We start from the raw sequence: 46,388 nt of genomic DNA on the forward strand, positions 1-46,388 counted from the left end.
CGCAATATTGACCTGGTGAAGCTGTTGTGCAAGCTGATGGATGAAAAGTTGGGTCGCACAACAGGAGAAAGCGAACAGCTGATTACTTATGTGAAGGACCGTCCAGGTCATGATCGTCGCTATGCCATCGATGCCAGCAAGATCAATAAAGAACTGGGCTGGAAACCTTCGGTAACATTTGAAGAAGGTTTGTCGCAAACCATCGATTGGTACCTGGAAAACACCGAGTGGCTGGAACATGTAACCTCCGGTGCCTACCAGCAATACTATGAGCAGCAATATCATTATGCTAGGTTAATGCCTTCATGATGAAGTTGTCAAGATTCAACTTGCAATTATATCTTATTACTACCAAGTTGGAGCTTAAGAGTTTCGTCTACTAGCCTTTAGGTGAAATGATAATCAAGAGGAATAAAAGCAGTTCTGGATGCATATCATTCAGATTGCTTTATTTATATAGCTAAAAGAGAAGTAACATGCCTGTGCGCATTGCTCACCTTATTACCACTTATAAATGCCCTGTTCAATTAGAGCGGTTGGTTGATGCATTGGCACATAAGGATGCTGCCTGTTTTATACATGTAGATGGAAATGTGTCATTGTCAGAATACCTGTTCTTAGAAAAGAAAGATGGTGTGCGTCTGATTAAAAACAGGAAACGGGTAGTTTGGGGTGGTTATAGTTTTACAGAAGCTATTCTCAACTCTATAGAAGAAATAGCAAATTCGGAAAGTAAGTTTGATTATATCAATTTACTCAGTTCGCAGGATTACCCAATAAAGCCAATAGAAGAATTTGTCCAGTTTTTAACTGTCCATAAAGGTTATTCTTTTATAGCTTACGAAGGCGAAGATTCAAGCAAGTGGTGGAAAGAATCTACTTCAAGAATTTATGCTTATAATTTGAATGATTTTAAATTTAGGGGCAAATATTTTATTCAACAGGTACTCAATACCTTTTTACCCTTAAGGAAGTTTCCGATGTTAGGAAAATTGTATGGAAGTAGTTGTGCCACATGGTGGACAATGGACATGGCTTGTGCTTCATACGTTCTTTCATTTATCAATAGTAATAAGAAGCTTACGCGCTATATGAAATTTACTTGGGGTGCGGACGAGTTTTTATTACCTTCTATTGTTATGAATTCACCCTTTGCAAAATTGACTTTAAACAACAATTTGCGTTATATAGATTGGTCTGAAGGCGGATCTAATCCAAAGATATTAGGGATGAAAGATTTGCCTTCCATTAAAAGATCGGATAATTTTTTCGCAAGAAAATTTGACATCTTAATCGATGAAAAGGTGTTAACAGCTATTGATACCGAAATGTTGAATTATGTGTAACTAAAAGTGTCAATAGTTTACTTGACCCATTCAAACTGACTCAGATAGATATTACAGTGATTGAGTTAGATGTTTTTTTACAACTATGGTAAATGAGGGAGATGTTCAAAGTAAAGTCATTGATTGCAAAGTTGAAAGATAAGCACTTCTTGTCTTTATGTGGAAATGGGATTATGGCAATAGCTAACATGATAACCTTGGCCTTACTTTACCGTGGTCTAGCATTGCCAGAAAATGGAACATGGATCTTTTATCAAACAGCGGTTTTATTCGTTGACACTTTTAGAACCGGTTTACTAACAACAGCGGTTGTTAAATTCTATTCAGGAACAACTAAAGAGAGAGGGGAAGAGGTGTTAGGGTCAACATGGATCCTAATATTATTGATTTCAGCAGCTTTCATTCTTTTGGATTTACCGTTTATCTTATTAGCAGGCAACCTAAAGGATGAAGGGATCCGTATTTTTATCAAGTTTCTGCCAGCAAACTTACTCTTTTCAATTCCAACAGTGATTGCTCTTTGTAAAGCTCAAGGCGAAGATAGATTTGATAAAATACTTTATGTACGAGCTATCAATAATGGACTCTTTCTTTTAGCAATTCTTTTTCTTTGGGCTAATAACCAGCTTAATCTCAATTCAATAATCTTAATCAATCTTTTAACAATACTTTTAACTGGGTGTTTTGTCTTATTAAGTGGATGGTCTGGAGTAAAAAGTATAAGCAAATGGACTGCTTCTTGTGTGAAAAGTATTTTTCATTATGGAAAGTTTACTGTTGCGACCTCAATTAGTGCAAGCCTTTTTAAAGTAACAGATAGCTTTATCATCAATTTTATGTTGGGGCCTGCAGCATTAGCAGTTTATAATGCGGGACAAAGATTGATGGAAATTGTTGAAATTCCACTTAGGAGCTTTACAGCAACTGCAATGCCTGTACTATCGGCTTCTTATAACCAAAATAACAAAGACCTATTTTTATCTACGCTACAGAAATACGTAGGAGTAGTTACAGTTGCGTTGATCCCTTTATTGCTAATTAGCTTTGTGTTTGCCGACGACGCCATAGGACTGATCGCAGGTGGAAAGTACCAAAATACAGAAGCAGGAAATGTGTTCCGCTTGTTTGTAACATTTGCTTTATTATACCCGGCAGACAGGTTCTTGGCAACTGCATTGGATGCAATTCACAAACCTAATATTAATTTTTACAAGGTATTAGGTATGCTGGCGATTAACCTTATAGCCGATTTACTAGGTGTTCATCTCATAGGTAATATTTACGGGATTGTAATGGCAACATTGTTTACAACATTGTTTGCAGTTGCTATATCAAATCATTACATTAAAAAAAATTTTAATGAATATAGATTTTGGCGTTCCTATAGTTGGGGATTGAAGGCCGTAATAATAAAAATAATCAACATTATAAGAGGATCCGGCCTTAAAAGTGCAAGTTAATATGAACAAGCTTAGAGATAAACTGAATGGTAAAAATATTCTCTACATTGGAGTGGAGTTCTATCATTATTCAAGTGAGATAAAAAATAAAATGGAAGAGTATGGTGGTACTGTTACTTTCTATCCAGAACGCGATACTTCAATAATATATGGATTAGTCAATCGCCTATTTCCCAATCAAATTGATCAATATCAAAACTTTTATTACTCCAAACTAATAAAGAGAATCTCTGGAGATCGTTTTGATTATTTTTTGGTAATTAGGGGATTTAAAATGCCTGTTTGGTTTATAGAAAAAGTTAAGCAAATAAATCCAGGGATTGTTTGTATCATGTATCAATGGGATGCAAATATCAACAGTCCCTTTCTTAATCTGGAACCACAGTATAACATAATTCCGCAGTTTGATAAGGTGCTTTCTTTTGATCTAAAAGACGTTGAGGAGAACCCTGAACTTTTACAATATTGCCCTACCTTTTATACTGATGAAATTTTGGCTTTAAAAGATCATGATTTGTCACCTACAAAATATGATTTTTTCTTTTTTGGATCTTACCTGCCAGAACGGTACAAAGGCTTGATGAAGATGAAAAGTTTTACAAAACAGAATGGTTATAGCTTACAAGCTCATTTTTATATGCCGTTCCGATATTATCTAATTGAGCGATTGAAAGGGGTAAATCTTGATAGAAAGCTATTGAAACACCGTAAAATGAATCGTTCGGAATACCTTGAACAATTCAAACAATCAAAAGTAATTGTTGATGTTAGCAATGCAAAACAAACCGGATTGGCGATGCGAGTGCTGGATGCATTTGGAGCTGGAAAGAAGGTTATTACAACAAACTCCTGGATCACAAGAGAAGTTGGAGCTAATAATCAGCAAGTTCATGTAATTGACTTAGACAATTTGTCGGTTCCTAAAGATTTCATGGAGGAACAAACAAAATTCAGTCCTAATATTAATTACACTATGGATAAATGGCTTATGAATATTTTCTCATGAGCGATATTTATTAAGGTTGCTATTTACCAATTTCATTTAAAAAATAAGATTGTGCAATTTTTCAAAAACCCTACTTGGATTGATGATTTTAATTTCAGGTTTGGTACTCTGAATGACGTTCCACCAAGTGTATTTGACTCAATCAATGCTAAACTGGATAACGTGCAAAGTGCATCACCCCTTGTAAGTGTTATTATATCAGCATGGAATGAAGAAACAAATATTATTAAATGTCTGGCAAGTATGGCCAGCCAGGTAAGCGAATTTCCATTTGAAATTATCGTTGTAAATAACAATTCCACCGATGCTACGGAAGAAACCTTGAAACTACTGCATGTTAAAAGACTTTTTCAACCCATACAAGGCTGTGGTCCTGCTAGGCAGTTAGGTCAGGAAAATGCAGCAGGTAAATATATATTGTTAGCAGACGCTGATTGTATTTATCCAAAAGTATGGGTAAATGAAATGACAAAACAATTGATGCAGGATGGCGTTGTCTGTATTTACGGGAGGTATTCTTTTATTGCGGAATCTGGAATCCCAAGGTGGAAACTGTTCTTACACGAGCGACTGAAAGATGTCATAGCAGAGTTCCGGCATTTCAAGAGGCCATATTTAAATGCTTACGGAATAAGTATGGGCTATGTTAGGGAGTATGGTTTACAAGTTGGGTATGTAATGCACAAGATTTGGGGAGATGACGGCCGATTGTGTTTTGACTTAATGCAATTTGGAAAAGTTAAACAAGTAAAACTCGATTCTGCGCGAGCATGGACGGGACCACGTACTCTTTTGAGAGATGGGAGCTTCAATAAAGCAATTATGGTAAGAATAAAAAAGGAGGTTAGTCGTGCTTTTTCAATGTTTAAACCACATCCTCACCATGATACAAAAAGCTCTTTAAATGATTAACAATGATAGAGATGATATCAAAATTTCCGGATATAACCTTATTGATTACCCACTATAACAGAAGTAATTCGTTAGCCAATCTTTTAAAAAGCTTTAAGTTGTTAGGTATTTCTTTTGGTGATGTTGTTGTTTCAGACGACGGCAGCGAAGATGAGCATCTAATTGTAGTTCATAAACTTAAAAGTGAATTCGGCTTTAAACTCGTTGCTGCACCTGCGAATGCCGGATTGGGAAACAATATCAATAAAGGACAAAACTCAATAAGTACTCCCTATACATTATATATTCAAGAAGACTTTGAGCCTACGGCCAAATTTCAATCTGCTTTGAACAATGCCATCGAGATAATGAATGAACGGATGGATATCGATATAACACGTTTCTATGCTTATTTAAAATATCCTTATTTGAAAAATTTGAAAAATGGTTTTTCTGAGATGTATATTCCTTCGTTTGCACTTAACTATAAAAAAATTTATTTCTATAGTGATCATCCTCACTTAAGGAGGAGTAATTTTTTTAGCAAATTCGGTAAGTATTCTGAAGGTATAAAGGGGGATAAAACAGAATACAATATGTGTCTTTCCTTCATAAGGAATAATGGAAAGGGATTGTTTTACAACGATTTTCAAAGCTTATTTATTCAACGCAATAGTGAAGCGGAACCAAGTACGATGGTCAGAAGCAAAATTTCAAATAGCAATTTTTTTATAATAAAGATCGTGAGAGACTTGTATCGTCAGATCAAATACAATTATGACTTATTCAAAAAGTAATTGCACTAAGATTGTCGAAGTGAACTTCCATTGATAATACGATAAATCTTTGGACTCCATTTTTCAATACAAATTGCCGCCATTATTGTGATAACAAGGGTTATAAAAGGAAAAAGTAACAGGATTATTGTTGGTGAATTGGGATAAAATTTTAATAATACATAATTCTGAAACATAATTGTAATTGGATGATATAAATAAATGAACAATGAGTACTTCTCTCCGTAGTTTGAAAGCATATTTGATTTAAGGTCAATATTCAATGCCAATAAGAAAACGCCAAATGCTGATAAAATGGTCCCAAATAAAAATTGCTGATTGAGTATTGAATACCCATATTCATTTTGAAAGAATATGCTTTCTAATATTTGAAGGCATAGGCCAAAGATTGTCATTACAATGCCGACCTTCATATTTCTAGCGCTTTTCAAATTTTGATTTGATAAATTAAATCCAGCAAATAGAAATGGGATTGACAGCAAAAATCTCGGGAATTCAAAAGAGGAGTTTCCCTTTACTAGGTTGAAATATGAATTTGAATAGAGTGCATATAGAAGAATTAGGACCGATATCAAATAAAGCTTTTTCAAATGCCCCGCAGAAATGAAATACCATAATGTCAGTATTCCAAGAATTAAAGATCCGAGGAACCAAAGGTGCCAATAAGACCCATATAAAAACATTTCAACATTACTAGTAAAATGTCCAATTCCAAAATGAATGTTTTTAATGTATGCAATTGGTAAGAATACTAAACTAGCAATTAAATACAGACTTATTGTTTTATGCAACGAAGAGAGTTGCATTTCTTGTTTTTGCCAATATTTCTTCCCAATATAGAAACCAGATACTAAAAAATAGAATGGTACTGCCCATCTTGACGCTAGTTTAAGATGACCTGAAACTCCTAACGAAAGCGTATCATAATCTGTGTGTATAGTTATAATACATAAGGCTCCTATAAGCCTCATTAAATCAACTCCTGAATTCCGATTCATCCGTTTTGATGTGTTGTATTATTTTTCTCCAAATGAGAGTATATAGCCTTGTAAATTTGATTTACACTAGTTTCCCATGTGTGTTCAGAAGCAAAAGCCACTCGTTGTTTGCTAAGTTGATTGTTATCATCCACTAATGCTTGTTGAATCAATGTAGAAAAGCTGAATTTTGAGTTCGCCAGATAAACAACTGAATTAAACAATTCCATTGTTTTTGTTGCTGTGGCAACAACTGGTTTTCCCATTAGTAGGTATTCATCAACTTTCCTAGGGTAATTTCCAATTGTTAGTTGATTTATAACTTGTGGGTTGATACAGACGTCAAATGAATCAATAATCGAAGGAAGCTCTTTTAATGATTTTGCGCCTAAAAAAAATACGTTTTTATATTCATGTAAAAGTGAGGTCTTGAAGTCATCATCTTCTGGTCCTACAAAAACAAAGCTGTAATTAGGGTTATCTTTTACAATGTACTCTATTAGGGAAAGGTCAAGGCGGCTTGAAAGTAACGATCCTACATACCCAACTATTGGTCTTTTTATTTCTTTGATATTATCTAAAAATTTAAATGAGCTTACAGTGTTAACTTGAAATATTGAAAAATCGCACCCTTGCCCAACATAAAAGCTATTGGGATTATATCGTGAGCAATACTCTTGTAAGAAGATGGAGTTTGTTACACAAATGTCTGATTTGGAAATTAGTAACGGTTCTAATCTGGTACCATGCTTTTTCCAGTAATCTGTGGCTAGGATATAATCTCTAGAGTAATAAATTGAAATTGATGGGCCTAATAAATCCTTTAGATAAAAACATTTTATTAGTTCATTATCATTGAATAAAATGTAATCTTTAAAGTTTAACTCTTGTAATGCATTGATGATTGATTTTGAAAAAATTTTATTATTCCTTTTATTGATGAAGTCGAATATAAAGGTTGAGTTCAACCAATTGATAGATTCAACTAAACAATCAGGATACAAATTCCAAAGGTTGTTATTTATTTGATACAGCCCTCTTTCGGACTTGTTGATAATGTTTATCCTTTTTTGTATTTCCTGTTGCTTCTTGTGCTTTATACTTGTTATCCTATCCAGGGGTGAATTGACGTATAAAACTCTGTTGTGTTTACTAAGCTCAATCGCAATATCCTTGCAATTACTTCCAATAGAAGTATCCCAAGGTTGCTGCCCAACTATGATAATATCCCTTCCTAATATTTTAGCCTGGTTCATTAACTCAGTTAATTTTTGTTTTTTTATCTAATAAAAAGCATACGTTAATCAACGAGATTGCCAAGTAGAAGTATATGTTTGTTGGATATTGAACTAAAGCTTCTTGTGGATAGTTTCCGATGTTCAATGCAAAGATGATCAATGTCATAGCCAAGCAATAATTTTTAAGTTCCGGGTTAGAAATTCTAAAAAAGTTTTTAATCCCTGTTGCTAGTGTTGTAAATATCAATGAGCAGAATAGAAGTAAACCTACCCAGCCTTGTTCAACAGCAACTCGGACGTAGCCACTGTCTGGTGGAAAGTTCGCTAAGTAAGAATTAGGAGAAAAACGTTGTCCCCAAGTACCTGTCGCACCCAATCCTCCACCAAAGGGATGTGATTGAATAAATGGCTGAATCTTTTTCTGATTTATTTTTCGCACCATAAATGATGCATCTGTTGAAGGTTTGAAAGCTGACTGAAAACGTCCAAGCATGGGGTTTGATGTAGGAATGATTATTAAGCAAATCATACATGTGCCAGCAATTACCGCTACTATAACTGTCTTCCTATTAAAATTGAGAGTGATGTACAATAGGTAAGCTGCTGGAATTAGAATATAAGCACCTCTTGTACCTGAGAATAGCATCGCAAAACAAAAAAAGATGCACAATGCCCAGAGAATTAATTTGATTTTGATAGATTGAATGATTGTAGAAAGAGTAAAACTCAATATGGTACTAATTGCCATATTGTATGCAAATGTTACTGGGTCAGTGAAGAAGGAAAATTTTCGCCAATGTCCATTTATAAAGTATAATTCCGAATAACGCGGATCAGAATTTAGCCATGTTTGCTCTGAATCTGAAAATCCGAAAAATTCTTGCTTAAATCCATATAGAGCACCTAGAAAACTGAGTAACAGCCATAATATTATAATTAAGCGAATAAATTCAATTTTATTTATGAACCTAGTAAAAACAAAATATGTTAGGGTAATTATTGCAATAGATCTTATAGTGTAGAGCCAAGCTAATTTTGACAAAGCTTCAGGATTCAATACTTCTAGAAAATTGTATGCAACCCAGATCAAGATTAAATAAGTTATTTTGGTATCAAAAATTCTCCAGTTAGGATTAAATCTTTGTTTTAATAGCAATGAGAATAGTAATAAGACTTGGAGTGCGTCCAAGATAGTTCCCAAAGGAAAGTTTACACCGGTTCTTGCAACTAAAACCATTAAGTTAGAAGCTAACAGCAGTACACCTATTCCAAAAATTGGGTATACCAAAATAGCATAAACTATTGGCAATGCAACAACTGATATAATCGTGATTATGCCGCTGGTTAATCCATTGATTGTAGCCAGCAGCCCTACCGTTATTGAAACAACTATTAATATTGGTAGTAAAACTTTTATATCGGTTGTAAAAGGTTTATTCATGTTTTTTTACCATGATTCTTCCACTGAATAGAACATTTGCTAATTTGTAACTAAACAAGTTTATCAGAAGAACAATATTTTAATAAAGAAAAAAAATACTCCAATGAAGGCCATACCTATTGCAACCAATTCAGGAATCATTTTTTCTTTAACTTGAATGTTTGCAGTTAAACTCTTGTGTGGGGTAATTTTCATTTCCCAATTTTATTTGTTGTTCTCTTCTATAATGTGTGTTGTAGCTACTGATAATTTGTTTGCGCTAAACACCTTGGTCAGAGACTTTATCTGGTAGAAAACAAATAGTGGGATACTGCTCAAAGCTTTGTAGATGCGTCTGTCTGTGTTTGAACTTGATAAAGACAGGTAAAAGCCTGCAGCAAAAATCATCATTCCCAGGAACCAAGGCAAAATGGAATAGCCTATGAGCCAATTGATTAATATACAACCTAAGGAAAGTAACAGGAATATAAATAGTGGCGGCCTCAATAAAATCAGTCCGAATAGCAATTGGTTCCAGGAGCGATGACTGATACCCTTGGTGATTAGGCTAAATCCCAATACAAAGTACTTGAACCAGGTATTGATCCACCGGGCTCTTTGTTTTACCAACTGATCCGATTTAGAAGTTTTTTCGTCATAAACAATGGCGCCTGCAGCATATCCAATCCTGTATCCCCGCTTTACAATTTCATACTGCAACACCTTATCAAACCCAGCTCCAACAATATCCATTTGGCCCAGGCATTCCTGATATAATGCCACATCAAAAGCCATCCCTGAACCGGCTAGTGTAGCTGAAGAGCCTAGTTGATACAACAGCTTGCCATCATAATAATGGTAAAAGATATCCCGGGCTGCATCCAGGCAGGCAAAAGTGGTATTTAGGTTTTTGGCTTTTCTAATGCCTTGTACTGCCCTAAGACCTTGGTCAAACAACAAATTAAGCTGGTTGATAAATTCAGGGTCAACCAGATTGTCACTGTCAATAATTGTAAGCCGTTGGTGTGGGCGTACAAACCGGTTGATTGCGTAAAAGTGCGATCGGGTATTGGATGCTAATACCCAGTCGGGTTTAAGCAAAATGATTTTTTCGTTGTCAAAGTGCAGGTCTGATATGTCGCAATTGTCCGCCACAATATAGACCAGGTAATTCGAGTAATTCAATTGCAGGATTGAATTCACTACTGTATGTAAAAGTTCTGTTTGCTGGTAGGCTGTTACTATAATAGCATAATCAGCTTCTTCGGTTGATTGAACCTGATTATGCTTTTTATTTGTTTTCACCTTTGCCAGTATGTACAGTAACAGGGGCAAAACAAGATTATACCCAATGGTAACCTGAACTACTGCCCAAAAACCTTCTAATAAGTTCATAAGCGGATGTTTTTTGATCCCTGGATTTAATTTGAGTGCTTGCCGCTTTTATCCTTGTTGAGAATCCATCCAAGCAGGTTGCTGTTTTCCGATTTCAGGTTTTCCAGAACCTGCAATTTGTTTTGACTCAATTGCTCTCCTGATTGAAATACTATTACAGACTTGTCAGCCTGAACCATCCACTCCCTTGCCATGTTCAACGAGTCAAGAGATGGGGCATCAATGATGATGACATCATACAAATCTTTCAGCATTGCAATTTTTTGCCCAACTACATCACTATTAGCTAATTCTGCAAGTGATTTGTCCGAACCAAGATTCCCTATTACCGGGATTGCATCCGGCTGGTTTGAAATTATAATAGTCGAGGATGGATTGGAAATGAAGTCCTCAAAGTAAAAAGTAGTCCTAGTTAGCTTGCTCAACTCGGGTGTTTCAAAATTGCCATCAACGAGGAGCACGTTTTTGTTGGCAATTCTATAAGCCTGTGCAAGGTTGTATGCAATAAAAGATTTCCCTGCACCTGCCTGCAAACTGGTGATCGTCAAAACCTTTGGATTGTTACCTTCCTGGTCTATCTCGAACCTAATGTTGCGCAATTCTTTTTTGAGTTGTTTTTGCGTCTCGCTCTGAACGCCAGGCTGCTTTTCCCAAAGTTCAGTAAGATTGAAGCCTCTTTCATTCAGGTAAGGCAGGGTACCTAAAACCGTCATGCCGGATTTGTTGGCCAACATTGCGGCATCGTTAACGGCATTATCGAAGAAAAACAGGATAAATAAGACAACAATGCAGAATCCCAAACTTATTGCACCCGCAAGTATTACCAATAATAACTTCTTGGAAGGTAATTTGGTACCTGGCATTGATTTTTCAACCTGAACCAGCCTTGTTGTAAAGTTGGCATCTAAAAGTGCTTGGTTGTACTTGTTGGTTAACGCGTCATAATCTTTCCGGTATATTTCTACTTCGTCTTGCAGGTTTTTTATAGCTGCTTGGTTGGGAACCAAAGCGTAGAGCTTGCCATTCAGCCGGGTCAATTCAGCGTCCAGAGATGATACGCTGTTTTTTGCCAATTCCAGCGACAATTCTAGATTGGTTTTTTCTTCTATTAAATTCTTTTTGCTTGCTAGTGGATCATAATTTTGGTTATCATTGATCTGGTTGATTTTGGCAGACAAAGCACTTTGAAGGGAATCCATTCTTGTTTTCAGCCTTGAATCAAAATTGCTTTTTATATAATCGTCGTTGGCAGCAGCAATCCTGCTCCTGGTTTGAACTATATCCTGATTCAGTTTTGCCTGAACGCTTTCAAAATACCTCCTGTCATTGGGGTTGAACCGGGCGTTTATGCTTTGAATCGCGCCCTGGTATGCATTTATATTTTTTCTTGCTTCCTGTCTTTTGGTTTCAAAGTCTGCAATTTGTGCGATCAAGGTACTTGCCTGATCATTTACGTCCAATACACCATTTCTAACTTTGTAAGCCTGCAAGGCTTGCATTTTCTTTTTTAAGGTGTCTTGCTTGCGGGTAATTACACTGTCCAGAAAAGCAATGGTTTTGTTCTTGTTCTGGTTCAAGGTACTGGTATGGTATGCAATAAATTCTTGGCATAATGTATTCAATGCGAACGCTGAAAGCATTGGATCCTCTGACTCAAATTGCAAGTCAATAAAGTCGCTGTTGTTAACCCTGTAAACTACAAGATTGTTCCGGATCGATTCATAGTCATACTCAAATGATTCCAACAACTCATTCAGTCGCAACTCTGAATTAACGGTAAGATCAAGGTCTTCACCTTTTTGGATCTTTTGTTGTAAGAGCGATAAGATTACTGGTATTTCTTTTTGGTTTATCTCCTGTAAAGTATTGCCTGGGATTCTGTACGGAGCGTTGTCTTTTAAATCATGTTGCAGGAGTTTGTAGGATACCTGCAATAAGTTCTTTTTTAAAACCATCATTTCAATGATGTTATTGAACTCCTGATTGATTTTAGACTCCGGTAAATTGTTATTGAGAATTGCGTCCTCCCTGTTCACTATACCCGTTGCGATACGGGCCCTCGACTGATAGTTGTTCTTTAATTTCTGGGTAAGAAAAAATGAAATGCAGGCTGTAATAAGCGGCACTATAAAGAGGATCCACTTATACTTGAGTAAGTACCTGAAAAAAGCAGCTAGTTCCATAAACGACAGCACTTTGCGTGTTGATATAAGATAAATATGTGCAATTATTGTTTTATGGAATCTGAAGTCCAATAATTCAGTTCTTCCAATTTCGTCCCAATAAGTGCTTCTAATTCTGCTTTCGCAATTAACAACTGCGCCTCCATGTCTATCCGGTTTTGGTTTGCACTATTAACCGCTGATAGCGCAGAATTGTAATTTTCAAAAGTTTCTTCTCCTTTCTCAAATTTTGAAGTAACCAGTTGCAGTAGGTTTTCTGCATCTTGGGCCGCTTTGATCCTTATTTTAAGATTTGTAAGACGTTGTGTATAAACAAAGTATTTTTCTTTTACTGTGTTTTCCAGAATCAGGTCATATTCTTTTTTTTCCAGGTGGGCAATATCTAAATGTTGCCTGGATGTTCTTACCTGATTGCCTTTCTGTAACAATCCACCCAAATTTAAATTCAGGCCGTATTGATAACCATTCAATAAATAAGCGTTTGTGTTGGTTGCGCTAAGGTTTTGATTGCGCATGTAGGCAAAATTGAGAACATCGAACCAGGCAACTTTGCTGTTCTTTAGTTGGGTTTCTGCTATTGCAATCTGTCGTTCGAAAGACTTTGCTTTTGGGTAGTTTTCCTTTGCCAGGTTGATCATTCTTTCCAGTAAAGGATAAGAAATTTCATTCATCATCGAAGACTGGGCACTAATAGCACTATTTAGAAAAGATAGTGTGACCACTAAACACAATTTTTTTACAAGCACCTCAGTCAATTTAGTAGTTTGGTATGAAGGTCAATAATGATTAAGCCTTAGCTGAAATATTTTGGAAAATTAAGAAAAACCGAATTAATTCTATTTATTAATTAAAAGCATATGCATTAACAGTATCTAATTGCATGAGTATAAAATGGTAATTGATTATATTTTAATGTAATGCTGAGTAATTTTTATAGTTAATTACAACTTCCCATTAGGTGAAAGCATGCAAATGTATTTTCCATTGTAGTAGCTGGTTTTTTTTTGGAAGTAATTGTCCAGGTACTCTGCAGGTAAATATGCTAAAGAGCAGGCGCATTATGAGAACCGATTTTATGCTATTGATTCGGTGCGAAGGCGTAATGGATGCACCTGAGATGCACTGCAACAGAGGAGGTGGGCGAACCTGATAAGAATAAAGGAAAATGGAAACCAGGACGCTATTCACCCACAATTGTGAAGCCCTTCCAGCAAAAGCAATGGCTTGCAGGCCATAATTGATTTTCCATAAGATTATTGGTACAAAGCAGGAATGCCCTGAAATTTGGAACACAGCATTTTTCCCAAAGCCGGCTGCTGCAAATCATCTTTTACTGAACGGCTATTTTCAATTCTTTTTGTGCTCAGGCAGAACAATTAAGCACTACTTACACAATTGCACAATGAACTATTGGTGGAAAGACTAGTGGAACTGGGCTAAGTAGGGACCATAAGCTCCGTATAATATTGTAGCAGCCTTTTTTTCAGAGGCCATACACGTTATTTTATTGGTTTGAATCTTCTTTATCCCAAGTCATCAAAAAGCTACCGGCAATCAAATGTTTGGCAACCTGAGAAAGAACCGGTGATCCAGGTTGTGTATGAATTGCTCCGGTAGTACAGTAATAGCACATTGTTGCTCTGCCAAAGACGCACGGCTTTCCTGTTTCATTAATTAATCCAGGGGTAACCTTCCATTAATGATCGGGTAACCTCGGCCTGCCACCTTCACCCATCATACATCCCAACAAAGAAAATTTCATGAGTCAATTGTACAATTGCTGGAAAAAGCAGTTACCATTCCTGCTGCTGCTTTGTTTCAATGCCTTCCATGCAACTGCCCAAAGGCAGGTTACCGGTACTGTACGTAGTGAGAACAATCCCGTGGCGGGCGCCACCATACAAGTAAAGCGCTCGGGGGCACAGGTTACCACTGATGCAAAGGGCAATTATCGTATTGCTGCAGAACCATTGGATTCGCTTTTGATCAGTAGTGTTGGTTTTGAAACAATAGTTGTTGCTGCTGAAGATGGACGCATTGTGCCTATGCGCAACAGCACAAAGGACATGAGCGAAGTGGTGGTTACGGCGCTCGGCATCAAACGCGAAGAAAAATCCCTTGGATACGCAGCACAGGTAATTAAAGAGTCTGCTGTTAAAGATGCCCGCTCCAATAACTGGGTGAACAGCCTTTCCGGCAAAGTTGCAGGGCTTAATATACAAGGTGCCGGTGCAGGTCCGATGGGTTCTTCCCGCATTACCTTACGGGGTGAAAACTCGTTGAATCTGGACAACAACCAGGCACTGATTGTTGTGGATGGCGTACCGGTTAGTAACCGGATTACCGGTACCGGCAACTCCTCGCACCTGTCTGCTGACAGCCCCGTTGATTTTGGTTCATCGGTTTCCGATATTAATCCCGACGACATCGAGAAAATTACGGTACTAAAGGGGCCGGGTGCAACGGCCCTTTATGGTAGCAGGGCCGCCGGCGGCGCTATTATCATCACCACCAAAACAGGTGTTCGCAAAGACCGTGGGCTAGGCGTTACCTACAATACAAGTTTCAGCCTGGACCAGGTTAACCGCTGGCCCGATTACCAGTTTGACTATGGTGAAGGGCGTACCAATGCTTATTTTTCCTACCTGGATGGACCAGATGGCCCCAATACGGCTACCAGTGTTTCTGCCGGTCGTGCATGGGGTCCTCGTTTTAATGGGCAGCTTTATTACCAGTACAACCCTGCGGCTCCCGATGGCAGGTCAACAGCTCCCACCCCCTGGGTAGCCAACGAAGACTATATCTCCGGATTTTTTCGCACGGGCAGGACTATTACCAACAGCCTTTCATTCGAAGGCGGTTCAGAAAAAGGCACGGCAAGGCTTTCCCTCACCCACCTGAAAAATGAATGGATACTGCCCAATACTGGTTTTGAAAGAATAAATGCAGCCTTGTCCCTTAACCACAAGTTGTCCGACAGGCTCACTATTGCCGGTAAGGTAAACTATACCAACAAGTGGAGTGATAACCTGCCAGCAGCCGGTTACAACAACCAAAGCCTTATGTACTTCCTGATATTGGGTACCACACCTAATATTAAGCCTGAGTGGTTCAAGCCTTACTGGGAGCCTGGGCTGGAAGGCGTGAAGCAAAGGAATCCCTTCAACCCCGGGCCGGATAATCCCTACCTTGATCTTTACGAGATGCTGAATAAGATGAACAAACACGGAGTGATCGGTTCGGTTTCTGCAACCTATGCCCTTACAGATCATCTTTCGCTCATGTTGCGCAGCGGCCTGGATATGAGTTATGAGGCCCAATCGCAGCAGCGGCCCTTCAGCATGACCAAGTTTCCGCGGGGCATGTACCGTGAGCAAACCGTATTTAATTATGAAATGAACAATGATCTGTTGCTTTCCTACAATAACAACTTAGGAAATGCTTTCCGGTATACCGTTTCAGGGGGCGCCAACGCCATGCGGCAGCAGTACGATTTCAATGGCATTTATGCCGATCAACTGGCACAACCCGGCATTTACCAGTTGTCCAACAGCCTTGATCCCGCGGTAGCAGATCCCCAAAAAAGTACCAAGGCCATTATTAGTGTATACGGTACGGGCCAGCTGGCTTACCGTGAAAAGATATTTCTGGATATTACTGGCCGCAACGACTGGTCGAGCTCGCTTCCTTACGGCAATAATTCTTTTTTTTACCCTTCCTTAAGCACTTCATTCCTGCTGAATGAACTGGTGCGGCTGCCGGAAGCTGTTTCGTTTGCCAAACTGCGTTTTTCATGGGCACAGGTAGGCAACGATACCCGTCCCTACCAAACTGCCAAGTACTACGACCGTATTTATGGCAACAATTTCACCAACCCCAATACGCTTTTTAATGCCGACCTGAAGCCCGAGATAACCTCCAGTTTCGAGGCGGGCATTGACCTGCGCCTGCTCCGCAACCGCCTGAATATCGACTTCTCTGTTTACGACAATTACAGCCGCAACCAAATCCTGGCCATTCCGCTGGATCTAACATCAGGTTATGCAAACGGGCTTGTTAATGCAGGCCTGATCAACAGCAAGGGTGTGGAACTGGCGCTTACCGGAAAGCCGGTGGCGGGTAAAAACTTTAATTGGTCCACTACACTCACCTGGAGCCGCAACCGCAGCTATGTAAAAGAACTGGCCGAGGGCATTACTACACAGGTTATTTATGCCCACAACAGCAATGTGAGCATTGAAGCAAGGGTAGGGGGGCGGATGGGAGATATGTACGGTAAGGGGTTTCAGCGCACTGCCGACGGGCAGATCATTTACGGCACCAATGGCTTGCCCGCACCACTTGATCCGGAACTGAAAAAGTGGGGCAATGCTTTTGCCGATTGGAAAGCAGGCATCATGAATGAGTTCGTTTACAAGAATGTGCGCTTCAGCTTCCTGTTTGATGGACAAATGGGCGGCAGCATGTATTCGCAAACCAACCACAAACTCAATACCCTTGGAAAGACGAAGGTAACCCTGCCGGGCCGCGACAATGGTATTGTTGGCGCAGGTGTGGTACTGGACCCTGCCATTGGCAAGTACGTTCCCAATACCACCAATGTTGCCGCATCTGCTTATTACGACAACGTATACCAGATTGGTAATGCGGAGATGAATATTTTTGACGCTTCTTTTTTAAAGCTCCGGGAAGCGCGCCTGGAGTTTAACCTCCCCCAGCCCTTGCTCCGAAAGGTTGGTGTGCGGCAAACCAGTATTGCCGTATATGGACGGGAGTTATTCAACATTACTAAGTTCCCGGGCTTTGATCCGGAAGGTGGTAACCTGAACAACGGAACACTAACGCCCGGCGTGGAACTAACACAATTTCCCTCTACCCGCAATATGGGCGTTAACCTCACTTTCAAATTTTAAGTAGTACCAAAGGAAAGTACCATGAAACTGTTACCCATAGGAACCGTGCTGCTGGCCGCCACTTTGCTGGGCACAGCCTGTACCAAGAACTTCGAAGAACGCAATACGGATCCCAACCGCCCAAAGGAAATCACACCTGGTGTTATGTTGGGTCAATTGCAGTACCGCATCGTCAACAGCAGCATCAGCGCTGCACGCAATTTTACCCACGAACTAATGCAGGTAGATGCGCCCCGCGCCAGCACCAGCGGTGCTGGCCTGCACCGCTATGTTGTGGAGCCTGGCGCCGGTGTATGGACCTCCTTTTACAACCTGCTTACTGATATAGAGGAGATCAATACCATTGCAAAAGAACTTAACGAGCCTAACTACCGCGCCATTGCACTGATATACAAAGCATGGGCGTATTCTATTCTGACCGATTTGCATGGGGACATACCTTTTTCAGATGCGATCAAGGCAAGTGAAGGCGTGTTGCAGCCAAAGTTCGATAGCCAAAAGGATATCTATATGCAACTGCTGCAAGGCCTGGACACGGCCAATGCCATTATGACAACCAATAAAGCGCTTACCTATGGCGGCGACCAGGTGTATAATGCCAATGCAATAATTGGCGGCGTAAATACCGGTATGGTAAAATGGAAAAGATTCTGCAATTCTCTAAAGCTGCGGCTGCTGCTGCGCACCTCCAAACGGGATGGTGAACTGAACGTGCGGGAACAGATCAACCAGATACTGGCTAACCCAACTGCTTATCCTCTTTTTGCAGCTAATAGCGATGAGGCGATTTTCCGTTATCCGGGTACTTTTCCTTATTTCAATCCTTATTTCAATGCCCGCCAGGTGGATTGGCGGGATGGCAACTACTTCACCCAGTTTTTTCTCAACAACCTGAATAGCTGGAACGATCCGCGGCGTGGAGTATGGGCAACAACGATCAACGTAGGGGGCGTGCCCACTTACCGTGGCATTGAGAGCGGTTATGCCACCAGCCGGGAATATACCGTGGGCAGCAATAGCAGTTACAACGATGCACTGAAAACCCTTCCTCAACTCGGCGTGATGATGACCTATGCCGAGGTGGAATTCATGAAAGCCGAACTGGCACTTAAAGGCTACCCTACGGGTGCAACGCCGAGGCAACACTACGAGGCTGCTATTGCTGCATCCATGTTGCAGTGGGGAGTAGCCATGCCGGCAACGTACCTGGAACAGCCCGGAGTTGCCTACGATGCAACTGCATCGGCCGAGGCGCAGCTGGAGCAAATCATGCTGCAGAAGTATTATGCTTATTTCTTTGTTGATTTCCAGGCATGGTTCGAGAAACGCCGCACCGGCTATCCGATCCTGCCTCGTGGTTCCGGCATCCCGGTAGAAAATAAATTTCCCAACCGCATCCCCTATCCATCTTATCTGCAATCGCTAAACGCTGCTAACCTGGCAGCAGCCGTTTCTGCCATCGGTGGTGATAGGAGCGATGTAAAAGTTTGGTGGGCTCAATAAGCAACCCTCATGTTTGTAACAAGATTTTTTCGTTTGCTGCCCTTAGTAGTCCTGGTGGCAGTTGTGATGCCCGCCGCTGTGCTGTCGGCACAGGATTCAATAATTGCAATGCCGTCCCGCGGTCTTTGTGCCCATAGGGGTGCTATGGAGACCCACCCCGAAAATACATTGCCTTCCCTGCAGGAGGCCATTGTGTTGGGTGCGCAGATGATTAAATTCGATGTGCAGCTTACCCGCGATAGCGTGCTGGTACTGATGCACGATAAATCGGTTGATCGTACAACCAATGGCAAAGGCAATGTTGCCGACCTGGTTTTCTCCGATATCCGGAAGCTGGATGCAGGCATTCGCAAGCACAGCCGTTTCGCGGGAACAAGGGTGCCCAGCTTTGCCGAAGCGCTTGCTATTATGCCCCGCAACGTTTGGCTTAACTGCCACCTGAAGGGTGGTGCCGGTGTCGGTGCAGCTGCGGCGCTGATGCTGCAGCAAAGCGGCCGGATGCACCAGGCTTTTATAACCTGTAGCGAAGAAGCTGCCCTAGGTGCCCGCAAAGCCGTTCCGGGTATTATGATTTGCAACGGTGAGAACCGCTACCGCACGGACGGTCCGGCTTATACCGCCGCAACCATTGCCATGAAGGCTCAGTTCATTCAGTTTCTGCCCCCACAGAAAGCAGAGGACAGGCCTGCGCTGATCCGGTCTTTGAAGCAGGCGGGCATTCATATCAATTACTACCATGCACTTGCACCAGGGGAATTAGCTGCCTTGTTCGACAGTGGTGTCGAGTTTGTGCTGGTGAACGACCTTGCGCGTTTTCAGGAAGCTGCACGGCAAAAGGGTATTATACCAGTCCGCCCACAATTTTAACCCCTTGTGTTTGTACAGAAAACCATGCAGGGCACTGCAATACCAATAGAGAAGGACGCACCGCATTGCATGTCTTCTTCTAAATTTTTACAAGGATCATCCAATTCTTTCAGCACTATGTTTAGCAAAAAGATTGTTCCGCTTATCATTGCCTCTGCTTTGACCCTTACCACCGCCGCCCAGCAACGCGAGCAGCGTACGTTTATTATTTTTTTTGATGGGCTGCGCCCGGATTATATTACACCCCAAGTGATGCCGAACCTGCATGCCTTTCGCAAGCAGGGTGTTTATGGCAAAGCACACCATAGTGTTTTTCCAACTGTTACCCGGGTCAATTCGGCTTCCTATGCCACTGGGTCTTATCCCAAACATCATGGACTGTTGGGTAATACCGTATACTTTCCACAGGTAGAGAAAACCAAAGGGTTGAATACCGGCGAGGCATCCGATCTGATGCGGATTGATTCGGCAACGAATGGTGGCCTGCTTACTGCAGTTTCGCTGGGCGAGGTGCTGGCCGCTGAGGGAAAGAAGCTAATGGTATTCAGTTCCGGTTCTTCGGGTCAGGCGCTTTTGCAAAACCATAAGGTAAACAACGGTACGGTGATCAACCCCGAGCTGATTTTGCCTGTACAGATCAGGGACAAAGTAGTATCGGAAATAGGCACACCTCCGGCATATGCCAAGCCCAATACAGCGAGGCATAAATGGATGGTAGATGCATTCCTGAAGTATGGTATGGGTGCCGATGCTCCGCTGGTTAGTGCGCTTTGGTTCTCCGACCCTGATGCAACGGCACATGCTTATGGCATTGGTGCGCCGCAAACAATGGAAGCATTGCGGGTTGTTGATCAGGAATTTGGTCGCGTGTTGGAAGGTTTGGGGAATTACCAGGCGTTCAATATCCTTATCTCTACAGATCATGGTTTTGTAACGTATGTTGGAAAGGAAGGCATAGCCGATCTGCTGATCCAGTCAGGCATGAAAAAAAGTAAGGAATCGGAAGATGTAGTGATTGCCGAAGGAGCTATTTATGTACGCAACCATGATAAGGATACCATACAAAAGATTGTTTCGCTGTTGCAGCAACAGGATTGGATCGGGCCGGTATTTACCCGTGCGACTAAACCCGGAAGCATGCAGGGCCAGATAGCCGGTACGCTTTCTTTTGATGCCATACACTGGCAGCATCCGGAGCGGGCTGCTGACATATTGGTGGACGAAGCATGGAATGACGCTGCAAACAGTTTCGGATATAAGGGAAGCGGCTTTTCAAAAGGAGTAGCGGGGCATGGCGGCACCAGTCCCTTTGAAATTACGATACCGCTCATTCTTTCCGGGCCAGGCTTCCGTAAGGCAACGGAGAGTGATCTGCCGACGTCGAATGTTGATATTGTACCTACAGTGCTTAGCCTGCATGGCATTGCTGTACCCCAGAGTATGGACGGGCGGGTGCTCAATGAATTGATGGTGCTGCCAGGCAAAACGAAACCAGGTGTGGTCAAAAAAGAAACCCTCACCAGCAAAGTACAACAGCCATGGGGTACTTATGAGCTGCACCTGGAGCTTTCGGTGCTGGGGAAATACCGATATATTAATCAAACCAACATAGTGCGCACTAAGGGGGTAGTTAAAAAGTTATGAGGACCCTTAAAACACATATAGGTCGGATTTTAGGTTTTCAAGGTTTAAGCTAAACGGATCACCAGGAACAACCCCCCGTTGACCCATACACAGCTTGTGGCCAAAGAGCAGCAGGAAGCTTGCTGCTCCACCAAAGCAACCTGCCGGGAGCACCTTAATTCCAAGGCCATGTTTTACAACAGGAAAAGCAAGTGCGGCGACATGGAAGCCAGTGATAAAAGCGGCTTAAACAGCTGGAAGAAAATTAAAGCTCAAACGCATGGCTGCATGGCCCTGAACAATGAAATTCTAAGAGAACTGTTCGCAGAAACAGCTAGGCCTGCAAATGAAAAGCAACTAAATGGAGCGGTTGTGAAGGAAACAATAACCCATGTACAAGCTGATTGAAACGATGTCATTTTTACAAGAATAAATCGATAAATTCTTCCAGTCTTTTATCTTTATTCAGGGTTGACCAAATTTTTTTTATACAAAAGATTTTTTGGCTTCCTTTCATAAGACCAATCCAAATATCCTCAAGGTGTTGCAGCAGGTAACAAAATAGAAATTGGTTAACTTTTTCCCGCAAACGAATACCCTGTTGCTGCAGTTCAGTCCCGCACGGAGCTTATTGTCTTTATTGGTTATTTTCCACGCAACAAAGCTCCCATATGAACAAAGCATTCCTTGCCTTCCTCTGCCTGTTGTTTGCTGCTGCGCCAACTTTTGCACAATCCAACCGGGTGATTTCTTTTTTTCCAAAAGGTACCGTGCTGCATGCCAACCTTCCGTACCACAACGATACCCTGCAAAAACACCTGCTGGATATTTACCTGCCGCCTAATGCCAGTGGAAAGCTGCCCCTGGTAATATGGGTGCACGGCGGTGGCTGGTTGAGCAATGATAAGTATGCCGATATGGGGTACATGCAAAAAACCATTGCAGCCATCATCAACAGTGGTTATGCCCTGGCATCCATTGATTACCGCTTCAGTACCCAGGCCAGATTCCCGGCGCAGATACAGGATTGCAACGCAGCCCTTGCCTACCTGTTCAACAATGCGGGCAGGTACCAGCTGGATACGAGCCGCTTTGCCCTGATGGGGTTTTCGGCAGGCGGCCACCTGGCTTCTTTGCTTGGTTTGTCGCACAACAACCGGGTGCCGGCTTTTTACACTTCCGGTGCCCGGCGCATGCCTGCTATCAAGGCTGTTGTTGATTTTTACGGTCCTGCCGACCTGGTGCTCTTTCCCGGGAGCGACAGCCCCCAATCGCCCGAAGGCCTGCTGCTGGGTGCCGCCCCGCTTGCCCGCCCCGACCTGGCAAAAGCGGCCAGCCCGATCAGCTATGTGGATAAGAACGACCCGCCATTCCTGATCATCCATGGGGAGCGCGACGATATGGTTGCGCCCAAGCAATCGCAGCTGCTGCGTTCCTGGCTGCAGGTGAGCGGTGTTCCCAGCGAGTTGATCATTGTAAAGGACGCACCCCACTTCGGTGTTCAGTTTGATGTGGAGGAAGTGCGCGGCAAGGTGATGCAATTCCTCCAGCAGCATCTGAAGTAGCGGGGCTGTTTGGGTGGTGCCCCAGCTTGTAGCTGACTGGAAGCTGTTACAGGAACAGGAAAAACCTAAATCAAAAACCGGCTTTCCGAAGAAACAGTTGGCTTTTGAATTTAGCCTTTTGACTGTTTCCTTGTATGGCATGATCCGCAATACCCGCTAATTAACACCTTGCTGGTGCAACAAGTAGTAGGTTTGCGCCAGATTTGATTTTCTTAATTTAAGGGTATGGGAATTATCCAGCAGCGGCCTGTTTCGGCATTCAATAGTGAGCTTAAATTGAAAGGCTTCAACGTGTTTGCTATTGAAAGCGATAGCGGTGCTACCCGCATGTACAGCCGGAAGGACTTTTACAAGATCTGTTTGACCACAGGCAAGAGCAGGATCCATTATGCCGACCGGAGTTTTGATGCCGAAGGCACGGTTTTGTTTTTTGGCAATCCCCATATTCCCTATTCCTGGGAAACGCTTTCCACCACCTATGTGGGCTACACCTGCCTGTTTTCTGAAGATTTTATCCAGCAGTCGGAACGTTCGCAGACCCTGCTGCAATCGCCCTTCTTTAAATTGGGTGGTACCCCCATCCTCAACATCACGGAGGCGCAGCGCACTTTCCTGAATGCCATTTTTCAAAAGATGATGGAAGAGCAGCAAACCGATTACCCGTATAAGGATGACCTGATCCGCAACTATGTGCACCTGATCATTCATGAGGCCCTGAAGCTGCAACCTTCCGAACAGTTTACCCGCCACAAAAACGCGGCTTCCCGCATCACTTCCGTGTTTTTGGAACTGCTGGAGCGGCAGTTTCCCATCGAAACCAGTGAACGGCCCCTGCAGTTTAAAACCGCGCAGGACTATGCCCGTGCCCTTTCCGTGCATGTCAATTACCTCAACCGTGCGGTACGGGAGGTAACCGGCAAGTCAACCACCGCCCATATCAGCCACCGGGTGGTAACTGAAGCCCGGGCCCTGCTGCAGCATACCGACTGGAACATTGCGGATATTGCCTATGCCCTGGGGTTTGCCTATCCCAGTTATTTCAACAATTATTTCAAAAGAGCAACCGGCATCAATCCAACCGCTTTCCGGCTGGCACAGGTTTGAATTTTATAAGTATTGGTTTGCAAAAGCTTGCTGCAGGTCCGCCATGCGGTCTACCTTCGGGTAACAGTTAATCAGCAGCTTAACCATGAACGACCCCATCCAGGAACAGCAGCGCAAAGACGGTCGTGGCAATCTATTTGAACGTATGCGCCAGGGCGGAATGCTCCCTGCCAACGACCCCCAACTGCCCAAAATGTGGGCTTATGTGGCCCGTGCCATTCGGCTATCTGCTGCACTCAATACGGCAACCACCATTGAGGACATCCGCAACAAACTGGGTGAGATCATCGGCACGGCGGTGGATCCTACCACTACGGTGTTCGTACCTTTTCATACCAATTTCGGCCGCCATATTCAGCTCGGAAAACAGGTATTCATCAACCATGGCTGCAGTTTCCTCGACCTGGGCGGCATTATCATCGAAGACGATGTAATGATCGGGCCTGGGGTGCGCCTTATTTCCGAAAACCACCCGCTTGACCCCACCCAACGAAAATCGTTATTGCTGCAAAAAGTAGTGGTAAAACGCAATGCCTGGATCGGTGCGGGTGCTACCATCCTGCCCGGGGTAACCATTGGGGAAAACGCGGTAGTGGCTGCAGGCGCTGTTGTGTCCAAAGATGTGCCGGCCAATACGGTGGTAGGTGGTGTGCCGGCCAAAGTGCTGAAAACCCTCAGCTCTTGATCTCCGGTTTCATGCATCAGAAAAAATATTCCTGGCCGTATTTCTTAATCAGTAATCCTTTTTACATGCGCATCAATAAAATATGCTTCCCGGCTTTTTTGGCCTTTGCGATGTCCCATGGTTTGCAGAGCCACGGACAGGCTGCTGGAAAAACCAAGGACACACTGCAAACCATTTTTCCGAAAGGACAGTTGGGGCCGGCAGAAAATTTTACCGGCAAGGCCTGGGCACTAAGCCTGGTAGCCGATGACACCACCTACAACACCCTTGTTGGCAATGTCTATTTCGAACCCGGCGCACGAAGCAATTGGCATATTCACCCATCCGGTCAAATGCTGATCATTACCGAAGGGGTGGGCTATCACCAGATAAAAGGACAGCCCAGGCAAACGATCCGGAAAGGGGATGTGGTGCAATGCCCTCCCAATGTGATGCATTGGCATGGTGCCAGCCCGGATACCGCCATGCACCAGCTATACATCTTGCCCAAAACAGAAAGGGGGATTGTGACCTGGTTGCAGAAAGTGACGGATGAAGAGTACAACAACGGTAAATAATCCCTGGGAGGCTTTAAAGGCAATAATTTAAAACAAGTAGGTAAAATATGGAAAATAATATCCTGGGCAAGGTGGTAATAATTACAGGGGCAAGTAGTGGCATGGGGGAAGCAGCTGCGAAGCACTTGTCAGCTCTTGGTGCAACAGTAGTACTGGGTGCGAGAAGAACGGACAGAATTGAAAGGTTAGCAATGGAAATCCAGGACAATGGTGGAAATGCACTTGCCGTTGCTGTGGATGTAACCCAGCGGGAACAGGTGAAAAAACTGGTCGATACTGCTGTTGAAAAGTTTGGAAGTATAGACGTGATCCTTAATAATGCGGGTATCATGCCTTTGTCTACAATGGATAGTCTTCATGTTGATGAGTGGGATAAGATGATAGATGTGAACATTAAAGGAGTGCTCAATGGCATCGCCGCCGTACTTCCTTATATGAAAGAGCAAAAGTCAGGGCAGATTATCAACACATCTTCTGTAGCGGGTCATAAGGTATTCAACGGCTCTGCGGTTTATTCTGCTACCAAATATGCCGTTCGTGCATTAACTGAAGGATTGCGGATGGAAGTGAAACCGTACAATATCCGTACGACAATTGTTTGTCCCGGCGCTGTCAGAACAGAACTGCTTGAACAAATTACAGATGTAAATGTTCGCCAGGCAAATGAAGCATACGTTGGAGCGGTCGGCATTAGTCCGGATAGTTTTGCACGTGTGGTGGCTTTTGCAATCAGCCAGCCGGAGGATGTAGACATCAATGAAATTATCTTCCGTCCAACATCGCAGGAAATGTAATTGGCCTTTCCAAAGCTGGTGCCCAAACCATCCGACGTGCACATATCGTACAATCCATTGCAGCACTTCAAAGCGAATATTCACTATGGCATAGAAAACCAAAAGAGGAAATAATGCTGCCATTGGAAGCATTGGGCATCGGCTTCGTTCCGTTTAGCCCTTTAGGAAAAGGTACCTGCCAGATACCGGCATGCAACAACAAGGTGGAAGCAATTTGTCGAACTTGCTTCCACCAGCACCATCAACCCACATGCAAAACAAGTATCATGAAACATTTTGCCTTGCTACTTTTCTGTGCGTGCTTTCTGGTTGCCAGTTGTGCATCTTGTGAAAAAGGCAATGCTGCACCTGAAACTGGAAACAACCCAAGTGATAGCACAACCCCAACCGGAGTTAACATGCGGATAATAGTTGGAAACAGCAGGTTTACTGCAACACTGTATGATCATGCAGCAGCGGCTGCCTTCAAAGCATTGTTGCCGGTAACAGTCAACATGATTGAACTGAATGGCAATGAAAAGTATGTTGATTTGCCGGCGGGCCTGCCCGCTAAAGCTTCGAATCCAGGAACCATCCAGGCCGGTGATTTGATGCTATATGGTGCTAAGACATTGGTGCTTTTTTATAAGACCTTCTCAACATCGTACAGTTACACAAAGCTGGGGAAGATTGATGATCCGGCCGGGCTCGTTGCTGCTGTTGGCAGCGGGAATGCAACCGTTACCTTTTCAATGGAATAATGCTTTGCAGGTTCCTGCAGCTCATCGAAGGGGATTTCACTTTAATGGGTAGTGCAAGGTCAAAACATAGTACGATTGTTGGTGCGGTAGGTAAAACATGGGTGAAGCATTCTGGATAAAATCGTCAATGCCAAACCTGCCTGGTAATTGACGCAAGTAAAACACAATGAGGAGTGAAGGAAATGGCAAGAATTTTCATCACCGGGTCTGCAGATGGACTGGGCGCATTAGCAGCGAAAGCTTTGATAGAACAGGGACATGAGGTGGTATTGCATGCCCGGAATGCGGAGCGGGGACGGGATGCCATGGCAAGGAACCCGGGTGCCGCAGCTGTTGTTACCGGCGACCTGACCGACACGGCGGCAACCATAGCCCTTGCATCCGAAGTAAACAAGCAGGGTGCATTTGATGTCGTTATTCATAATGCCGGTGTGTACCAGGTATCCGCAAAGGAAATATTCGCCGTCAATACCCTGGCGCCATATATCCTTACCTGCCTGGTACAAAAACCAAAGCGGCTGATCTACCTGAGTTCGGGTATGCATATGCAGGGAAGTGCGAAACTCAACCTGTTTGCAACCGATGTAAACCGCATTACCTATTCAGATTCCAAACTGCATGTGCTGATGCTGTGCAAGGCCGTAGCCCGCAAATGGCCCGATGTGTATGCCAATGCACTGGACCCGGGTTGGGTGCCTACAAAGATGGGCGGCCGCGGCGCTCCCGACGACCTGCAAAAAGGATACGAAACACAGGTGTGGCTGGCAACAAGCGGGGATGCTGCGGCGCAGGTAAGCGGCCGGTATTTTTTTCACCAAAAGGAAAGACCATACAACCGCGAAGCGGATGATGTATTGCTGCAGGATCAGTTGCTGCAACAGTGCGCAGCGCTTACGGGTGTTTCCTTCCCGCAGTAAAACAAAATAAATCCCTGTTTAAAGGGGGTGAAACATCGAACATGGAAATAACAAGAATCGGATCGCAGCCATCAGCAAAAGGACCGGGAGACTGGTTTACCGGGGCCGTAAGGATTGACCCTTTGTTTGCAGCCAATGATGCAAGGAGGGGTGCTGCTGCCAGTGTCACTTTCGAGCCGGGTGCCAGGACCGCCTGGCATACGCATCCGCTTGGACAAACCCTGGTTGTAACGGCTGGTTGCGGTTGGGTGCAAAAAGACGGCGGGCCCGTGGAAGAGATCCATCCTGGTGATGTCGTTTGGTTTGCCCCTAATGAAAAGCACTGGCATGGCGCCACGGCAACCACCGGTATGACCCATATTGCCATACAGGAAAACCTGGACGGGAAAGTGGTAGACTGGATGGAACAGGTTACGGATGAACAATACCAACCGTGAATTTGCAGTTGAGGCAATGTTCTTTCTAAACAAAAGGCCAAATTCAAAAGGGTAGTAGCTGTCGCATTTTTGCCTTTATACTTTTTCCTTTTGCCTTAACAGGGCATGATTATTTATCCTGTTTCCTCTTTCCGCATGCTTCGCTGCTCACCCTTTCCTTCTGTTTGACTGCTAATAAATTTTTATGGCTAAAGACAACGAAATCAACGGACAACCTGAACATAGCCCCGACCAGGGGCGCAGGAGTTTCCTCAAAAACTCTTCCCTTTTATCGGCATTGGCCCTGGCGCCCCCCTATATCGTAAAAGCTGCAGGGGCGGAGTGGGACGAAAAAGCTGCCCGGTTCTTCGAACGGGTGCCGCTGAGCATAGAGGTAAATGGCCGAAGCCGCACCCTGTCCATCGAGCCCCGCACCACCCTGCTCGACCTGCTTCGTGAACAGCTGGCACTCACCGGCACCAAGAAAGGCTGCGACCATGGCCAGTGCGGCGCCTGCACGGTGCACGTGGATGGCAAAAGGGTATTGTCCTGCCTGTCGCTGGCGGTGATGCAGGAAGGCAAAAAAGTAACCACCATCGAAGGGCTTGCCGAAGGCGAAAAGCTGCACCCCCTGCAGGAAGCCTTTATCAAACACGATGGGTTCCAATGCGGCTATTGCACGCCGGGACAGATTATGTCGGGTGTGGCCTGTATCCGCGAAGGGCATGCCGGCTCCGACGACGAGGTGCGTGAGTACATGAGTGGGAATATCTGCCGCTGCGGTGCCTATCCCAACATTGTAAAAGCCATCCGAGATGTACAAAAAGGAGGGCAAAAAGTATGATCAACTTTGACTACATCCGGGTGTCCACGCCCACAGCAGCCGTGGATGCGCTGGCAAAAGATAAAGCTGCCCAGTGGATTGCGGGGGGCACCAACCTCATCGACCTGATGAAGAAGGGCGTGCTGAACCCCCAAAAGCTGGTGGACATCAATAACCTGCCCCTAAAAGAGATCAGGAAGGAAGGCAAGGTGCTGCGCATCGGTGCACTGGCCCTGAACAGTGATGTTTCGGAACATGAACTGGTACTACAATCACAGCCGCTGTTGGCGCAGGCACTTAAGGCGGGCGCCTCCCAACAAATCCGCAACATGGCTACCGTGGGCGGCAATATGATGCAGCGCACCCGCTGTCCTTATTTCTACAACCCCGATATGCCCTGCAACAAGCGGGAGCCCGGAACCGGCTGTGGCGCGCTGAAGGGCTTCAACCGGATGCATGCCATTTTTGGTACTTCCGATAAATGCATCGCGGTACATCCCAGCGATATGTGTATTGCCCTCGTGGCCCTGGACGCTACCGTGCTGGTTGCCGGTCCCAAGGGCGAGCGGCGCATTCCTTTCCAAAATTTCCACCGCCTGCCCGGCGAGCTGCCCCAGCGGGACAATACGCTGGAAAGAGGCGAGCTGATCCTGGGTTTGGAAATCCCCGACAACCCATTTGCCGACCATGTGCATTACCTGAAAGTGCGCGATCGTAGCTCTTACGCCTTTGCGCTGGTATCGGTTGCCGCGGCCCTTGCCCTGAAGGGCAAAACCATCCAGGATGTGCGGCTGGGTATGGGCGGCGTTGCCCACAAGCCCTGGCGATTGGTGGAAGCCGAAAGTTTCCTGAAAGGAAAGCAGGCTACAGAAGCCGTATTCCGGGAAGCGGCAAACCTCGCCATGCGGGGTGCAAAAGGGTATGGACAAAACAATTTTAAACTGAAGCTGGGGCCCAACACCATCGTGGAAGCACTGAAAAAGGCCACCGAAAAAGCATAAGCATATGGACAAGGAATTCTTTTTCGACAAACAGGCAAAAGACCCCATCGAGCGGGTAGGGGGCAGGGCCAAGGTTACCGGTGCTGCGCTGTACACCGCCGACCAGCAGTTCCAGAACCTGGCTTATGGCTTCCTGGTGGGCAGCACGGTGGCCAAGGGGCGCATCAAAAGCATCGACACCAAGGCTGCCGAAAGAGCACCGGGTGTGCTGGCTGTAATCACCCACCAGAATGCGCCCAAGATACCGGGTTACCAAACCGGGAGGGATCCTGCAAAGCCGCCTACCGCCGGCCAGCCCCTGCGTATCTTTTACAACGAAGAGATATTTTACTACGACCAGCCCATTGCCCTGGTTATTGCCGATACCTACGAACGGGTGCTGCATGCCGCCAAACTGGTAAAAGCGCAATACGAAAAAGGCGTTTTCCAGACAGAGTTGGGAAGCAATTTGGCCAAGGCCAAAATTCCGACCGGTCCCCGTTTTGAAGACTATAAACGCGGTGAGGTAGATGGCTATAAAAATGCCCCGGTTAAAGTGGAACAGGAGTATTACCACCCCATTGAAGTACACAACCCCATGGAGCTGGGTAATACCCTGGCACATTGGGAAAGTGATCAAAAGTTGATGGTATATACCAAAACCCAGGGCGTGGAAGCCACCCGCAAGTCGATCAGCGATGCCTTCAAGCTACCGCCGGAAAACATCACCGTACATGCCGAGCAGATTGGCGGCGCCTTTGGTATGGGCCTGCGTACCTGGCCTTATGAAATTGCAGCCGTGATGGGTGCTCAAAAAGTGGGCAGGCCTTTAAAACTGGTACTGCACCGCGAGCAGATGTTTACCAATGTGGGCTACCGCCCGGCAACACAACAGAAGATCGGCATTGGCGCCACGCCGGATGGCAAGCTGGTGGGCATCACCCATGAGGCTTATGCCAACACCTCTTCCTACGAAGAGTTTACGGAGGCTACGGTCAATCTCACCCAGTTTCTTTATGCCTGTCCCAATGTAACCACGCGTTACCGGCTGGTGCCGCTCAACATGTGTACCCCTATCTGGATGCGCGGCCCCGGCGAGGCCACGGGCAGCTTTGCCCTGGAATCCGCCATGGACGAACTGGCCTTTGCCCTCAACCTGGACCCCATTGAGTTGCGCAACCGCAACCATGCCGATGTGGACCCCGAAAAGAACCAGCCCTGGTCGAGTAAGTACCTGACGGAATGTTTCCAGATGGGGGCCGAAAAGATTGGCTGGAAAAACCGCAAGCTGCAGCCCCGAACTGCACAGGAGGGCGACTGGCTGGTAGGTTATGGTATGGGCACGGGTGCTTTTGGTGCCATGCGTTGGGCAGCTACGGTTAAGGCAAGGTTGCAACCCGATGGCAGCCTGCTGCTGCAATGTTCGGTAAACGATATGGGCCCGGGTACAGCTACCATGATGACCGCCGTGGCAACAGAAGCCATGGGCCTGACACCTGCAAAAGTGCGGATCCAGATGGGCAGCACCGGTCTGCCTCCCGGCCCAACCCAGGGTGGGTCCAATGTGACGGCAACCGTTGGTGCGGCGGTTAATGATGTGTGTACTGCCTTAAAAGAACAGATCGCAACCCTGCTCAGCAAGGAAGGTTCGCGTTTTCATACCGCTAATGTGCATGGTGTGAAAGTGGACGACCTGCTATTTGCCGAAGGCGCCGTATCACTGAAGCAGAACCCCGCCATCAAAATGACCTATACTGAGCTACTGCAACAAAACGGTCTGTCTGTACTGGAGCAAACCAGGGAGTCGAAAGGACAGCAACAGCAATACTCGATGTATTCTTTCTCGGTACACTTTGTAAAACTGCGGGTACACAAACCCACCGGCAGGATCAAAATTGACCATGTGGTATCCTGTGCCGATGCGGGTACCATTGTGAGTCCCACAACCGCCGCCAGCCAGATGATCGGCGGTGCGGTGGGCGGCATCGGTATGGCCATGATGGAGGATCTGGTGATTGACCACCGCTTTGGCCGGCCGATCAACAACAACCTCGCGGATTACCATGTGCCGGTGAATGCCGATATCCCGAATGTGGATGTAGTTTTTGTGGGCAAGAAGGATCCGTACATCAACCAGATGGGTTCAAAAGGCCTGGGTGAAATCGCCCTCATCGGGATGGCGCCCGCTATTGCCAATGCAGTATTCAATGCAACGGGCAAGCGCATACGAACGCTGCCCATTACACCAGATAAACTAATGGAAGGGTAAACCTTGCTTTTTAAAAGTTGAGCATGGTTTTGCAAAACAGGTACCTGGCAGCAGTTACAACACGAGAACCGCTGTTTGCAACTTAGTCTCGGATGGCATTGCAAAAATCATCCTGCGAGGGCAATTTCTATTGCCCTTTAAGTTTTTAAGGGCAGTATGTAAGATGCCCAGGCTTTGAAGGCCGGAGTTATAACCACGCCATTCAAAATAAGGCATTTTGTTACTACCTGTTGCGTCCATCTGTCGTTCAGGAGGCGCCTGCTTTCTTACTGCAGTCCCAGCTTCAGCACAATGCCTACCAGTGCTGCCACCAGTACGATCTGCGGCTCCTGTACTTTTTTGACCTTCAGCAAAACCACCATGGTGACCAGGGCGATTAGAATGGTGGGCAGGTCAATAATGGAGCGGGAGGCAATCACAATTACGGCACCCAGCAGGGCGCCTACTACGGCTGCAGTTATACCGGTTACAAATGCTTTGATGCTCTTGTTTTGTGCAATACGCTTGTAGTAGGGAGCGCAGCCAACGGTGATGAGGTAACAGGGCAGAAAAGTGGCCAGTGCCGCCACCGTTGCGCCCCAAAAGCCAGCAATGAGGTAGCCTATAAACCCTACCGTGATCACCACCGGCCCCGGGGTGATCATGGCAACGGCTACGGCGTCGAGGAATTCCTGCTCGTTGAGCCAGCCATTTTCCACTACCACGCCGCTGTGCAAAAAAGGCACGATGGCCAGCCCGCTGCCAAAAACAAAGGCGCCGGCCTTGGTGAAAAACAATGCGATCTCACCCAGGGTTCCCCAGGGGAGCGGGGCCAGCCCAACACCCAAAAAAACGGAGTTGCGGACGGTTTGTGCCGACAGCCGCGGTGGTGCTTTTACCAGCATATACAGCAGGCCCGAAGCCAGCAGCAACACCACGCTTTCCGACTGCGTAACAACGGTGGTAACTGCCGCAGCTACATACAGGATCCATAAGAAGCTGTTATTGCGCAGCCCTTCCGGGTTGATTTTACTGATCGATTTGGTGGTTAGCTTGTAGGTGCTCAGCAAAATAATTCCCATTACGGCGGCTGCCACACCGTAATAGGCTGCCTGCATCCAGGGCAGGCCGCCATAGAGCTTATACACCATACCCAGTGCCAGTACCATCAGGAAGGAGGGGAGCACAAATGCCAGCCCCGTAAGCGTAGCACCCAGGAAGCCATAGTGCACATAGCCCAGGTAGATGCCCAGTTGCGCTGCCAGTGGACCGGGTGCCAGTTGGGAGAGCGCCAACCCTTCTTTGTATTCATCCTCGCTGATCCAACCCTGCTTTTCCACCAGGTCGCGGTGCATATAGCCAACGAGGGCCACCGGCCCGCCGAAGCCCGAATAGCCGAGTTTGAGAAAATATAGGCTTAACTGGCGAAGGGTGTACCCGGGAGTTGGAGCAGTTGCAGTCATGGCAGGGTTTTAAGCAAATGTATAGTCTACAGTTTTTGTAGACAAATCATTGTTAAAAGCGTTGCCGGGTACTTGAGTTTACCGGAATTTCCACTGCTGCCCCAATGCTGAAATGGGCCGGGTGTAATTAAGATTGCGTGGTTTTGTTGGCTGTATTGAGGTATATAAAGGCATTGGCAACCTCGTGGTAGAGGCTGTATTTTTCGCCAAATACTGACTTTAGTCATCAAAGACCAGCATCTTTGTTGGTATAGTTGTAAGTTTTTGTATGCAAATTGCACTCTTTTATCAGGCAATCAGTAGTAAAAAATAAGACTATATGCATAAGCAAGCCCAGCAAAAGCCGGTGATCTTGTGGGTGGACGATGACGCCGATGATTCGCAATTATTTCGGGAAGCTTTTGAAAGCCACAATACCCGGCACCAACTGGTGCAGGTGTGGGATGCTATGGAGGCACTTGCTTATCTCAGGCAGCAGGACCAGGATCTTAAACCTGTATTAATTGTACTGGATATCAACATGCCCCTGATGAATGGCAAGGAGTTGCTGTCTGAACTGAAAGGCAATCCTGTTTACCGCGGCATACCGGTAGTAATGGTTTCCACATCCAATACCGCCGAAGACCAGGAATTTTGTGAACGCTATCATGTCATGATCATGGAAAAGCCCGACTCGGAAGAAGGCATTGACCAGATGGTCCGCCAATTGGTAAATGTTGCTCTATAAAACTATGTTAGGCGCCTGCAGTAGCTTTTACTGATAGCAGTTTATAAAACAGTAAGGCAAAGCAACCTTCAAAGGATAGAAACTACCCGTTCGCAAAGGCATTTACCCTTTCGACTCCAGTCAAACTTTCATGTCAATACATCGTCTGGCAAATCATTCTGCTTTACCTTCCTGCCTTAACCCCCATTGATGCAGATACAGGCAGGCATTTTCCTACGCAGCACCAAAGCCCTTCGCGACACCTATTTTGAAGATGCGGTGTTGTATATCGCGGAACACAACAGCAATGGTGCGGTAGGTTTTGTGATCAACAAGACTTTTGGCCGCAGCCTCAACGAGCTGGTAGCATATAAAAACGCTGGTTACTTTCCGCTTTTTGCCGGCGGGCCCGTGGATACGGAACACCTGTTTATCCTGCATCAAAGTCCGGAACTTATAGCAGACGCTATGCCGGTAGCGGCAGGGATTTATATGGGTGGCAATTTCGACCAGGCCGTGGCAGCCATCCGGAACAATGCCCTTACTACTACAGGTATTAAGATCTTTGTGGGCTATTGTGGTTGGGATACCGGCGAGCTGGAAGCGGAAGTGGAAGAAGGCAGTTGGGAACTGGTGCAGGGTGCCGACCCCTTATTGTTTGCACAGGCCTGAGTGCGGTACGCATGCAATACATGCAATAGGTATTTTGCACAACGCAAATCCTACTTTTACAAACCTTGCTATTTGTAAACGCCTGTTTCTTCAGTAATCTATACTTCTATCCAGGAAAAAAAAGGGCGCTAATAGCGTGGTTACTGTCCTGCGTTCATACATCTGCTCTGCAGTACTAAAAGGATGCGACTTCCAGCATCTTTCCCTAAACTTGCTTTCTCAACTCCACATCATGATCAAAGCATTTCTAGGTACGGGCCTGCTGGGCTCGGGATTTATACGGGCCATGTTGCAGCGTGGCGACACCGTGCAGGTTTGGAACCGCACCACTGCCCGGGCACAGGCACTGGAAACATTTGGTGCAAAAGTTTGCAGCGAAGTAACGGATGCCGTTAGCGGTGCCGGTCGCATTCATATAACCCTCAAAGACGACGCATCGGTAGACGAGGTGCTGGAAGCTGCACGCACCGGTTTCGCACCCGGCGCCATCATTATCGATCATACCACTACTTCAAAGGAAGGCGCCATCCGCCGCACCGCCTACTGGAAAGAGCAGGGGTTTACCTACCAGCACGCACCTGTATTTATGGGGCCGGCAAATGCACTGGAAGCATCGGGGTTTATGCTGGTATCGGGCGATGAGGCCGTAATGGACGGGCTCAAACCCGAACTATCGGTAATGACCGGGAAACTGCTGGAACTGGGCCCTGAGGTGGGCAAAGCTGCGGCACTCAAACTGGCCGGCAATGCCTTCCTGGTATGTTTTGCCTTCAGCCTTCGCGAGTCGGTGGCGGTGGCCAAATCGCTTGGCATGTCGGCATCAGATATGGCGGGCCTTTTCCAGAACTGGAACCCTGCAGCACAAACCGACGCCCGGCTGAAAAGACTCAGTGGCGAAGACCAGGACCAGCCTTCCTGGGAGCTGGCCATGGCACGCAAAGACACCGGTCTCTTCCTGGAAGCCGCGCAACAGGCAGGTGTGCCTTTAACCCTGTTGCCACAAATTGCACCCGTAATGGACGCCTGGATCGAAAAGGGCTTTGGCCATTACGACTGGACCGTTGTGGGCAGGGATTTGGCTTAAGGCATTGGATAAAACGGATGGGCCCTTCTGGTAAATCTGATCGCTGCGCCAGCGCCAAAAATCTGCTTTTAATTCTTGTTGGTTCCATCAGAATAAACGGTATCACCGGCGAAAGCATTCACTTTCGGCCGGTGTTTTAATGTATACAGGTACCCAAAGTATTTTATGCAAAAAGGAAGTTGCACTTATCTCCAGGAGGTGCATTTGTAAATTAAATATTCATGAACTGCCTTGTTTATCAAGGCGGAATAAACGTCATCCTAACGGTTTTGGGTAATAACTACACATTAGTATAGTCCCTTAACGCTTTTTCTGCTCATTTGTAAGTAGTTTTGCTTATCAAGTACCAAATGAAAAGCTGCAAGTAGCATGTTGCAAACCTGCCCCGAACCCTCATTATCCCCTAGTTTGGAAACCCACTCCCTGCTTCAATCCATTCCCGACGTCATCTTTGTATTCCAGCCCTCAGGTTTTATTGTTTTTGTCAGCCCTTCCTGTAAAGCACTCCTGGGTTATGATCCGGAGGAGATGATTGGCAAAAGCTTCCTGGATTTTGTACATACCGATGATATTGACAAAACCCTTCGTTTTGTAAACCGGCAGTCAAAAAGCGGTGTTGCCAAAAAGTTCGACAACCGCTACTACCGCAAGGACGGCAGCCCCCTGTCGCTGCTTTGGTCTGGCCGCTGGGAGCCCAACGATAACCTGTTTTATTGCGTTGCCCGCGACAACTCGGAATACAGCGAACTGGAGCACCGCTTGCAGAAGGCGCAGGAACTGGCCTTGATGGCTTCTTACGAGTTTGACCTGGAGACGGGGCGCTATACCCATGTTTCAGATAGCTTTTATTCCATTTTTGGTATTGAGAGAAAGGCGCAGGAAGCTTTTTCGCTGGCGCAGTTCTGGATGCTGGTACACCCCGCCGACCGCCAGCGTGTGCAGCAAAGTGCCCTGCAGGTACAGCCCGGCGAGCAGGCCTCTATCGAGTACCGCATCATCAGGCCCGATGGTGCCGTGCGCTATATACACCGGCAGCGCGAAGTATGGTGCAATAGCGAGGGCAAGGCCGTCAGGGTGCTGGGTACCATACAGGACATCACCGAACGCAAGACCGCGGAGGCGACCCTCTTTAACCGCGAAGAGCGTTTTCGCTACCTCATGCAAAATGGCAACGACATGTTTGGCATTATTGCAAACGACGGCACCTACCGGTTTGTGGGCGATAACGTTTTGGTGCACCTGGGTTACCATCCCGAAGAGTTGGTGGGCCAGAGTGTTCTGTACCTGGTGCATCCCGATGACCTGGAAATGGCAGGACAGGCACTCCGGCAGATCACGGTCAACAAGGTGCTTACCGTTGGCCCCTTCAGGATACGCAACAACAAGGGTGAATGGCGCTGGGTAGAAACTACGGCATCCAACCACCTCAGCAATCCGCTGATTGAAGGCATTGTGATCAACTCGAGGGACGTTACCGAGAAAAAGCTCCGGGAAGATGCCCTTGAATCTAGTGAGCGCCTGTTTAAAGCCCTTGTGCGCAATGGTTCCGATTTGATTGTGATCCTCGACGAACAGTCCTGTTTTACGTATCTCAGCGAAAACGTGGGCAGCCTCATGGGTTACGAACCATCCGAGCTGCTGGGTAGGCCGGTATTCGACTATATACATGAAGAAGACCAGGTAAAAGTTTCCACGGAGCTGAAAGCGATGCTGGAGCATACCGATGCCAGCGCCGTGCAACACCGTTTCCGCCATAAATCGGGTAAGTGGGTGTGGCTGGAGTCGAAAGGCAGCAATCACCTGCACAACAACAGCATCAGGGGCGTACTGGTAAATGCCCGCAATATCGATGATCGGAAAAAACTTCACGATCGCCTGAGCCGGGAACGGGGGCACCGCCAGCGTGCCATCACCGCAGCGGTAATCAGGGCGCAGGAGCAGGAGCGTACCCTGTTGGGGCTTGAACTGCACGACAACGTAAACCAGGTGCTCACTACCGTGAAGCTGTACACCGAAATGTTTGTCAGTGGTTATATCACCGATAAGCAGGTGCTGGTAAAATCGGCGCAGTTTACACAGGACTGCATCAATGAGATCCGGACAATTTCTAAAAGACTTTCAGTACCTACCTTGGGTAATATCTCCCTGCAGGAATCCATTACGGAGCTGGTGCGCTCTGTTAACCTGGCACAGAAAACAGTTTTTCATATCAGCGTTAGCCTGGAGCCGGCGCCTGTTATTTCCGAAGAACTCCACCTTACCCTTTACCGTATTGTACAGGAGTCGGTAAATAATATTCTTAAATACGCAGCGGCCTCCGATGCATGGATCACTATTGAACATAAAGACCAGCACCTCTTGCTGATGATCCGCGATAACGGGCTTGGCTTTGATGTGAGTACCCGCAAGGCGGGTATTGGTATTGCCAATATGAAAACCCGTGCCGACAGCCAGCATGGCCGTTTTAAAGTGCAGAGCAGGCCCGGCGCAGGAACCGTTATCCGCGCAAGTTTCCCTTTGGAAGAAGCGCCAACCATCGGGTAAGTGGAATTTCTTTTCAAGCCTAAAAAATATACCATGACCCGGATGCTTCAGCTGCATCCGGGTTTGTTTTTTTATAGTCAATGTATTTTTTGCCTGTTTGAAACTTGTTGTTTTTCTTTTGAATTGTATTAGGATTGGAAGCAGTATTGGTATTGTTTGATTTCTATACATCTTGATTTGAAATCCATAACCCGCAACCCGGGAAAACAGGTTAATTTCCCGCTGGTAAAAAATGCAGGATACCAGTAGGCTTCGGACTTCGCCTTTCGTATTTTGAAAAGCGTTTTGTGCTAACAGGAATTGTGACCGCGACCGGTATTGTATTCAAACATCTTATTGCTTGCATAAATCAAAGCATTATGGCAGTTATCCAGTTCACCCTTAACGGCAAGGCGCAATCCATAGATGTGGATCCCGAGATGCCCTTGCTTTGGGCAATCCGCAACACGGTAGGCCTTAAGGGCACCAAGTACGGCTGTGGCATGGCTATGTGCGGTGCCTGCACCGTGCACTTCAACGGGCAGCCTACGCGTTCCTGTTCGCTTCCCATGAGTGCGGTGGCGGGCAGCAGCATCACCACCATCGAAGGCATATCGGAAGATACCACCCACGCGGTGCAGCGTGCCTGGATCGAAGAGCAGGTAGCCCAGTGCGGCTATTGCCAGAGCGGGCAGATCATGTCGGCGGTGGCCCTGCTCAAAAACAATCCTAATCCTTCCGATGCCGATATCGATGCTGCCATGGCGGGCAATATCTGCCGGTGCGGTACCTATCCCCGCATCCGCAGTGCCATCAAGAAAGCCGCGCAACTGACGGCGTCGGCAGCGAAGTAGGTTTTAAGCTACAAGCTGTTAGCTGCAAGCCACAAGCCGGCAGCCAACTACTTGCAGCTTGAAGCTCACTGCTTGCAGCTTTCCCTCCACCCCCTTTCCTCACCAACGACATTATTCCATATGGAATCCTCCGTTTCAAGAAGAAAATTCCTCCGCCTTTCCAGCCTGGCCGGTGCCGGACTGGCTTTGGGCTTTTATTTTCCCGCCGCCGCAAAAGCAGCCACCATCATCAATGGTACCGATGCGGCAGCCCTGGGTGTTGAGCTCAACTCCTGGATCTTTATCGACCCTTCGGGAAAGGTAACGCTGATGTGCCACCGTGCCGAGATGGGCCAGGGTGTGTACCAGTCGCTGGCGCAGATCATTGCCGAGGAACTGGAAGTAAACCTCGACGAGGTGAACATCCAATTTGCCAAAGGCGACAAAAAATATGGCAACCAGGTTACGGGTGGCAGTTCCACCGTAAGTGGCTCGTACAAGAACCTGCTGAAGCTGGGTGCCACGGCCCGCGAAATGCTGATCGCCGCTGCCGCAGCTAAGTGGAGCGTACCTGCCTCCGAGTGCTACGCTGAAGGCGGAAAGGTGATTCATAAGCCTACCGGCAACAAATACCACTACGGCGAGCTGGCTGAAGCCGCTTCCAAGCTGGAGGCTCCCAAAGAAGTTAAACTCAAGCCTGTTTCCGAATACAAACTGGTGCGCAAACCCCTGCCACGCCAGGACCTCAAAATGAAGACCAACGGCACCGCCGTGTTCGGGCTCGACTTCGAAGTGCCCGGCATGCTGTACGCACAAGTGGAACGCAGTCCGCGCTGGCATGGCGTGGTGAAGAGCTTCAACGAGGCCGAAGTGCTGCAGGTACCGGGTGTGAAAAAAGTGGTGAAAGTAAAAATGAGCGTACACGATAAGTACCGCGAAGGGCTGGCCGTAGTGGCCGACAACCTATGGAGTGCCATGAAGGGCCGCAAGGCCTTGAAGGTGGTTTGGGACGATAGCGGTTTTGAACACGTAAACTCTGCCGACATCCTTAAGCGCCAGGAGGAAGCCCTGAAAACAAAGCAGGGTATTTCCGCCAAAAAGCAGGGCGACCCTGATGCCGTGCTGGCAAAGGCCACAAAAAAGCTCGACCTCATTTACCAAACCCCCTACCAGGCACATGCCGCCATGGAGCCGCTCAACTGCGTGGCCCACTACCATGGTGACAAGATCGAAATCTGGGGTCCCATACAGGCCCCCGACTGGGTTCAGGACCATATCAGCAAGCAGATGAACGTGCCCCGCGAAAAGGTAATCGTGAACATGACCTTCCTGGGTGGTGGCTTTGGCCGCAAGGCCTTTACCGACTACCCGCATGAAGCGGTACTGATTTCAAAAGAAATTGGCGCCCCGGTGCAGGTAGTGTGGAGCCGCGAGGATGATATGACGCAGGGACCTTTCCGGCCCGGTGTGTCGTACCGCTGCGAGGCGGCCCTTACCAACGGCGCCATCGATGCGGTACGCATTAAGATGGCGGGGCAGGACCTATCCAACTGGATGCGCCCAGATAAGAAAAGCGCCAACTGGGGTACCACTGAGGGATTTGCCGATCCTTATTTCAAGACCATCCAAAATATTTCCTTTACCGATATCCCGTTTGAAACACCGATTCCTCCCTTGTGGTGGCGGTCGGTATATGCTTCCACCAATGGTTTTGCCTATGAAAGCTTTATGGACGAACTGGCGCTGGCCGCCGGTAAGGACCCCATGGCTTTCCGCAGGCAATACTTGGATGATGAGCGGATGCACAAACTGATTGATAAGCTGGTGGAAGTATCGGGTTGGAACACCCGGAAGAAGAAAGGCGGTTATGGTGTGGCCATCGTTGAAAGCTTTGGCAGCACGGTGGGACAGGTGGTGAAAGTATCGAAACCCGCCGGTGGCAAACTGAAGGTGGACAAGGTTTGGGCCGTGATCGACTGCGGCTGGTACGTGAACCCCGATACCATCCGGGCACAGGTGGAAGGCGCCATTGTAATGGCCCTGGGTGCCGCCACGCAGCACGCCATGACCTTTAAAGATGGCAAGGCCGAATTGACCAATTTTCATAACTACCCGGTTACCCGCATCAGCGAAACCCCGCCTATTGAAGTGCATATCATGGACAATGATGCCAATGCAGGTGGGGTGGGCGAGCCCGGTTTGCCGCCATTGGCGCCGGCACTGGCTAATGCGATCTTTGATTTGACGGGAAAACGAATCCGTAAACTACCAATCAATCTGGCAACCGTGTAAATGGGAACCACGGAGGCAGTTACGACACGAAGGAACACAATAGCATTATTCTTTGTGTAACTCCGTGTGCTCCCTGTCTCTGTGGTTCAAATTATTTCCATACAAATGAATACGTCCCAAAACATCGGAGTGATGCTGCTGGCTGCGGGGAGTTCTTCCCGCCTGGGCAGGCCCAAGCAGTTGCTGGCCTACGAGGGACAATCGCTATTGCAGCACAGCCTGCAGGTAGCGCTGGAAGCCGGTACCGGGCCGGTAGTGGTGGTGCTGGGCGCAAAAGCCGATGAAGTAGGAGCGGACCTGTCCGGTGAAGGGGTGCATACCGTCTTCAACCCGGAATGGCAGGAAGGCATGGCCGCTTCCATCCGTTGCGGGGTGCGGCACCTGCAACAGGTAGCCCCCAGCGTAGAAGCCCTGATCCTGATGGTATGCGACCAGCCCTTTGTTTCACCCCAAATACTACAAAGTCTGGTTAAGGCCCACCAGGATACCGGTAAACCCATTGTTACCTGCACATATGCCGGTACCTTTGGTCCACCCACCCTGTTTCGCAAATCCCTTTTCCCCCAATTGTTGCAGCTAACCGGTGATGTAGGGGCAAGGAGCATTTTGAAACAATATGCCAACGAGGTGGAGGCCCTTCCTTTCCCCGAAGGAAAGCTGGACATAGATACCGAAAACGATTACCAACAAATGCTTTCCGGCAACCGAACCGCATGATCCTTGACTCCCATAACCGCATACACAATTACCTGCGCATTTCCCTCACGGACAATTGCAACCTGCGCTGCTTTTACTGTATGCCCGAGGAGGAATACGATTTTACACCGGCTTCGCGGCTGATGCAAAAGGCGGAGATCGATGCGCTGGCCCGTACCTTTGTGGCGCAGGGCGTAAAAAAGATCCGGCTTACTGGCGGCGAGCCCCTGGTGCGCAAAGACGCTGCCGATATCATCCTGTCCCTTTCCCGGCTACCTGTAGAACTGACCCTCACGACCAACGGCACCCGCGTACATTCCTTTATGGATGTTTTCCGAGATGCGGGCATCCGTTCGCTCAATATCAGTTTGGATACATTACAATCCGACAAGTTCCTTTTGGTTACCCGCCGCGACCAGTTTAGCCTGGTGAAAAACAATATCCGGCTCCTGCTGGATAAGGGCTTTCATGTAAAAGTGAACGTGGTGGTGATGCAGGGACTGAACGATACCGAGATCCTGGACTTTATTGCCTGGACAAAGGATACGCCGGTACATGTACGCTTTATCGAGTTCATGCCCTTCAGTGGCAACCGCTGGACCAGCAACAAGGTGGTGACCCTGCAACAGATCCTCGATACCATTGCACAGCGTTACGACTTCCTGCCGCTCAAAGGCGATGTCCACGATACGGCCAAAAAATTCATCGTGCCCGGTCATGCCGGCACCTTCGCGGTGATCAGTACCATGACCGCTCACTTCTGCGGCGATTGCAACCGCATGCGGCTTACCGCGGATGGCAAGCTGAAGAACTGCCTCTTCTCCCAGTCCGAAACCGACCTGCTCACGCCCTTGCGGAACGGCGAAGACGTGTTACCGCTTATTCATCAAAGTATTCTTTCCAAAGCAAAACAACTGGGCGGACAGCTGCCGGCTGACTTCCAGAACCTCCAAGCCGAAGCCCTGCTAAACCGCAGTATGATCACCATCGGTGGCTAAGTGCCGCCGTTTTTGTTTCATCCAATCATGCAGTTGAACACCGCATATCAAAACAGGATCCGGGCCTTGGTGTGTAGCCTGCTGCTGTGTGCTGTACAGGCCTTTGGTCAGGATACCACAAAGGTGGCACCCGCCGATAGCCTGTCTAAAACACTGGAAGATGTGGTGGTGACCGCTATGCGTACCCCGCAGCAGCTGATGCAATCGCCTGTAGGTATTGAAAAAGTTACCGCAAAAGATTTTGCCCGTTCCGCTGCACCTTCTTTTTACGATGCCCTGCAAAGCCTCAAAGGCGTGCAGATGATCACACCCAGCCTTGGCTTTCGCGTCATCAACACCCGTGGTTTTGCCAACACCACTAATGTACGGTTTGCGCAGCTGGTGGACGGTGCCGATGTACAGTCGCCGCATATCGGTGCACCCGTAGGTAATGCGCTGGGTCCGTCTGATTTGGACATCCGCAGTGTGGAGCTGGTGCCTGGCGGTGCTTCGGCCCTGTACGGTATGAACACCACCAATGGCATGGTGAACCTGTTTACCAAAAAGCCCTTTGAGCAGCCGGGCCTGAGTGTGCAGCAAAAGGCAGGGATCAACCATGTACATAGTGCTGTTGCTCCTGCAAAGCTTTTTGCTGAAACTGCCCTTCGCTGGGCACATGTATGGTCGTCAAAACTGGCGTTTAAACTCAACGGAAGTTACACCACCGGGTACGACTGGGTGGCGGACGACCGCACCGACCTGAGCCCTTTGGCCAACGCCAGTACGGGTTTGCTGGGTGCCGGCAACCCCGCCCTCGACCCGGTGAATGGCTATGGCAACGAGTCGAGCAACAGGCGTACCCTGGCATTGCAGGGCAAAAATTACGTGGTTGCCCGTTCGGGATACTATGAAAAGGAAGTGGCCGATTACCGGCTGCAAAATGTAAAGGCCGATGCCAGTATTTATTACAAGCCCACCGGCAATGCCACACTTTCCTATACCTACCGCCGCGCCGACTTCAATACCATTTACCAGCGATCCAACCGGTTCCGGTTGCAGGGATATGTACTCCAGCAGCATGCCCTGGATTATGCCGGTTCGTTCATCCGGGCAAAGGCCTATGTAAACCTGGAAAATACCGGCCGCTCTTACAACCTGCGTTCCATGGCCGAGAACCTGGACCGGGTAAGCAAAACGGACGACCAGTGGTTTGCGGCCTACGCATCGGGGTTTAATAATGCCGTGGGACAGGGTTTGTCGCCTGCCGCAGCACACGGGGCTGCACGTGGGTTTGCCGATGCAGGCCGTCTGCAGCCCGGCACTGAAGCGTTTGCCAATAGCCTGCACCGCCTGCAGGATATCAACAACTGGGACAGCGGTGCGGCACTGCGGGTTAAGGCCGCCCTCGCCCATGCCGAAGTGCAGGTGGACCTGACTCAGCAATGGCTGCAGCACTGGAAGAAAAGAACAGGTGTGGAGTTGCTTACAGGTATGGATATGCGCAGTTACGTGATTGTACCCGATGGCAATTACTTCATCAACCCCGATGTGACAAAAGCCGGCAGGAACCTGGTTTATGGCCGTTGGGGTGCGTTCCTTTCTGCCAGCCGGAATATGTTGGCGCAAAAGCTCCGTACAGGGCTGGTGATGCGGCTCGATAAGAACGACTATTTCACACCGCGGCTGGCCGTGCGGGCTACCGCAGTATATAGTCCTAACACAAAGCATAGCCTGCGCCTTGCGGTACAAAATGGCTATCGTTACCCCAGCATCTTCGAAGGGTTTTCCAATATCAACAGCGGCGGGGTACGCCGGGTAGGTGGCCTCCGGGTGATGTCGCAAGGCGTGTTTGAAGCCTCCTGGCTGCGTTCTTCCATCGATGCATTTGCCACGGCAGTGAACAGGGACGTAAATACAGGCGGCTTGTCGCGCAGTGCCGCTATTGAGAAGAATAAAAGCCTGCTGCGGCAAAACAGTTACACCTACCTGGAGCCTGAAGCAGTAAGTTCAATAGAAGGCGGTTACCGCGGAAGGCTGTTGAAAGGCCGCCTCTTTGTGGATGTGGACCTGTACTATAACCGCTACCGCAACTTCATTGCGCAGGTGGAAGCCCATGTGCCGCTGACCACTGTAGCCGATTCTATTCCTTATGCCCTGTACGACCGAAGGCAGCAGGCCCGCTACCGTTTGTGGACCAACTCCAAAACCGTAGTGCACAATTACGGCGCTGCGCTCAAAGCCCGAATGGACCTGGGTAAAGGCTTTATTGCCGACGGTAATCTTTCCTATGCCCGTTTGCAGCAACAGGAAAACAGCGATGGCCTGGAAGACGGCTTCAATACCCCGAAATGGATGGTGAACCTGGGATTGTCGAATGACCAGTTATGGGGTCGATGGGGTGGGGGCATCCTGTTCCGCTGGCAGGACAGCTATTACTGGCAATCTTTCCTGGTAAATGGGCAGGTGCCCGCTATTGCCGCACTCGATGCGCAGGTGACTTATGCTTTTGCCAAACAACCATTCCGGATCAAAGTGGGCGCTACCAATCTTACCAATCATTACCAGGCTTCCTTCCTTGGTGGCCCACAGGTAGGCGGATTTTATTATACTGCGCTGAGTTATGGGGTGAGGTGATTGGGTATTGGGTATTGGGTATTGGGTATTGGGTATTGGGTATTGGGTATTGGGTATTGG

Annotated in this window: 38 protein-coding genes and 1 pseudogene; 32 read left to right on the plus strand and 7 right to left on the minus strand. The window is 46.9% G+C overall.

Annotated elements, in window-relative coordinates; genetic code table 11:
* The 6 genes from BUE76_RS25100 to BUE76_RS08055 form a co-directional block, all read left to right on the plus strand.
* On the plus strand, nt 1–309 hold a 309-nt coding region (locus BUE76_RS25100; RefSeq protein WP_254049524.1), incomplete at its 5' end, for a GDP-mannose 4,6-dehydratase.
* 167 nt (nt 310–476) lie between these two features.
* Complete coding sequence (locus BUE76_RS08035; protein WP_073043834.1) at nt 477–1,346, plus strand: beta-1,6-N-acetylglucosaminyltransferase; 870 nt, start codon at nt 477–479, stop codon at nt 1,344–1,346.
* 92 nt (nt 1,347–1,438) lie between these two features.
* Entirely contained in the window at nt 1,439–2,806 is a 1,368-nt protein-coding gene (locus BUE76_RS08040) for a lipopolysaccharide biosynthesis protein (RefSeq protein WP_073043836.1), read from the plus strand.
* A gap of 1 nt (nt 2,807) precedes the next feature.
* Nucleotides 2,808–3,812, plus strand: a complete 1,005-nt coding sequence (locus BUE76_RS08045) for a CgeB family protein (RefSeq protein ID WP_073043838.1) — start codon at nt 2,808–2,810, stop codon at nt 3,810–3,812.
* 51 nt (nt 3,813–3,863) lie between these two features.
* Nucleotides 3,864–4,724 (plus strand): glycosyltransferase family 2 protein, encoded by an 861-nt coding sequence (locus tag BUE76_RS08050; RefSeq protein ID WP_073043840.1) that lies wholly within the window; start codon nt 3,864–3,866, stop codon nt 4,722–4,724.
* 2 nt (nt 4,725–4,726) lie between these two features.
* Nucleotides 4,727–5,500, plus strand: a complete 774-nt coding sequence (locus tag BUE76_RS08055; protein WP_173702660.1) for a glycosyltransferase family 2 protein — start codon at nt 4,727–4,729, stop codon at nt 5,498–5,500.
* 5 nt (nt 5,501–5,505) lie between these two features.
* Here BUE76_RS08055 and BUE76_RS08060 read toward each other — a convergent pair whose 3' ends face one another.
* From BUE76_RS08060 to BUE76_RS08085, 6 genes are all read right to left on the minus strand, one after another.
* Nucleotides 5,506–6,498, minus strand: coding sequence for an acyltransferase family protein (locus tag BUE76_RS08060; RefSeq protein WP_073043842.1), 993 nt, complete (start codon nt 6,496–6,498; stop codon nt 5,506–5,508).
* Nucleotides 6,495–7,733: a glycosyltransferase gene (locus tag BUE76_RS08065; protein ID WP_073043844.1), complete on the minus strand. Its 1,239-nt coding sequence runs from the start codon at nt 7,731–7,733 to the stop codon at nt 6,495–6,497. Before BUE76_RS08065 ends, BUE76_RS08060 begins: the two co-directional genes overlap by 4 nt.
* Nucleotides 7,734–7,737: 4 nt before the next feature.
* Nucleotides 7,738–9,156, minus strand: a complete 1,419-nt coding sequence (locus tag BUE76_RS08070) for an O-antigen ligase family protein (RefSeq protein WP_073043846.1) — start codon at nt 9,154–9,156, stop codon at nt 7,738–7,740.
* Between the two features lie 204 nt (nt 9,157–9,360).
* A complete protein-coding gene (locus BUE76_RS08075) occupies nt 9,361–10,530 on the minus strand; it encodes a glycosyltransferase (RefSeq protein WP_073043847.1) in 1,170 nt (389 codons plus the stop codon).
* A 26-nt stretch (nt 10,531–10,556) separates the two neighbouring features.
* Nucleotides 10,557–12,713, minus strand: coding sequence for a GumC family protein (locus tag BUE76_RS08080; RefSeq protein ID WP_073043849.1), 2,157 nt, complete (start codon nt 12,711–12,713; stop codon nt 10,557–10,559).
* A 44-nt stretch (nt 12,714–12,757) separates the two neighbouring features.
* Nucleotides 12,758–13,459 carry a TolC family protein gene (locus tag BUE76_RS08085; protein ID WP_245798369.1) on the minus strand — a complete coding sequence of 234 codons (702 nt, stop codon included), beginning with the start codon at nt 13,457–13,459 and terminating at the stop codon, nt 12,758–12,760.
* A gap of 1,014 nt (nt 13,460–14,473) precedes the next feature.
* Here BUE76_RS08085 and BUE76_RS08090 point away from each other — a divergent pair.
* The 17 genes and pseudogenes from BUE76_RS08090 (at nt 14,474) to BUE76_RS08170 (ending at nt 32,469) form a co-directional block, all read left to right on the plus strand.
* Nucleotides 14,474–17,626 (plus strand): SusC/RagA family TonB-linked outer membrane protein, encoded by a 3,153-nt coding sequence (locus BUE76_RS08090; protein WP_083596538.1) that lies wholly within the window; start codon nt 14,474–14,476, stop codon nt 17,624–17,626.
* 21 nt (nt 17,627–17,647) lie between these two features.
* Nucleotides 17,648–19,129 (plus strand): SusD/RagB family nutrient-binding outer membrane lipoprotein, encoded by a 1,482-nt coding sequence (locus BUE76_RS08095; RefSeq protein WP_073043852.1) that lies wholly within the window; start codon nt 17,648–17,650, stop codon nt 19,127–19,129.
* A 9-nt stretch (nt 19,130–19,138) separates the two neighbouring features.
* The gene (locus tag BUE76_RS08100) at nt 19,139–19,996 is read left to right on the plus strand and encodes a glycerophosphodiester phosphodiesterase (RefSeq protein ID WP_073043854.1); all 858 of its coding nucleotides are present in this window, start codon (nt 19,139–19,141) and stop codon (nt 19,994–19,996) included.
* A 117-nt stretch (nt 19,997–20,113) separates the two neighbouring features.
* Nucleotides 20,114–21,640: an alkaline phosphatase family protein gene (locus tag BUE76_RS08105; RefSeq protein WP_073043856.1), complete on the plus strand. Its 1,527-nt coding sequence runs from the start codon at nt 20,114–20,116 to the stop codon at nt 21,638–21,640.
* 96 nt (nt 21,641–21,736) lie between these two features.
* Nucleotides 21,737–22,027, plus strand: coding sequence for a hypothetical protein (locus tag BUE76_RS08110; protein WP_143157316.1), 291 nt, complete (start codon nt 21,737–21,739; stop codon nt 22,025–22,027).
* Between the two features lie 263 nt (nt 22,028–22,290).
* A complete protein-coding gene (locus BUE76_RS08115) occupies nt 22,291–23,184 on the plus strand; it encodes an alpha/beta hydrolase (protein ID WP_073043860.1) in 894 nt (297 codons plus the stop codon).
* Between the two features lie 225 nt (nt 23,185–23,409).
* Entirely contained in the window at nt 23,410–24,288 is an 879-nt protein-coding gene (locus BUE76_RS08120) for a helix-turn-helix domain-containing protein (protein ID WP_073043861.1), read from the plus strand.
* 85 nt (nt 24,289–24,373) lie between these two features.
* Nucleotides 24,374–24,973, plus strand: a complete 600-nt coding sequence (locus tag BUE76_RS08125) for a DapH/DapD/GlmU-related protein (RefSeq protein ID WP_073043863.1) — start codon at nt 24,374–24,376, stop codon at nt 24,971–24,973.
* Between the two features lie 65 nt (nt 24,974–25,038).
* Entirely contained in the window at nt 25,039–25,530 is a 492-nt protein-coding gene (locus BUE76_RS08130) for a (R)-mandelonitrile lyase (RefSeq protein WP_083596549.1), read from the plus strand.
* A gap of 47 nt (nt 25,531–25,577) precedes the next feature.
* Nucleotides 25,578–26,324: an SDR family oxidoreductase gene (locus tag BUE76_RS08135; protein ID WP_073043865.1), complete on the plus strand. Its 747-nt coding sequence runs from the start codon at nt 25,578–25,580 to the stop codon at nt 26,322–26,324.
* Nucleotides 26,324–26,488: pseudogene (locus BUE76_RS25285) on the plus strand (aldo/keto reductase); the annotation flags it as partial. The gene BUE76_RS08135 and the pseudogene BUE76_RS25285, both read left to right, overlap by 1 nt.
* 102 nt (nt 26,489–26,590) lie before the next feature.
* Nucleotides 26,591–27,064: a cyclophilin-like fold protein gene (locus BUE76_RS08145; protein WP_073044044.1), complete on the plus strand. Its 474-nt coding sequence runs from the start codon at nt 26,591–26,593 to the stop codon at nt 27,062–27,064.
* A 182-nt stretch (nt 27,065–27,246) separates the two neighbouring features.
* On the plus strand, nt 27,247–27,981 hold the full coding sequence (locus BUE76_RS08150; protein ID WP_073043867.1) for an SDR family NAD(P)-dependent oxidoreductase: 735 nt from the start codon (nt 27,247–27,249) through the stop codon (nt 27,979–27,981).
* 41 nt (nt 27,982–28,022) lie between these two features.
* Nucleotides 28,023–28,418 carry a (R)-mandelonitrile lyase gene (locus BUE76_RS08155; RefSeq protein ID WP_073043868.1) on the plus strand — a complete coding sequence of 132 codons (396 nt, stop codon included), beginning with the start codon at nt 28,023–28,025 and terminating at the stop codon, nt 28,416–28,418.
* A 184-nt stretch (nt 28,419–28,602) separates the two neighbouring features.
* Nucleotides 28,603–29,241 carry a (2Fe-2S)-binding protein gene (locus tag BUE76_RS08160; RefSeq protein WP_073043870.1) on the plus strand — a complete coding sequence of 213 codons (639 nt, stop codon included), beginning with the start codon at nt 28,603–28,605 and terminating at the stop codon, nt 29,239–29,241.
* Entirely contained in the window at nt 29,238–30,221 is a 984-nt protein-coding gene (locus BUE76_RS08165) for an FAD binding domain-containing protein (RefSeq protein ID WP_073043872.1), read from the plus strand. The genes BUE76_RS08160 and BUE76_RS08165 overlap by 4 nt, the downstream gene beginning before the upstream one ends.
* A 4-nt stretch (nt 30,222–30,225) precedes the next feature.
* Entirely contained in the window at nt 30,226–32,469 is a 2,244-nt protein-coding gene (locus BUE76_RS08170; protein WP_073043874.1) for a xanthine dehydrogenase family protein molybdopterin-binding subunit, read from the plus strand.
* A gap of 266 nt (nt 32,470–32,735) precedes the next feature.
* Here the strand turns inward: BUE76_RS08170 and BUE76_RS08175 are convergent, their stop codons facing one another.
* Complete coding sequence (locus tag BUE76_RS08175) at nt 32,736–33,911, minus strand: chromate transporter (RefSeq protein WP_073043876.1); 1,176 nt, start codon at nt 33,909–33,911, stop codon at nt 32,736–32,738.
* A 319-nt stretch (nt 33,912–34,230) separates the two neighbouring features.
* On the opposite strand from BUE76_RS08175, the gene BUE76_RS08180 reads away from it, so the two are divergent.
* The 9 genes from BUE76_RS08180 (at nt 34,231) to BUE76_RS08220 (ending at nt 46,328) form a co-directional block, all read left to right on the plus strand.
* Nucleotides 34,231–34,638, plus strand: a complete 408-nt coding sequence (locus BUE76_RS08180; RefSeq protein WP_073043878.1) for a response regulator — start codon at nt 34,231–34,233, stop codon at nt 34,636–34,638.
* A gap of 189 nt (nt 34,639–34,827) precedes the next feature.
* Nucleotides 34,828–35,289, plus strand: a complete 462-nt coding sequence (locus BUE76_RS08185) for a YqgE/AlgH family protein (RefSeq protein ID WP_073044046.1) — start codon at nt 34,828–34,830, stop codon at nt 35,287–35,289.
* A 232-nt stretch (nt 35,290–35,521) separates the two neighbouring features.
* Complete coding sequence (locus tag BUE76_RS08190) at nt 35,522–36,373, plus strand: NAD(P)-dependent oxidoreductase (RefSeq protein ID WP_245798363.1); 852 nt, start codon at nt 35,522–35,524, stop codon at nt 36,371–36,373.
* Nucleotides 36,374–36,781: 408 nt separating this feature from the next.
* Entirely contained in the window at nt 36,782–38,917 is a 2,136-nt protein-coding gene (locus BUE76_RS08195; RefSeq protein ID WP_073043880.1) for a sensor histidine kinase, read from the plus strand.
* Between the two features lie 359 nt (nt 38,918–39,276).
* Complete coding sequence (locus BUE76_RS08200; RefSeq protein WP_073043882.1) at nt 39,277–39,750, plus strand: (2Fe-2S)-binding protein; 474 nt, start codon at nt 39,277–39,279, stop codon at nt 39,748–39,750.
* Between the two features lie 120 nt (nt 39,751–39,870).
* Nucleotides 39,871–42,021 (plus strand): xanthine dehydrogenase family protein molybdopterin-binding subunit, encoded by a 2,151-nt coding sequence (locus tag BUE76_RS08205; protein WP_073043884.1) that lies wholly within the window; start codon nt 39,871–39,873, stop codon nt 42,019–42,021.
* Between the two features lie 105 nt (nt 42,022–42,126).
* The gene (locus tag BUE76_RS08210; protein ID WP_073043886.1) at nt 42,127–42,738 is read left to right on the plus strand and encodes a nucleotidyltransferase family protein; all 612 of its coding nucleotides are present in this window, start codon (nt 42,127–42,129) and stop codon (nt 42,736–42,738) included.
* Entirely contained in the window at nt 42,735–43,715 is a 981-nt protein-coding gene (gene moaA, locus BUE76_RS08215) for a GTP 3',8-cyclase MoaA (RefSeq protein WP_073043888.1), read from the plus strand. Before BUE76_RS08210 ends, moaA begins: the two co-directional genes overlap by 4 nt.
* A gap of 33 nt (nt 43,716–43,748) precedes the next feature.
* Nucleotides 43,749–46,328, plus strand: coding sequence for a TonB-dependent receptor (locus tag BUE76_RS08220; RefSeq protein ID WP_245798364.1), 2,580 nt, complete (start codon nt 43,749–43,751; stop codon nt 46,326–46,328).
* The last annotated feature ends 60 nt before the right edge of the window (nt 46,329–46,388 follow it).

Origin of the sequence: Cnuella takakiae (assembly GCF_001953305.1) — a bacterium.
Classification (GTDB): Bacteria; Bacteroidota; Bacteroidia; order Chitinophagales; family Chitinophagaceae; genus Flavisolibacter; species Flavisolibacter takakiae.

Coding starts and splice junctions, on each gene's coding strand:
- BUE76_RS08035 (WP_073043834.1), top strand. CDS start 477: ATGCCTGTGCGCATTGCTCACCTTATTACCACTTATAAATGCCCTGTT.
- BUE76_RS08040 (WP_073043836.1), top strand. CDS start 1,439: ATGAGGGAGATGTTCAAAGTAAAGTCATTGATTGCAAAGTTGAAAGAT.
- BUE76_RS08045 (WP_073043838.1), top strand. CDS start 2,808: ATGAACAAGCTTAGAGATAAACTGAATGGTAAAAATATTCTCTACATT.
- BUE76_RS08055 (WP_173702660.1), top strand. CDS start 4,727: ATGATAGAGATGATATCAAAATTTCCGGATATAACCTTATTGATTACC.
- BUE76_RS08060 (WP_073043842.1), bottom strand. CDS start 6,498: ATGAATCGGAATTCAGGAGTTGATTTAATGAGGCTTATAGGAGCCTTA.
- BUE76_RS08065 (WP_073043844.1), bottom strand. CDS start 7,733: ATGAACCAGGCTAAAATATTAGGAAGGGATATTATCATAGTTGGGCAG.
- BUE76_RS08070 (WP_073043846.1), bottom strand. CDS start 9,156: ATGAATAAACCTTTTACAACCGATATAAAAGTTTTACTACCAATATTA.
- BUE76_RS08075 (WP_073043847.1), bottom strand. CDS start 10,530: ATGAACTTATTAGAAGGTTTTTGGGCAGTAGTTCAGGTTACCATTGGG.
- BUE76_RS08080 (WP_073043849.1), bottom strand. CDS start 12,713: ATGGAACTAGCTGCTTTTTTCAGGTACTTACTCAAGTATAAGTGGATC.
- BUE76_RS08090 (WP_083596538.1), top strand. CDS start 14,474: ATGAGTCAATTGTACAATTGCTGGAAAAAGCAGTTACCATTCCTGCTG.
- BUE76_RS08095 (WP_073043852.1), top strand. CDS start 17,648: ATGAAACTGTTACCCATAGGAACCGTGCTGCTGGCCGCCACTTTGCTG.
- BUE76_RS08100 (WP_073043854.1), top strand. CDS start 19,139: ATGTTTGTAACAAGATTTTTTCGTTTGCTGCCCTTAGTAGTCCTGGTG.
- BUE76_RS08105 (WP_073043856.1), top strand. CDS start 20,114: ATGTTTAGCAAAAAGATTGTTCCGCTTATCATTGCCTCTGCTTTGACC.
- BUE76_RS08115 (WP_073043860.1), top strand. CDS start 22,291: ATGAACAAAGCATTCCTTGCCTTCCTCTGCCTGTTGTTTGCTGCTGCG.
- BUE76_RS08120 (WP_073043861.1), top strand. CDS start 23,410: ATGGGAATTATCCAGCAGCGGCCTGTTTCGGCATTCAATAGTGAGCTT.
- BUE76_RS08125 (WP_073043863.1), top strand. CDS start 24,374: ATGAACGACCCCATCCAGGAACAGCAGCGCAAAGACGGTCGTGGCAAT.
- BUE76_RS08130 (WP_083596549.1), top strand. CDS start 25,039: ATGCGCATCAATAAAATATGCTTCCCGGCTTTTTTGGCCTTTGCGATG.
- BUE76_RS08135 (WP_073043865.1), top strand. CDS start 25,578: ATGGAAAATAATATCCTGGGCAAGGTGGTAATAATTACAGGGGCAAGT.
- BUE76_RS08145 (WP_073044044.1), top strand. CDS start 26,591: ATGAAACATTTTGCCTTGCTACTTTTCTGTGCGTGCTTTCTGGTTGCC.
- BUE76_RS08150 (WP_073043867.1), top strand. CDS start 27,247: ATGGCAAGAATTTTCATCACCGGGTCTGCAGATGGACTGGGCGCATTA.
- BUE76_RS08155 (WP_073043868.1), top strand. CDS start 28,023: ATGGAAATAACAAGAATCGGATCGCAGCCATCAGCAAAAGGACCGGGA.
- BUE76_RS08160 (WP_073043870.1), top strand. CDS start 28,603: ATGGCTAAAGACAACGAAATCAACGGACAACCTGAACATAGCCCCGAC.
- BUE76_RS08165 (WP_073043872.1), top strand. CDS start 29,238: ATGATCAACTTTGACTACATCCGGGTGTCCACGCCCACAGCAGCCGTG.
- BUE76_RS08170 (WP_073043874.1), top strand. CDS start 30,226: ATGGACAAGGAATTCTTTTTCGACAAACAGGCAAAAGACCCCATCGAG.
- BUE76_RS08175 (WP_073043876.1), bottom strand. CDS start 33,911: ATGACTGCAACTGCTCCAACTCCCGGGTACACCCTTCGCCAGTTAAGC.
- BUE76_RS08180 (WP_073043878.1), top strand. CDS start 34,231: ATGCATAAGCAAGCCCAGCAAAAGCCGGTGATCTTGTGGGTGGACGAT.
- BUE76_RS08185 (WP_073044046.1), top strand. CDS start 34,828: ATGCAGATACAGGCAGGCATTTTCCTACGCAGCACCAAAGCCCTTCGC.
- BUE76_RS08190 (WP_245798363.1), top strand. CDS start 35,522: ATGATCAAAGCATTTCTAGGTACGGGCCTGCTGGGCTCGGGATTTATA.
- BUE76_RS08200 (WP_073043882.1), top strand. CDS start 39,277: ATGGCAGTTATCCAGTTCACCCTTAACGGCAAGGCGCAATCCATAGAT.
- BUE76_RS08205 (WP_073043884.1), top strand. CDS start 39,871: ATGGAATCCTCCGTTTCAAGAAGAAAATTCCTCCGCCTTTCCAGCCTG.
- BUE76_RS08210 (WP_073043886.1), top strand. CDS start 42,127: ATGAATACGTCCCAAAACATCGGAGTGATGCTGCTGGCTGCGGGGAGT.
- moaA (WP_073043888.1), top strand. CDS start 42,735: ATGATCCTTGACTCCCATAACCGCATACACAATTACCTGCGCATTTCC.